The 57,671-nt window shown below is 68.2% G+C and carries 42 protein-coding genes, 1 tRNA gene and 1 pseudogene (2 of these 44 cut by a window edge); 15 read left to right on the top strand and 29 right to left on the bottom strand.

Going from position 1 to position 57,671, the window contains the following annotated elements:
• Together urtB and urtA are read right to left on the bottom strand one after the other, a co-directional pair.
• On the bottom strand, positions 1-312 hold the beginning of the coding sequence (gene urtB, locus QFZ47_RS23760; RefSeq protein WP_021007788.1) for an urea ABC transporter permease subunit UrtB. Its footprint begins 603 nt before the window's first position; only the first 312 of its 915 coding nucleotides appear in the window; the start codon lies at positions 310-312; the stop codon falls past the left edge of the window.
• 148 nt (positions 313-460) lie between these two features.
• On the bottom strand, positions 461-1,729 hold the full coding sequence (gene urtA / locus QFZ47_RS23755) for an urea ABC transporter substrate-binding protein (protein WP_062366818.1): 1,269 nt from the start codon (positions 1,727-1,729) through the stop codon (positions 461-463).
• Between the two features lie 248 nt (positions 1,730-1,977).
• Here urtA and QFZ47_RS23750 point away from each other — a divergent pair, with 248 nt between their 5' ends.
• The gene (locus QFZ47_RS23750) at positions 1,978-5,373 is read left to right on the top strand and encodes a hybrid sensor histidine kinase/response regulator (RefSeq protein ID WP_307657976.1); all 3,396 of its coding nucleotides are present in this window, start codon (positions 1,978-1,980) and stop codon (positions 5,371-5,373) included.
• Positions 5,351-6,256: a response regulator gene (locus tag QFZ47_RS23745; protein WP_307657975.1), complete on the top strand. Its 906-nt coding sequence runs from the start codon at positions 5,351-5,353 to the stop codon at positions 6,254-6,256. The genes QFZ47_RS23750 and QFZ47_RS23745 overlap by 23 nt, the downstream gene beginning before the upstream one ends.
• 38 nt (positions 6,257-6,294) lie before the next feature.
• Here the strand turns inward: QFZ47_RS23745 and QFZ47_RS23740 are convergent, their stop codons facing one another.
• Both QFZ47_RS23740 and QFZ47_RS23735 read right to left on the bottom strand, forming a co-directional pair.
• Positions 6,295-6,714 (bottom strand): hypothetical protein, encoded by a 420-nt coding sequence (locus QFZ47_RS23740; protein ID WP_307657974.1) that lies wholly within the window; start codon positions 6,712-6,714, stop codon positions 6,295-6,297.
• A gap of 137 nt (positions 6,715-6,851) precedes the next feature.
• Positions 6,852-7,910, bottom strand: coding sequence for an ATP-binding protein (locus tag QFZ47_RS23735; RefSeq protein WP_503169955.1), 1,059 nt, complete (start codon positions 7,908-7,910; stop codon positions 6,852-6,854).
• 217 nt (positions 7,911-8,127) lie between these two features.
• On the opposite strand from QFZ47_RS23735, the gene QFZ47_RS23730 reads away from it, so the two are divergent.
• The gene (locus QFZ47_RS23730) at positions 8,128-8,412 is read left to right on the top strand and encodes a DUF1488 family protein (RefSeq protein ID WP_307657972.1); all 285 of its coding nucleotides are present in this window, start codon (positions 8,128-8,130) and stop codon (positions 8,410-8,412) included.
• On the opposite strand, the gene QFZ47_RS23725 is transcribed toward QFZ47_RS23730, so the two are convergent.
• Together QFZ47_RS23725 and QFZ47_RS23720 are read right to left on the bottom strand one after the other, a co-directional pair.
• The gene (locus tag QFZ47_RS23725) at positions 8,398-9,306 is read right to left on the bottom strand and encodes a DMT family transporter (RefSeq protein ID WP_307657971.1); all 909 of its coding nucleotides are present in this window, start codon (positions 9,304-9,306) and stop codon (positions 8,398-8,400) included. The genes QFZ47_RS23730 and QFZ47_RS23725 overlap by 15 nt on opposite strands.
• Positions 9,307-9,346: 40 nt before the next feature.
• Complete coding sequence (locus QFZ47_RS23720) at positions 9,347-10,120, bottom strand: AraC family transcriptional regulator (protein WP_307657970.1); 774 nt, start codon at positions 10,118-10,120, stop codon at positions 9,347-9,349.
• A gap of 134 nt (positions 10,121-10,254) precedes the next feature.
• Here QFZ47_RS23720 and QFZ47_RS23715 point away from each other — a divergent pair, with 134 nt between their 5' ends.
• The gene (locus QFZ47_RS23715; protein ID WP_307657969.1) at positions 10,255-11,073 is read left to right on the top strand and encodes a substrate-binding domain-containing protein; all 819 of its coding nucleotides are present in this window, start codon (positions 10,255-10,257) and stop codon (positions 11,071-11,073) included.
• Between the two features lie 60 nt (positions 11,074-11,133).
• On the top strand, positions 11,134-11,895 hold the full coding sequence (locus tag QFZ47_RS23710; RefSeq protein WP_307657968.1) for an ABC transporter substrate-binding protein: 762 nt from the start codon (positions 11,134-11,136) through the stop codon (positions 11,893-11,895).
• 350 nt (positions 11,896-12,245) lie between these two features.
• On the opposite strand, the gene QFZ47_RS23705 is transcribed toward QFZ47_RS23710, so the two are convergent.
• The 21 genes from QFZ47_RS23705 to alaS form a co-directional block, all read right to left on the bottom strand.
• Complete coding sequence (locus tag QFZ47_RS23705) at positions 12,246-12,656, bottom strand: hypothetical protein (protein ID WP_307657967.1); 411 nt, start codon at positions 12,654-12,656, stop codon at positions 12,246-12,248.
• Positions 12,657-12,668: 12 nt separating this feature from the next.
• Positions 12,669-14,894 carry a M1 family metallopeptidase gene (locus QFZ47_RS23700; RefSeq protein WP_307657966.1) on the bottom strand — a complete coding sequence of 742 codons (2,226 nt, stop codon included), beginning with the start codon at positions 14,892-14,894 and terminating at the stop codon, positions 12,669-12,671.
• Positions 14,895-15,560: 666 nt separating this feature from the next.
• Positions 15,561-16,667, bottom strand: coding sequence for a porin (locus tag QFZ47_RS23695; RefSeq protein ID WP_307657965.1), 1,107 nt, complete (start codon positions 16,665-16,667; stop codon positions 15,561-15,563).
• Positions 16,668-16,705: 38 nt separating this feature from the next.
• Positions 16,706-17,674 carry a PDR/VanB family oxidoreductase gene (locus tag QFZ47_RS23690; protein WP_307657964.1) on the bottom strand — a complete coding sequence of 323 codons (969 nt, stop codon included), beginning with the start codon at positions 17,672-17,674 and terminating at the stop codon, positions 16,706-16,708.
• 18 nt (positions 17,675-17,692) lie between these two features.
• Positions 17,693-18,736, bottom strand: coding sequence for a Rieske 2Fe-2S domain-containing protein (locus QFZ47_RS23685; RefSeq protein ID WP_307657963.1), 1,044 nt, complete (start codon positions 18,734-18,736; stop codon positions 17,693-17,695).
• A gap of 13 nt (positions 18,737-18,749) precedes the next feature.
• On the bottom strand, positions 18,750-18,971 hold the full coding sequence (locus QFZ47_RS23680; protein ID WP_307657962.1) for a recombinase-like helix-turn-helix domain-containing protein: 222 nt from the start codon (positions 18,969-18,971) through the stop codon (positions 18,750-18,752).
• A 32-nt stretch (positions 18,972-19,003) separates the two neighbouring features.
• Entirely contained in the window at positions 19,004-20,167 is a 1,164-nt protein-coding gene (locus QFZ47_RS23675) for an FAD-dependent monooxygenase (protein ID WP_307657961.1), read from the bottom strand.
• 28 nt (positions 20,168-20,195) lie between these two features.
• The gene (locus QFZ47_RS23670) at positions 20,196-21,188 is read right to left on the bottom strand and encodes a Bug family tripartite tricarboxylate transporter substrate binding protein (RefSeq protein ID WP_307657960.1); all 993 of its coding nucleotides are present in this window, start codon (positions 21,186-21,188) and stop codon (positions 20,196-20,198) included.
• A 17-nt stretch (positions 21,189-21,205) separates the two neighbouring features.
• Positions 21,206-22,177: a VOC family protein gene (locus tag QFZ47_RS23665; RefSeq protein ID WP_307657959.1), complete on the bottom strand. Its 972-nt coding sequence runs from the start codon at positions 22,175-22,177 to the stop codon at positions 21,206-21,208.
• Positions 22,174-23,652 carry an aldehyde dehydrogenase gene (locus QFZ47_RS23660; protein ID WP_307657958.1) on the bottom strand — a complete coding sequence of 493 codons (1,479 nt, stop codon included), beginning with the start codon at positions 23,650-23,652 and terminating at the stop codon, positions 22,174-22,176. The genes QFZ47_RS23665 and QFZ47_RS23660 overlap by 4 nt, the downstream gene beginning before the upstream one ends.
• A gap of 9 nt (positions 23,653-23,661) precedes the next feature.
• Positions 23,662-24,456, bottom strand: coding sequence for an aspartate dehydrogenase (locus tag QFZ47_RS23655; RefSeq protein WP_307657957.1), 795 nt, complete (start codon positions 24,454-24,456; stop codon positions 23,662-23,664).
• Between the two features lie 5 nt (positions 24,457-24,461).
• On the bottom strand, positions 24,462-26,180 hold the full coding sequence (locus tag QFZ47_RS23650; protein WP_307657956.1) for a thiamine pyrophosphate-binding protein: 1,719 nt from the start codon (positions 26,178-26,180) through the stop codon (positions 24,462-24,464).
• A complete protein-coding gene (locus QFZ47_RS23645) occupies positions 26,173-27,009 on the bottom strand; it encodes an SDR family oxidoreductase (protein ID WP_307657955.1) in 837 nt (278 codons plus the stop codon). The genes QFZ47_RS23650 and QFZ47_RS23645 overlap by 8 nt, the downstream gene beginning before the upstream one ends.
• A gap of 8 nt (positions 27,010-27,017) precedes the next feature.
• Positions 27,018-27,854: an IclR family transcriptional regulator gene (locus QFZ47_RS23640; RefSeq protein WP_307657954.1), complete on the bottom strand. Its 837-nt coding sequence runs from the start codon at positions 27,852-27,854 to the stop codon at positions 27,018-27,020.
• A gap of 42 nt (positions 27,855-27,896) precedes the next feature.
• On the bottom strand, positions 27,897-28,772 hold the full coding sequence (locus QFZ47_RS23635) for an alpha/beta fold hydrolase (RefSeq protein WP_307657953.1): 876 nt from the start codon (positions 28,770-28,772) through the stop codon (positions 27,897-27,899).
• 10 nt (positions 28,773-28,782) lie between these two features.
• The gene (locus tag QFZ47_RS23630) at positions 28,783-29,331 is read right to left on the bottom strand and encodes a cupin domain-containing protein (protein ID WP_307657952.1); all 549 of its coding nucleotides are present in this window, start codon (positions 29,329-29,331) and stop codon (positions 28,783-28,785) included.
• A 33-nt stretch (positions 29,332-29,364) separates the two neighbouring features.
• Positions 29,365-30,168, bottom strand: coding sequence for an SDR family oxidoreductase (locus QFZ47_RS23625; RefSeq protein ID WP_307658998.1), 804 nt, complete (start codon positions 30,166-30,168; stop codon positions 29,365-29,367).
• An 18-nt stretch (positions 30,169-30,186) separates the two neighbouring features.
• The gene (locus QFZ47_RS23620) at positions 30,187-31,170 is read right to left on the bottom strand and encodes a Bug family tripartite tricarboxylate transporter substrate binding protein (protein WP_307657951.1); all 984 of its coding nucleotides are present in this window, start codon (positions 31,168-31,170) and stop codon (positions 30,187-30,189) included.
• 217 nt (positions 31,171-31,387) lie between these two features.
• Positions 31,388-32,644 carry a D-amino acid dehydrogenase gene (locus QFZ47_RS23615; RefSeq protein WP_307657950.1) on the bottom strand — a complete coding sequence of 419 codons (1,257 nt, stop codon included), beginning with the start codon at positions 32,642-32,644 and terminating at the stop codon, positions 31,388-31,390.
• A 57-nt stretch (positions 32,645-32,701) separates the two neighbouring features.
• On the bottom strand, positions 32,702-33,733 hold the full coding sequence (locus QFZ47_RS23610) for a 2-dehydropantoate 2-reductase (RefSeq protein ID WP_307657949.1): 1,032 nt from the start codon (positions 33,731-33,733) through the stop codon (positions 32,702-32,704).
• Entirely contained in the window at positions 33,733-36,357 is a 2,625-nt protein-coding gene (gene alaS, locus QFZ47_RS23605) for an alanine--tRNA ligase (protein WP_307657948.1), read from the bottom strand. Before alaS ends, QFZ47_RS23610 begins: the two co-directional genes overlap by 1 nt.
• A gap of 237 nt (positions 36,358-36,594) precedes the next feature.
• Between alaS and QFZ47_RS23600 the strand changes: the two genes are divergently transcribed.
• From QFZ47_RS23600 to QFZ47_RS23590, 3 genes are all read left to right on the top strand, one after another.
• Positions 36,595-37,416, top strand: coding sequence for a ferritin-like domain-containing protein (locus tag QFZ47_RS23600; RefSeq protein WP_307657947.1), 822 nt, complete (start codon positions 36,595-36,597; stop codon positions 37,414-37,416).
• Positions 37,417-37,544: 128 nt separating this feature from the next.
• Positions 37,545-38,078, top strand: coding sequence for a hypothetical protein (locus QFZ47_RS23595; RefSeq protein WP_307657946.1), 534 nt, complete (start codon positions 37,545-37,547; stop codon positions 38,076-38,078).
• Positions 38,079-38,150: 72 nt separating this feature from the next.
• Positions 38,151-38,224, top strand: a tRNA-Gly gene (locus QFZ47_RS23590).
• Positions 38,225-38,259: 35 nt separating this feature from the next.
• Here QFZ47_RS23590 and QFZ47_RS23585 read toward each other — a convergent pair.
• The gene (locus QFZ47_RS23585) at positions 38,260-38,517 is read right to left on the bottom strand and encodes a hypothetical protein (protein WP_307657945.1); all 258 of its coding nucleotides are present in this window, start codon (positions 38,515-38,517) and stop codon (positions 38,260-38,262) included.
• Positions 38,518-38,748: 231 nt separating this feature from the next.
• Complete coding sequence (locus QFZ47_RS23580; protein WP_307657944.1) at positions 38,749-39,522, bottom strand: TIGR04325 family methyltransferase; 774 nt, start codon at positions 39,520-39,522, stop codon at positions 38,749-38,751.
• 934 nt (positions 39,523-40,456) lie between these two features.
• Between QFZ47_RS23580 and QFZ47_RS23575 the strand changes: the two genes are divergently transcribed.
• The 7 genes and pseudogenes from QFZ47_RS23575 to QFZ47_RS23545 form a co-directional block, all read left to right on the top strand.
• Positions 40,457-47,848 carry an amino acid adenylation domain-containing protein gene (locus QFZ47_RS23575; RefSeq protein WP_370880608.1) on the top strand — a complete coding sequence of 2,464 codons (7,392 nt, stop codon included), beginning with the start codon at positions 40,457-40,459 and terminating at the stop codon, positions 47,846-47,848.
• Positions 47,845-52,851 carry a non-ribosomal peptide synthetase gene (locus QFZ47_RS23570; protein WP_307657942.1) on the top strand — a complete coding sequence of 1,669 codons (5,007 nt, stop codon included), beginning with the start codon at positions 47,845-47,847 and terminating at the stop codon, positions 52,849-52,851. Before QFZ47_RS23575 ends, QFZ47_RS23570 begins: the two co-directional genes overlap by 4 nt.
• Positions 52,852-52,857: 6 nt before the next feature.
• Complete coding sequence (locus QFZ47_RS23565) at positions 52,858-53,619, top strand: 4'-phosphopantetheinyl transferase family protein (protein ID WP_307657941.1); 762 nt, start codon at positions 52,858-52,860, stop codon at positions 53,617-53,619.
• Positions 53,616-54,434, top strand: coding sequence for a serine aminopeptidase domain-containing protein (locus QFZ47_RS23560; RefSeq protein ID WP_307657940.1), 819 nt, complete (start codon positions 53,616-53,618; stop codon positions 54,432-54,434). The genes QFZ47_RS23565 and QFZ47_RS23560 overlap by 4 nt, the downstream gene beginning before the upstream one ends.
• Complete coding sequence (locus QFZ47_RS23555; RefSeq protein WP_307657939.1) at positions 54,427-55,395, top strand: alpha/beta hydrolase family protein; 969 nt, start codon at positions 54,427-54,429, stop codon at positions 55,393-55,395. Before QFZ47_RS23560 ends, QFZ47_RS23555 begins: the two co-directional genes overlap by 8 nt.
• A 29-nt stretch (positions 55,396-55,424) precedes the next feature.
• Positions 55,425-56,603 carry a polysaccharide biosynthesis/export family protein gene (locus tag QFZ47_RS23550; protein WP_307657938.1) on the top strand — a complete coding sequence of 393 codons (1,179 nt, stop codon included), beginning with the start codon at positions 55,425-55,427 and terminating at the stop codon, positions 56,601-56,603.
• A 43-nt stretch (positions 56,604-56,646) separates the two neighbouring features.
• A pseudogene (locus QFZ47_RS23545) lies at positions 56,647-57,671 on the top strand (GNVR domain-containing protein) (its annotated part continues 340 nt past the right edge of the window); the annotation flags it as partial.

Genomic DNA, 57,671 nt, shown 5'->3' with positions numbered 1-57,671 from the left:
GCGCTTGTAGAGATGGCGGATCAGCACCCACTCCACGATCCAGCCGACGATGAAGGCGAACACGAAGGCCAGCCCGATCGCGATCGGAAAGTAATACGGCATGAACGCGGGCGCGAGGCTTTCGGTGACGCGCGCGGCCAGGTAGATGGAGTACGCGCCGATGGTCATGAACTCGCCATGCGCCATGTTGATCACGCCCATCTGGCCGAAGATGATCGCCAGGCCCAGGCCCATCAGCAGCAGCACCGCGAAGAGGCTCAGCCCCGCGAAGCCCTGCATGAGGCCGATGTTCATCATGTCCGACAGAGTCATGGCAACGTGTTCCGGTGTTGGGGTATCGGCTCCTTCCCCCTCTGGGGGAAGGTTGGGATGGGGGCAGGCAGGGCGTGCCCAGTGGCAACGCCGCCGGCCCCCACCCCTGCCCTCCCCCCAGAGGGGGAGGGAGAAAGTCATCAGGGGTTTATTGATAACCCTTCGGAAACGGATCCGGCTTGATCAATTCAGCCGACTCCGCCACCACCTTGAACGTCCCATCCAGCTGCCCCTGCCCGATGCGCGCCTTGCTCCACAGGTGATGGTTCGCGTCCAGCTTCACGTACCCCTCGGGCGCCGTCTTCAGCTCGATGCCCGGCGAGCCTGCCACCACCTTGTCCACGTCGAAGCTGCCGGCCTTTTCCACCGCCGCCTTCCAGAGCCACGGGCCGAGATAACCTGCCTGCGTGACGTCGCCGATCACCGCGTCCTTGCCGTACTTGGCCTTGAAGGCTTCGACGAACTTCTTGTTGTTCGCGTTATCGAGCGACTGGAAGTACTTCATCGACGAATAGAAGCCCGCGAAGTTCTCGCCGCCCACGCCGGTCATCTCGTCTTCCGTCACGGCCAGCGTCAGCAGGAACTGCTTGTCGCCCGTGATGCCCGCGGCCTTGAGCTGCTTGTAGAAGGCCACGTTGGAGCCGCCCACCACCGCCGCGAAGATGCAGTCGGGCTTGGCGACCTTGATCTTGTTGATCAGCGAGTTGAAGTTGGTGTGGCCCAGCGGGTAGTACTCCTCGCCCTTGACCGACCCCTTCTGGAAGTTCTCGATGTGCTTGCGCGCGATCTTCATCGAGGTGCGCGGCCAGATGTAGTCGGAGCCCACCAGGAAGAAGGTCTTGGCCTTCTTCTCCTTCGCGCCCCAGTCCAGGCCCCAGATGATCTGCTGGGTGGCTTCCTGGCCCGTGTAGATCACGTTCTTGCTCTGCTCCAGGCCTTCGTAGAAGGTCGGGTAGTACAGGAGGCCGTTCTCCTTCTCGAACACCGGCAGCACGGCCTTGCGCGAAGCGCTGGTCCAGCAGCCGAACACCGCGGCGCAGTGGTCGTTGACCAACAGCTTCTTCGACTTTTCGGCAAAGGTCGGCCAGTCGGAGGCGCCGTCTTCCTTGATGACCTTGATCTTGCGCCCGAGGATGCCGCCCATCGCGTTGATCTGGTCGATGGCGAGCTGCTCGGCCTGGATCGAGCCGGTCTCCGAAATGGCCATGGTGCCGGAGGACGAATGCAGCTGGCCCACGGTCACTTCGGTGTCGGTCACCGCGAGCTTGGTGGTGTTGACCTTGGCCGTGGGGAACTGCGACTGGCCGAAGCTCAGGCCGCTCAGGCCCATCACGGGCAACGCGGCGGCGCCCTGCAGCAGCCGGCGGCGGCGCAATGCCAGGGCATCGAGGGAAAGATCTTCTGAATCACGCGACATCAGGAACTCCAGGCGGGTTGAAAAAAGAGTGAGCCGCGCACCATCGAAGTGCATCGGACGGTGCCCCGAGCACCATGGCTGGTACTTTAGAAATCACCCGCGGCGCCGCGAATACGTCATTCAACGTAGCGGCCAGGAGCGCGCCTGCGTCCAGACTCGCAAGCCGTGCACAGGTGGTGCAAGGCAGGGAGCGCTTCTTGCTGTGTCTGCCTGCCATGCCACCGCCGCCCTCGCCGCCAGAGCCCACCATGCCATCCGTCACCGGCCAGAAGATCTTTCGCATCCGCCGCGACTACAACGCGTGGGTTGCGAACGAAACGCTGGAGGACTACGCGCTGCGCTACACGCCGCGCAGCTTTCGCAAGTGGTCGGAGTTCCGCGTCGCCAATGCGGCCTTCGGTGCCACCTCGTTCCTGGCGCTGGAGGCCATCGGCGGTGCCATTGCGCTGAGCTACGGTTTCTCGAATGCGCTGTGGGCCATCCTGGTGGTGGGGCTCATCACCTTCCTCACCGGCCTGCCGATCTCCTACTACGCGGCCCGGCATGGCGTGGACATGGACCTGCTCACGCGCGGCGCGGGCTTCGGCTACCTGGGCTCCACCCTCACCTCGCTGATCTACGCGAGCTTCACCTTCATCTTCTTCGCGCTGGAGGCGGCGATCCTCGCGCTGGCGCTGCAGCTGTACCTCGACTGGCCGCTGCCGCTGCTCTACCTGCTGTCGTCGATCGTGATCGTGCCGCTGGTGATGCGCGGCATCACGCTCATCTCGGGTCTGCAGCTGTGGACGCAGCCGATCTGGATCGTGCTGTTCGTCTGCCCGTTCATCGCGGTGCTGGTGAAGAACCCCGGGCTGTATGCCGACTTCACGGGCCTGGTGGGCCGCAGTTCCGGCAGCAGCAGCTTCGACCCGATGATGTTCGGCGCCGCCGCCACGGTGGCCTTCTCGCTGGTGGTGCAGATCGGCGAGCAGGTCGACTACCTGCGCTTCCTGCCCGAGAAGACGGCCGCCAACCGGGGCCGCTGGTGGGCCGCTGTGCTGGTGGCGGGGCCGGGCTGGATCGTGCCCGGCATGCTCAAGATGATGGGCGGCGCCTTCCTGGCCTTTCTTGCGCTCCAGCACGAGATTCCGGCGAGGCATGCCGTCGAGCCCACGCTGATGTACCTCACGGGCTTTTCGTACGTACTGCGCGACCCGGCCTGGGTGCTTGCGATCACCACGCTGTTCGTGGTGGTCTCGCAGATGAAGATCAACCTCACCAACGCCTACGCGGGTTCGCTGGCATGGTCGAACTTCTTCGCGCGGCTCACGCACAGCCACCCGGGGCGCGTGGTGTGGCTGGTGTTCAACGTGGTCATCGCCATTCTGCTGATGACGCTGGGCGTGTTCGCGGCGCTCGAGCACGTGCTGGGCTTCTACAGCAACATCGCGATCGCCTGGGTCGGTGCGCTGGTGGCCGACCTGGTCATCAACAAGCCGCTGGGCTGGAGCCCGCGCACCATCGAGTTCAAGCGCGCGCACCTGTACGACATCAATCCGGTCGGCCTGGGTGCGATGCTGGTGGCGGCCGCGTTCGCGATGCTGGCCTATTCGGGCGTGCTGGGCCAATGGGCCCGCGCGTTCTCGCCCTTCATCGCGCTGGCAACGGCGCTGCTCGTCTCGCCGTTGCTGGCCTGGCGCACGCGCGGGCGCTACTACCTGGCGCGCAGCGACATCCGGCGCTGGACGCCCGGGCAGATCGTGAAGTGCTCGGTGTGCGACAACAGCTTCGAATCCGAGGACATGGCGCACTGCCCGGCCTACAGCGCGCCGATCTGCTCGCTGTGCTGCACGCTGGAATCGCGCTGCCACGACCGCTGCAAGACCGACTCGCGCGCGGCCGAGCAGATGAGCGGCTGGCTCCAGGCGCTGCTGCCGACCGCGCTGTCGGGCCGGCTCAACTTTCGCGTGGCGCACTACCTGATGGTGGCCACCTCGCTGGTGGCGCTGCTGGCCACGGTGATGGGCGTGGTGTATGCGCAGGAGGCCATCGTGGGCGCGGACGCGGTGGACCCTGCCCTGCGCAGCGCCTTCCTCAAGGTGTTCGCGCTGCTGTCGCTGGTGGCGGCGGTGGCCGCCTGGTGGATCGTGCTGGGCAGCGAGAGCCGGCAGATGGCGCAGGAGGAATCGAACCGCCACAACCACCTGCTCACCGTCGAGATCGAGGCGCACCAGCGCACCGACGCCGCGCTGCAAACCGCGAAGGAAGCCGCCGAAGCCGCCAACCAGGCCAAGACCCGCTACGTGGCCGGCATGACGCATGAACTGCGCACGCCGCTCAACAGCATCCTGGGCTACTCGCAGATCCTGCTCAAGGGCGAGGCCGTGGCGCCGCCGCGCGAAGCGGTGCAGACCATCCAGCGCAGCGGCGAGCACATGCTCGGGCTGATCGACGGCCTGCTCGACCTGGCGCGCATCGAGGCCGGCCGCCTGCAGTTGGAGCCTGCCGCGCTCGCGCTGCCTGCCTTTCTCGACGAGGTGGTGCACATGGTGCGGCCGCAGGCGGAGAACAAGGGCCTTGCCTTCGTCTACACCCACAGCGGGCGGCTGCCACCCTGGGTGCATGCCGATGCCAAGCGGCTGCGCCAGATTCTCATCAACCTGCTGGCCAACGCGGTGCGCTTCACCGACAGCGGCACGGTCACGCTGCATGTCGATGCACGGCGCGAAGTGCTGCGCTTCGACGTGGTCGACACCGGCATCGGCGTGGCGCCGCAGGACCACCAGCGCATCTTTCTTCCCTTCGAGCGCGGCGCCGCCGGGCGCCGGCGCGGCGAGCCGGGCACGGGCCTCGGCCTCACCATCACGGGCCTGCTCACGTCGCTGATGGGCGGCGAGCTGGCGCTGGCCGCCACCTCGCCCGCGGGCAGCACCTTCAGCGTGCGGGTGTACCTGCGCGAAGTGGCTGACCCCGGCCCGCAGGCGCAGGCCGGCGCACTGCGGCGGCAGGTGTCGGGCTACATCGGCGCACGCCGCACGCTGCTGGTGGTCGACGACCAGCCGGTGCAACGCCAGATGCTGGCCGGCATGCTCGCGCCGCTGGGCTTCGAGGTGCGCGAGGCCGCGAGCGGCACCGAATGCCTCGACAGCCTGCGCGAGAACCTGCCCTCCGCGATCCTGCTGGACCTCACCATGGACGACATGGACGGCTGGCAGACCGCGGCACTGGTGCGCGCTTCGGGCTTCGACCGCCTGCCGATCATCATCGTCTCGGCCAACATGTTCGAGAACCAGGGCGAGCTGCTGCGCGCATCAGGCTGCCAGGCCTTCGTGGGCAAGCCGGTGATCGAGTCGCAGCTGATCGCCACGCTGGAGCGCCACCTCGGGCTCGAATGGCTGGCGCCGAACGATGCGGTGCCGCCCGCCATCGACATCGCGCCGCGGCCGGAGCAGCTCGCGCTCTCGGAAGACGACCGCGCCGAGCTGATGCGGCTGGTGCAGATGGGCCACGTGCGCGGCCTTCACCAGGTGCTCGACCGGCTCGCCGCCGCTTCTCCGCCGGCCGCCGTGACCTGCACCTGGCTGCGCGGCATGGTCAATCGTTTCGAACTCGACAATCTCCGCAAGGCACTCGCAGAAGAAGATGCAGACACTCTCGCCCCCTGAAACCGAACGCCCCGTGGTGCTGGTGGTGGACGATGCGCCCAGCAGCCTGGGCATGCTGTGCGACACGCTCGAGTCCAGCGGCTACACCGTGCTGGTCGCGGCCGACGGCGAGGCCGCGCTGCAGCGCCTCGAACTCGTGGTGCCCGACGCCATCCTGCTCGATGGTCTGATGCCCGGCCTGTCGGGTTTCGAGACCTGCCGGCGCATCAAGGCCAATGCGGCGCTGGCGCACATTCCGGTGCTGTTCATGACCGGCCTTTCGGAAACCGCGCATGTGGTCGAGGGCTTCGAGTGCGGCGGCGTCGACTACGTGGTGAAGCCGATCCGCGCGCAGGAGGTGCTGGCGCGGCTGCACACGCACACGCGCAACGCACGCATCACGCGCATGGCGCGCGACGCAGTCGATGTGGCCGGCATGGGCGTGGTCTTCGTCGATGCACGCGGGCGCATCGCGTGGCGCTCACCGCAGGCCGCGCTGTGGCTGCATGCGCTCGATGCAGCGCCGGCTGCCGGGTTGCTGCCCACGGCACTGGAACCCGCGCTGGCGCCCGGCGCGGCCATTGCGCTGGTCACAGCGGCAGGTGCACGCATTTCGGTGCGCAACCTTGGCGCCGCGGCGCTCGGCGAAACCATGCTCCTGTTCGCAACGCAGCGCGAAGGGGCCGCGGGCACGCCGTCGACACGGCTGGCCGAAGCGGCGCTCACGCCACGCGAAACCGAGGTGCTCTCATGGCTTGCCAAGGGCAAGACCAACCGCGACATCGGCGAGATCCTCGGCACCAGCCCGCGCACGGTCAACAAGCACCTCGAGCACATCTTCGAGAAGCTGGGGGTCGAGACGCGCGCTGCCGCGGCGGCACTGGCCAGCGGTCAGTTGGGCTGATCCAGCTGCCCAGCGTGCAGCTGGCCTGACTTGTTTTCTTACCTCTTCGGCGCCGGCGTTGCAGGCACCGCGGGCGTCGTCGTGGTGTTGTCGGCCTTCGAACCAGGCACGGCCGGCGTCGCAGGCGTAGCAGACATCGAGGAAGAAGAAGATTGCGGAGACGGCGTTGCCGGTGTCGCAGGCGTGGCTGGCGTAGCAGGCGATGTCGCCGTGGCCGGCGTTGCAGGTGTGGCGGGCGTCGCGGGGGTGGCCGCATTGTCCGAGGCGTTGGACCCGTTGGCCGCGCCTGCGCCACTGCCGCCTGCGCCCGCACCCACGCCTGCACCGGCGCTGCCGCCGCCTCCCCCGCCGCCAGCACCACCACCACCGCCGCCACCCGCAGCCAATGCGAGGGGGGCCACGCAGGCGCCCATGAGAACCGCAACCAGGGTCGGTGCAATACGTCGTGTCAGCTTCATCGAAGTCTCCTTGTTGATGTTTCGACAAGGCCAAGCTAGACGCGGCCGGAAATCCGACTTGTAGTCCAAAGTCTTCACGGCGGGCCGGTGCAGTCGTCGGCGCTATGCAATGGATAGCTGCGCGGCGCCTGTCGGCATCACGCGCCGGGCTGGATCGCCTGCTTGCCGCCGCGCGGCAAATGGACGGTGAACGCCGTGCCTTCCGCCGCGGACGAGGTCACCGTGATGGTGCCGCCGTGCCCCGTCACGATCTCCCGCGCAATGTAGAGGCCCAGGCCCAGGCTCGTGGCGGGGCGCTCGTGCGGTGCCGATTCGCGTGTCGCAACCTGCACCAGCGGGTTGAAGATGACCTGCATCGAATCGGGGGGAATTGGCCTTCCCTGGTTCCTGACGATCAGGGTCACATGCGGCCCCTCGTCCCGGATCACCAGGGCTACGGGATAGGCGGGGTCTCCATGCTGCACGGCGTTGCTCAGCAGGTTGGTGAGGACCTGGCGCATTCTGGGCGCATCGAACATCAGGACCACATCGGCCGGAAGCTGGGCAACGAGTTCCCGCTTGGGATAGGCCGCGCAGACCTCGTCGAAGGCCTCCTGGCACAGCGCGCCCAGGTTGCCTTTCTGTGGAGCCACCTCGATGCCGCGGCCGAGCCGGGTGCGCGTGTACTCGAGCAGGTCGGTGACCATGTCGCTGATCGACGCAATGCTTCGCCTGGCGATCTGGAGCGTGCGCGCCTTGGGCTTGGCCTCGCCTGCCAGCTCGAGCAGATGAATGCAGGAGCTGAGCGCGCTCAACGGGTTTCGCAGGTCGTGCCCCAGCACGGCCAGGAAGGTGTCCCTGGAATTGGCCACATGGTCCGAATAGGTGGCCATGGCCTCGGCAAGGCCCTGGTCGATGCCTTCGTTGAAGCGCACCACCTCTTCCAGGACCGCGGCATCGACCGTGCCGACGTGCCCCATCCACAAGCGAAGAACCGTGGCCCGCAGGGCGCGGTATTCCGCGCCCAGCTGGGAGAGATCGAATCCCACCCGCTGGCGCAGGCCGCCGTGCTCGGCGGCAAAAGTCTCTCTCAGGAACGGCAGCGCGAGTCCCTTGGACTTTGCCTCGCGCTCCTTTTCAGACTGGGCCGATTCCATTTCGCCAGCAATGGCCAGCAGGATTTCATGCGCATGGTCCCGAAGTTCGACAACGGACATGGTCTCCGCCGGCGGGATCATTGTTCGTGCAAAGGATTCCCACTCGACAAGAATGGGTTCGATATTGTTTTTGATGAATTGGCTCAGGCGCATGCTGGGCGGAGTATGGCACTTTGTAGGACAACAGGAGGCGCGCCGAGCGAGGCAGTCCGGGCGCGCCGCAGAAGGGGTACTCGATGAAGCGTATCCTGAGGCTCCTCGAACCGGAACACATTCCATGTCTGAACAGCCTCTTTCCGGAACGGTCCCCGTCGATCCTCCCTTCTTCCACGAGGCCTCCGGCACGGTCCGCTTCTGGGTGCTCATCGATGGCCACCCCATGGGCGCGAGCATCAGCCGGGACATCCTGCGCTACCGCTTCCGCCCCGGCGCGCAGGGCGACGACCCGATGGAAATCTTCGCGCAGTACGCGGACCAGCTCGAAGCGGCCGTGCGCCGCCGGGTTGCGCAGGGCTCGATCGAGCCCGTGATGCTGCGCGAGTTCGACCTACCCCGCGGTTGATTCCACGCGCGCACCGCGCGTGCAGGCACCGCTTGCCAGTGTCACGCCGATCACGGCGCTGGCAATGGCGAGCCGGTCGACTCCCGTGATCGGCTCGGCCAGCCACCACCATCCGCCCACGGCAGAGAAAACGGGTGCCAGTCCTCCGAATGCGGCCGCCTGCGACGCGCCAAGACGCGCGACGGCCGCGCCAAAGATCCACAACCCCAGCAATCCGGCGACCGCGCCCTGCATCAGCGCCTGCCACAGCACATCGCGCAGCGGCGCATCGAGCAAGCCCGTTTCGCCCCGCCACAGCAGCCACGGAACGAGCAGGATCGCCGACCACGCGTTGACGACCGCCGCGCCCTCCCATGCGCCGAGGCCGGCGCGCCTGAACGACAGCGTGAAGCCTGCCCACAGCGCGGCCGCTTGAAGAAAGAGCAGATCGCCCCGCCAGGCGCCCGCATCGAAGCCGCGGAAGCTGCCCGCGCCCAGGATGCCGATGCCTGCCGCAAGGAACGCCAAGCCCAATGCGCGCGGTCGGTCGGGACGTTCATGCCAGAGCATCCAGGCCAAACCCGTGGCAAAGAGCGGGCATGCGCTCGCCATGAAGATGCCCATGTGCGCTGCGGGCGCGAATCTTGTGCCGGTCATCGCAATGAGCCCGAATGGCAGCCCTGCGCCAAGCACCATTCCGATCAACCACCGCAGCGGCACGCCGCGAGGCAGCAGCCCCACGCGCAACCACACCGGCATGAGCACGATGGCCGGTATGCCGTAGCGCAGGATGGCCAGGTCGGCCGGGGCGATCGTGGTGGTGGTCGAATGGCGCGTCGCGACCTGCCAGATGCCCGCGATCAGCGCCGAGGCCACACCGGCGGCCAGGCCGGCTGAAAGACGCGCATTGACCATGATCTGCCTGCTCCGCTGAAACGAAGCATGCAGTGTTCGATCAATGCAGGCGGCGCGCTTCCAGATTCGTGCGCATCTGGCTCGGCGCCATGCCGAAGGCGCGCCGGAATGCCACCGTGAAGTGCGCATGGCTTGCAAAGCCCAGGTCGGCCGCAAGCGCGCTGATGCTTCTTTCGCCCTCGCGCAGCCGATCGAGCGCAAGCGTCATGCGCAGCTGGTTGCGCAAGCCATGCAGGCTCGTTCCCGTGTGCATGCGGAAGCGGCGCGCCAGGTGAAACGCCGAGCAGTGGACCGCCTTGGCGATCTCGTCGAGCGTGTCGCTGCGCTCCGGCGCCGCGGCGATATGGTCGCGGGCGCGTTCGACCGCGCGGTGGATCTTCGACGGGCCCGGCCGATCGGCCGGTCGCACGCTCTGGATCAATCCGGCAAGGTGCTCCTGCATCTCGAGCGCATCGATCGCCTGCATCGCATGGGCTTGCAGGCAGCGGCGCAGAAGCAGCTGGCTGCTCAACGGCAGGTACGACCTGCCCGCCGGTGCCAGGTCTTCGGCGAACGTGAGCACCATGCTTTTCTGGCCCGCCATCGGGTGCTTCAACTGGTAGGGCCCGTCGGGCGACAGCCACAGCGCGGCGGCCGGATCGCAGACGAAGGCGTCCGCATCAAGCCGGCATTCGAAGCGCTGGGTCTGCGGCAGCAGCAAGCGGGGCCCCTGCACGCGATAGGGTGGGCTCCAGCTGGGCTCGGCCGTGTCCAGCGTGGCAAGCTGGCAGCTGACGGAGCCGCTTTCGAAGAGCACGCTGCGGAGGTAGGTCATTGGTTTGAAAGGCAGCGAGGCTGCTGGCCCGGATTCTGCCAGCCGGGCCACAGGCCCTGGTGTTTACCCCGAAGGCGCTGAAGGCCGATTGACAGCCTCGCTGCCTAGGATGATGTGATTCATCAGGAGACACCATGAAGACCCATCCCTTCTCGCTCGACCGCCTGACCCGCCGCGCCAGCCTGCTGGCCGCCGCGGCCGTTCTTGCCGGATGCGGCAGCTTCGGCAGCCCGCCGCCCACCGCCGGCGACATCCATGTGATGACCTCGGGCGGCTTCACGGCCGCGTACAACGAGCTGCGCCCCGGTTTCGAGCGCAGCAGCGGCCGCATGGTCAAGACCGCCTATGGCGCGTCGATGGGCAATGCCGAAGACTCCATTCCGAGCCGGCTGTCGCGCAACGAACCGGCCGACGTGGTGATCCTCGCGCGCCCCGCGCTCGACGCGCTGGTGGCGCAAGGCAAGGTGGTGCCCGGCAGCCAGGTCGACCTGGTGCGCTCGGCCATCGGCTTTGCGGTGCGCAAGGGCGCGCCCAAGCCCGACATTTCAACGGTCGATGCGCTCAAGCGCACGCTGCTGGCGGCGCCTTCGATCGCCTACTCGGCCAGCGCGAGCGGTACCTACTACGAGACCGAGCTGCTCAAGAAGCTCGGCATCGAAGACCAGGTCAAGCCCAAGAGCAAGCGCATCCTGAGCGAGCGCGTGGGCACCGTGGTGGCGCGCGGCGACGCGGCGCTGGGGCTGCAGCAGGTGAGTGAGCTGCTGCCGATCGCGGGCATCGACTACATCGGCCCGCTGCCGGCCGAGGTGCAGCGCGTGACGGTGTTCTCGGCCGGCATTGCCACGGCCTCGAAGCAGCCCGAGGCAGCGCGTCAGCTGATCCGCTATCTCAACTCGCCCGAGGCGGCGCCGACCATCGCGAAGACCGGGCTCGAGCCGCTGACGGCGCGCTGAGGCGTTGATGCGGCGGGTCAGTAAACTGGCATTCATCAACCTCCTAGAACGATGGACGCCATGAACCAGCCACAGCGCATTGCCCCCGCTCTTGTTTCCGCCTTCGCGCCCAGCGGCACGCTGCGCGCGTCCATCAACCTCGGCAACCCGATCCTCGCGAACAAGGACGCGGCCACGGGCGAGCCTGTGGGCGTGTCGATCGATCTCGCGCGCGAGTTCGCGCGGCGGCTCGGCGTGGGCATCGAGCTGGTGGTGTTCGAGAAGGCGGCGGCATCGGTCGACGCGGTGAAGAACGAGAAGGCCGACATCGGCTTCTTCGCCATCGACCCGGCGCGCGGCGAAGGGCTGCTGTTCACCGCGCCCTACGTGTTGATCGAGGGCAGCTACCTCGTGCGCGAATCATCGCCGCTCACCGACAACACGCAGGTCGATGCCAAGGGCCATCGCATCTCGGTCGGCGCGGGCAGCGCCTACGACCTGTTCCTTACGCGCGAGATCAAGCAGGCCGAGATCGTCCGTCTCCAGGGTGCGGCCCCGGCGCTGGCGGCGCTGCGTTCGGGCGCGGTCGACGTGGCCGCCGGCATTCGCCAGCTGCTCGAAGCCGAGGCACGGCGCGAACCGGGCGTGCGCGTGCTGCCCGGCCGTTTCATGGTGATCCAGCAGGCCATGGGCACGCCCGCGAGCCGCGGTGCCGAGGCGCAGGCGCTGCTGGCGGCCTTCGTCGAGGAGATGAAGGCGATTGGCTTCGTCGCCGATGCGCTTCAGCGTCACCGCATCGAAGGGGCGATCGTGGCGCCGGCTTCTACTGGCGCGGCTCTGTAGTTTTTTGCGCTGTTGTTCAGGGCGCTCGTGGCTTCGGCGCTCTCGTTCAGGGCGCGTGCACAGGCCACCGGGTACTCCCCTCCACGAATGTCCCCCGCCTTCGGCTCCTCCTTTATTTCGCTGCGGGGAGCACCCGATGCCCTGTGCACCTGGGCACGCTCTATGTGCACAGCTGATCAACGACTGCTCTGAATAACGCTCCCGCCGATGGGGTGCCTTGCGCAGCGAAATCAAGGGGGAGGCCGCAGGCCGGAGGACATTCGCGGAGCAAGGTACCCCGTCGGCGGGAGCGCGCCCCGAATGACCCCGCACCCGCACCCGCGCCCTCCCCCTTCAACGCAAGCGCCGCATCACAGCCTGTGCGCTTCCACCGGCCCCTGCGAATAGAACAGGAAGTAGCCCGTTTCCGTCTTGAAGCTGTTCTTCTGCCACCCCGGCGGCACCTTGAAGATGGCGAGCTGGTCGCTCGACACGCCGACGAACGCCGTGTTCTCGGTGTCGGTAGTGATGCGGTTCCAGCGCTCGCGCGTCACCGGCTGCATCTGCATCTTCGGCTCGCTCCACTCGGGGGTGCGCACCTTGTCGCGCATGATGTAGCGGCCGCCCTGCCGCTCGATCTTGACCAGTTCCTGGAGGGTGCCGTTCTTCTTCACGGCATAGACGCCGACCAGCTGCGCCTCGGGCCCGCCGCCCGGGCCGCAACCGGCCAGCAACAACAGACCGGACACGCCGGCCGCCAGGTAGTTGAATGCTTTTTTCATGATGCTGCGTGCTCAGCGCTTCTCGTTGCCGCGCAGCTTCATGCTGCCCTGGTAGCGCAGCGCATGCGGATAGTCTTCCTTGCCGCCCGCGTCCTGCACCGCCATCTTCTGCTGGCTCGCCTCGGTCTTGGCCAACAGCGTCGAGGGCAGGTTGAGAACGCCCTTGATCTGGTCGTACTGTGCCTGCGTGATGCGCCCCACCGACAGCAGGCGGAACGCGTCCCTCTCGATATTGAGCAACAGCGGCTTGTTGTCGGCAAAGTTCTGCGCCTTGGCCAGCAGGTCGCTCCACGACTGCGTGCTGTAGTTGCTCACGTAGTAGTCCTGCCCGGTAGGCCCGGCAAGCACCGCGGTGCAGCCCGGGAGCTCCATCTGCGTGGTGCTGGTGGCCATGACGAAGGTCTTGCGCTGCTCCATCGCGTCGCCGTAGGCCAGCGTCACGGGAATGGTCCAGGCCGAGGCCGGATAGGCGTTCTGGTTAGGGAACGATTCCTGGCTGATCGACACGTAGGTGTGGTCGCCCGCGCATTGCGCGTCCACCGTCAGCAGCGGCACGCCGGTCTGCCGGATGAAGCTGTCGCCGATGTCCGCCACCTTCTTGCCGCCGCTCGCCTTCTCGAGCGAGCTCCACAGCCGCGACGGCGTGACGTTGCCGAACGCGTAGTCCTTCAGGTAGATCTGCAGGCCCTTCTGCATCGCCTCCTCGCCGATGTAGTTCTGCACCGTCTCCAGCACGTGGCTGCCCTTGTTGTAGACGAAGATCGACGGGCTGATGAAGCCGAACGAACCCGCATCGTTGAGGTTGCGCTGCACCGGCACCGCGGTGTCTTTCAGGTCGGCCGCGATCACGGTGTGCTTGTCGAGCACGTAGTCGGAGAAGCTGTAGTAGCCGGGGTGGAATTTGATCGTGGTGCGGCGGTCGAACCAGCGCGCGAACGATTCATTGAGCCACACGTTGTCCCACCAATCGAGCGTGACGAGGTCGCCGAACCATTGGTGCGCGATCTCGTGCGTCACCACCGTCACCGAATACAGCGTGGGCGTTTCGCCCGGCTTGGTTAGCACGCGGTCGGCAAACTCGAAGATGGAGCCCCAGTTCTCCATGCCGCCGAAGCCGGTGTTCGGCTTGTTGTCGTAGCTGTCGTTGGCCGCCACGGTGTCGAACTTCTTGAACGGCAGCGCAATGCCGGTGTAGTTGTAGTAGTAGTCCATCGCCACCTTGGTCCACTCCATGGCAAAGGTGGCCCAGGTGGAACGGCCCGGCGGCGTGAACCAGCGCAGCGGCATCTCGCTGCCGTCGAGCGGGCTCTTGAAGGTGTCCGAGAGAATGTCGAACTTGCCGCCGCCAAAGAAGGCGAGGTACATCGGCATCGAAGGCGTCTTCTCGAACGACACCTGCTGGTAGCCGTCGGGCAGCTTGACGGCCGACTTCTGCGCGGCGTTCGACACCGTCTGCCAATCGCCCGGCACCTCGGCGGAGATCTCGAAGGTGTGGCGGAAGGCCGGCTCGTCCCAGCCCGGGAACCATTGCCGCGCATAGTTGGTTTCGCCCTGCGTCACGATGGCATCGCTGCTCACGCCCTCGGGCGTGGAAAGGCCCACCTTGAAGACGCCGGTCGCAGCCGAGCAGAACGGATTGCGGGCCATCTCGTCGGGCGGGCAATATTCCGCATCGGAGAACTGGATCTTGCCGTCCCACTCCATGTGCAGCAGGTACTTGCCCTTGGCGATCTGCCCGTCGTTGCGCCGCAGCTGGACGAAGTCGCCCAGCGTCTGCGGCGTGGGCACCAGCGCAATCACCTCCGAAGGATTCGACAGCTTGCGCAAGGTGGTGCGGCCGTTCGCGAACTTCAGGTTGTGCGCGGCAACGACGATGGCATCGACCGGCTTGAGCACTTCGATCTCGACATCGCCGCGCCCCACGAAGGTCTTCAGCGCCGCATCGGGGCGGAACCAGAGCTTGTAGTTGATCGGCCAGACGGTGTCGGGCAGCTCCATCGGCTTCACGGAGCGATCGACTTGCGCCACCGACGACTCGGGCGCGAGCGCAGGCCCGTCGTTGGGCGCCGGGGACGAGGCAGGGCTGTCGAGCGACGGCGCGGACGCACTCAGCGCGGCACCGCCCAGGGAAGCGTCGCTGCCGCCACCTCCTCCGCCGCCGCAGGCCGCGAGCGCGGCAAGGGTCACGGCGGTGATGGCAAGATGGCCGACGATTGGCTTGGCAAGTTTCTTCTTCATGATGATCGCCTCTTGGTAAGGACAACAAGCGCCGCCCCGCTCGCGCCGGCGGGTAGCCGGCAGTGCGCGGACGCGCGCAGGAATGGATGAACAACACATCGGCAGGCAGCACCGCACCCTTCCGGCGAACCAGACGTTCGCCAGGAAACACGAGACTGCAATGCCTTGATTTTTTTCAGCCGGCGCGGCACGAACGCGCAGCACCGGACCGCACCGCATGCGATGCGGGCGGTCCCAGGATGCGGGGAGTGATGGGTTCCATTCCCGTCGAGTGCGAGGGCGATGGAATGCCGGGCTGGGCTGGATGCCTGAGCGGCGGGCTTAGCGGGAGCGCCTCGACGCTGCGGCTTCATGCGCAACGGCGGCAATGGAAATGGCGGCCGCAGCGGCAGGTTCTCTTGTAGCTGTTCTGTGTAGCTTCACGTGCGCTCTCCCTCCTTGGAAGTGCGCACGTTTTTAGCTGATCGAAGATGACAGCGTCAACGAAACACGGAACTTTTCCCTCTCAAAATGTTCGCGCGCCATACGACAAATGGAGTCATCGAATCCATGGGCGCGTTGCACTACGAAGATGGTTCGTTCTTCATGCGGTGCGCGTTGCGCCAAACGGAAAAGTCGAACGCGTTCGGTGTGACCCTGCAGCCACACCGAGTGCGCGGACAGGCCCTAGAAGATGTGGCGCATGCCGAACTCCGTTCCGGTGGAGGCGCGGTTCGGCATGGTGATGGCGCCTGCAAGCGCCTGTGCCGCGCCATTGCGGTTGCCGATGCGCGCGAACGTGGCGTACAGCGCGGTGCGCTTCGACAGGTTGTGAACGTAGCCGATCGCGAACTTCGACGTGGTCGGCTTCAGTGCGGCATTGGCGGGCTCGAGCCGGTAGCGCGCATACGAGCCCTTGATCTCACCGGGACCGACCGGCAGCTGGAAGCCGACCAGCGCGCCCTTGCCGTCGGTGCTTCCCTTCGACTCCGTGTAGAGCTCGCCCGTGAGCTTCAGGCTTATCAGCGAGGGGCCGAAGGTATAGGAAGCGCCGAGGTTGGTCACGCGAAGGTCGCCGCTCGCATAGCGCGTCTTGCCGGTGGCCAGTGCAATGTTGAAGCCGCCTTGCAGGTAGCCGAAGCGAAAGCCCGCATGGCTGCCGTCGCGGCGGTTCGAACGCAGCGTGCCCGGCAGCACCGAGTTCGAATCGTTCTCGCCCATGGCGTACATGGCCTGTCCGTAGAAGCCGCCCAGGTTGCCCGGCAGGAAGTAGCCGATGCTGTTCGACGCGCGCGTGCCGGTGGGCGCGGGCAGTCCGCCAAGGCCCGAGAAATAGATTTGGTTGGCGCCGATGCCGCCGCCGGTTCCGAACGGGTCGAAGATGGCGGTGTTCCAGAACGCGGGCACGTAGTCGCGGCCCAGGCGGAATTCCCCGAACGGTCCCGACAGGCTCACGGTGGAGCGCCGGTTGAAGCTCAGGATGCCCGCGGTGCCGGCACCGCTTGCCTGGTTGTTCGCGTTGGAGCCGAAGCCGGTGCCGTTGTCGTTCTGCAGGCCGGCCTCGAGCCAGAAGCCCGCCGAGAGGCCGCCGCCCAGATCCTCGGTTCCGCGAAAGCCGAGGCGGCTGAACATGTTGCCGCTGTTGGTCAGCTGCGTCTTGTGGGCCGATCCGTCACCGCTGCCGCGCGTATGGCTGACAGCCGCGTCGACCACGCCGAACAGCGTGACGGAAGATTGGGCCAGCGCTGCGCCAGCCGCGCCGGCCGAAGCCAGCGCGAACACGTACTTTTTCATGGGATGTCTCTCTGTGCTTTCTTGCTTGGTGGGGAATTTCAGATGTCGAGCACCAGCCGCTCGCCCTTGCAGCGAGAGACGCAGATCATCATGGTCTTGTTGGACGCACGTTCGATCTTGGTGAGGATGCCGTCGTGGTGGTCGATCTCGCCTTCCAGCACCGCTGTTTCGCAAGCGCCGCAGACGCCCTCCTTGCAGCTGTGGTCGGGGTTCAGGCCGGCGTCGATCAGGCTGTCGAGAATCGATTTGCCGGGTGGCACCTCGACGCTCCTGCCGCTCTTGGCGCACTCCACCACGCAGCCCTGGGTGGCGCTCGGCGCCTCCACATGCACCGCGGCAAAGCGCTCGATGTGCGCATTGGCATAGCCCAGCTTCTCGCAGCTCTTCTCGAAGGCGTCGAGCATCGGCGTGGGACCGCAGCAGTAGTAGTGGCTGGTGGTGCCCTTGCCGGCCAGCAGCGCCGCCAGATCGGGCGGCGCGCCCTTCTCGTCGTCGAAGTGCCAGGTGAGCGGCACGGCGTGCTCGCGCGCCAGCGCCTCGATGGCATCGCAGAAGGCGGCCTCCTTGCGGGTGCGCGCGCAGTAGACGAGTTCCACCGGCCTGGTCGCGGCCACGAGCCGCTGCAGCATGCACCAGATGGGCGTCACGCCGATGCCGCCGGCCACCAGCACCGAGCGGTCCGCGCCCTCTTCGAGCTTGAAGTTGTTGCGCGGCGCCGAGATCGGCAGCGTCATGCCCACGCGCAGCTGCTGGTGCACATAGCGCGAGCCGCCGCGGCTCTTGCGGTCGTTGAGCACGCCGACCACGTAGCGCTGGCGATCGCTCGAGGGATTGCACAACGAGTAGCTGCGCACCAGTCCGTTGGGCAGGTGCAGGTCGATGTGGGAGCCGGCCTCGAAGGCGGGAAAGTCCGTGTCGGACGAAGCCGGGCGGAACTCGACGCTGACGATGCCGTCGGCCTCGTAGCGCATCGTGTGCACCAGGGCGTTCAGCGTGGAAGAAGACATGGCAGAGCTCGCTTCCAGTCAGGCCGTGACTGCGGCAGATTCCGCGAGCTGGGCTTGGGCGAGGTTGCGCATGTGGCGGCGCAGGCGGACGATGCCCAGGTCGTGCTGGTACAGGTTCTCGTGCTGGTTGGCGTCGGGCTCCATCTCTTCCAGCATCACGCGGTCCTGCTCGAGCACATGCCAGTGGCGCGCCTCGAGGCGGTTCTTGTACAGGAAGCGCCAGGTGTCGCGCTCCCAGCCCGGCGGCAGCTTGCGCACGCGCCAGAAGAAGGTGGCCGTCATGCCCTTCACGATCGGCGAGAAGGCGCCGACGATGATGAAGTTGCCACCGGGACCGCCGGTTTTCGGGTACGGGATTTCCAGGCGCATCCAGTGGATGCCGGTGTCGGCCCATTCGGTCCAGTCGAAGTTGACGTTGCGCTGGCCTTCCTTCTCGAACACAAAGCCGGTGTCGGTCTGGCGGATGCCGAACTTGGCCGCCGAATCGCCCTCGGCCATCGAATGCGACTGCTTGTGCAGGTAGGTGCCGTGCATCGGGTCCATCACGTTGTCGAGCACGTAGCGGTAGTCGCCCTTCCACTCGGTGTAGCAAAGGAAGGACGAATACTCCGCGTCGTCGGTCAGCTGCTCGGGCAGCACCAGCGGCGGCGGCACATCGACCGGCTCCTTCGAGTTGTAGAGGAACACGGCGCCCGCCCGCTCCTGCACATGAAAGTGCCGCGTGGCCTGCGAGCCTTCGAGCTTGCAGCCCGGGCTGCCGGGCACGCGCGTGACGACGCCGTCATGGCGCACCTCGACGCCGTGGTACGGGCACGAGAGCCGGTCGCCCAGCACCACGCCCTGCGACAGCGGCGCGCCGCGGTGCGGGCAGCGGTCTTCCAGCGCGTGCAGCACGCCTTCGCCGTCGCGCCACAGCGCGATCTTGCGGCCCAGGCGGCGCAGCGAGACGGGGTTCTCCTTGATGAAGTGCGAGGGGCAGATCGGGTACCAGAGGTCCTTCAGGCCGATCTCGAGCAGGTGGTCGACCGGGTCGGCGGCGATGGGAGTGATAGCGATGGTCATGGTGTGTTGCTCCTCAGCCGGCCAGCGTGGCCATTTCCTTGCGGTACAGCGCCTCGGTCCAGGGTTGCCCGGCGGGGGTGGCCAGGCCGCTGTCGTTGAGCCGCTGCACGAGGCCGGCGAGGTCGTGGATGCCGTGGCCGAAGGCGCGCTCGATCACGTCGCCCAGCAAGTCTTCATAGGTGGTCGCGGGGCGCTGGCGCGCCTGGTGCGGTTGCAGGTAGCGGTCTTGTTGCATGGTGTGCCTCCGTGGGGTGAGGTGGATGTGAATCAGGCGGTGGCAGTGGCGCCGGCCGGGGCACCCAGCGGCACGGCCCAGGCGTCGTAGCCATAGACCCAGTCGGCGTTGCCGCCTTCGCGCAGCCAGTTGTTGCCGCGCGAGCCGAGCTGCACCTGGCCGGCGCGTGCGATGCGGGCCTTTTCGTAGCCCTTGAGCGCATCCGCCACATCGGCCATCGCCACGCCTTCGAAATGGCGCGACAGCACCACGGCGTCCTCGATCGCCATGCCCGCGCCCTGTGCCATGAACGGCAGCATCGGGTGCGCGGCATCGCCGAGCAAGGCCATGCGGCCCGCGGCCCAGGCCGGCATCGGGTCGCGCTCGTACAGCGCGGTCTTCAGCACCGTGTCGCAGGCATCGAGCAGGGCGCGCGCCTCCGGGTGGTAGTCCACGTACTGCTCGCGCAACTCGTCGACGCTGCCGGGCGCGGTCCACGATTCGAGGTGCCAGCTGTCCTGCGGCGTGGTCGCGAAGATGAAGATGTCCCTGCCGCGGTTGAGCGGGAACGTGACGATCTGGCTCTGCGGATTCGGGCCCCACCATTTGGTGAAGGCGCCGAGGTTCGGCACGCCCGCCACGCGCTCGGCCGGCACCACGGCGCGGTAGGCGACGATGCCGGTGAAGCGCGGGCTTTCGGCGCCGAACATCGCGCTGCGCACGCACGAATGGATGCCGTCGGCGCCGAGCAGTGCGCCGACGCGGGCGCTGCTGCCGTCGGTGAACGAGAGGCTCACGCCCTTCTCGTCCGCGGCGATGGTCTCGGCGCGCTTGCCGAGCGCCACGCGCTCGGCAGGGAACATGTCGGCCAATGCGGCGAGCAGGTCGGCGCGATGAATCGTGAGCTGGGGTGCGCCGTAGCGTTGCTCCGCCGAATCGGCCATCTCCAGGCACGAGGTTTCCTCGCCGGTGTCGTAGGTGCGGCTGATGCGGTGCGAAGGGCGGGCCGCCGTGACCCGCGCCGCCTCGCCCACGCCGAGGCCGTCGAGCGCACGCACCGCATTGGGCGTGAGGTTGATGTCCGCACCGACGCGGGCGAACTGCTTCGCCTGCTCGAACACGATCACGTCGTGGCCCGCGCGCCGCAGCGCAATGGCCGCCACCAGGCCGCCGATGCCCGCACCGACGATGCCGACGGTGGATTCGCTTGTCTTCATGGGTGTCTCCCCTTTTGTTATTCGCGGCTCACTCGGCCACGATGTTGCGGGCCTTGATGATCCTGGCCCACACGGCCGTTTCATCGCGGATGTGGGCGGCAAACGCGGCCGGCTTCATGGCCGCGTCGGTCATGCCTTGGGCCTTGAGGCGTTCGCGCACGTCGGGCTGGGCCAGCATCTCGGCGGCATCTTTCGCGAGCTGCTCGACCACGGCAGGCGGCGTGCCCCTGGGTGCCAGCAGGCCATACCACGAGGTCACGGCCACGCCCTGGATGCCCTGCTCCGCCAGCGTGGGAATGTCGGGCGCGGCGGGGCTGCGCGCGGCCTCCGTCACACCCAGCGCAACGAGCTTGCCGTTCTTGATGAAGGGCATGGTCGCGGGCAGATTGCTGAACATCAGCGGCACCGAGCCGCCGAGCACGTCGTTGAGCGCCGGTGCCGTGCCCTTGTAGGGCACGTGCAGCAGGTCGATGCCGGCCTGCTGCTTGAACAGTTCGCCCGCCAGGTGGAGGCCGCTGCCCACGCCCGGCGATGCATACGACAGCGTGTTTGGCTTGGCCTTGGCCTGCGCCACCAGCTCCTTCGCGCTCTTGATGCCCGACGACGGCGAGGCCACCAGCACGTTGGGCGCCTTGGCCAGCATGGTGACGGGCACGAAGTCCTTCCCGATGTCGAACGGGAAGTTCGGCATCAGCGTGGGGTTGATCGTGAGGTTGCCTGCGGGCACCACGAGCAGCGTGTGGCCATCGCCCTTGGCGCGCTTGACCTTGTCGATACCGATGTTGCCGGCCGCGCCGACCAGGTTCTCGACCACCGCGGCCTGGCCGTAGCGCTTGGCGAGTCCCTCGGAAAGCACGCGGGCCAGCGTGTCGACCGGGCCGCCGGGCGGGAACGGCGAGACGATGGTGAAGCGGTCGCTCGAGAGCTGTTTCTGCGCATCGCCCTGGGCATGCGCGGGCGAAGCGATGGCGAAGGCCGACAGCGCGGCGAACACAAGGGAAAGAAAAAGACGTCGTTGCATGGTGGTGGTTATCGGATTCACTTTTTCTCTGTGAGGAAAGCGCCTTTCGGGCCTTCCGCGTTCTTCTGGCGGCGGGTGTTGCCGTCGAGGCCGCCATCGACCGCCCATTCGGCGAACACCGTCGGGCCCGGCTCGAACTCGCGCGGCTGCCAGTCGGCGGTGAGCTGGTCTTCGTCGGCGTAGTACTCGATCAGGCCGCCGGCCGGGTTCTTGAAGTACCAGAAGTAGGCCGAAGACACCGGGTGCCGCCCCGGGCCGAGTTGTGTTTCCCAGCCGCGGCGCGAAAAGTGCAGGCCGCCGCCGAACACTTCGTGGATGTCGCGCACGGTGAAGGCCACGTGGTTGAGCCCGCGCTTGCCCGAAGGGATCTGCAGCAGGAACAGGTCGTGGTGGCCGCCTTCCGGCGCACAGCGCATGAACGCGCCGCGATTCGGATAGCTGTCGGACGAGACGAAGCCGAAGCGCTGTGCGTAGAACACGCCGGTGGCCTTCACGTCGCTCACGAAGAACACCACATGGCCGACCTCGATGGGCGTCGCGCGCTCGTAGACCGGTGCGGGCTGGTTGATGCGCGGCTTGGCGTTCCAGGTGTTCATCGCACCGCAGTCGACGTCGACCGCATGCTTGCGGCTGACCTGCAGGCGCACGGCGAGGCCGCTCGGATCGATGCAGCCGATGCGGCGCGCGCCGTCGACCGTGCCGTCGAAGACGGCCGGGTCTCGCGCGATGGCGGCGGCATAGCGATCGAGGTCCGCTTCGCTTTCCACGCCCCACACCACTTCGCGCAGCGTCGGGCCCTCTTCCATTGCGGGCGGCAGGCCCGGCTTGTCCAACGCCGCGACGACCACCTTGCAGCCGTTGAGGCATTCGAAGACGAGCTCGTCGGGCGCTTGCGACTTCAGCGCGAGGCCCCAGTCCTCGAAGAAGCGGCGGCAGGTGGGCAGGTCGTCTGCCCCATAGGTGATCTGGTCGATGCCAAGTACGCTCATGTCAGTGCCCAGGGCAAAGGTTGTTCATTGGTGCCCCAGTACATGCTCTTTTGCTCCATGTACTGGAAGATGCCTTCGCGGCCCTTCTCGCGGCCCAGGCCGCTGTCGCGCCAGCCGCCGAAGGGCGTGGAGACCGAGAACTGCTTGTAGGTGTTGACCCAGACCGTGCCGGCCTGCACCGCGCGGCCGACCTTCCAGGCGCGCTTGAAGTCGCGGCTCCAGATGCCCGCGGCCAGCGCATAGACGCTGTCGTTGGCCTGCGCGATCAGCGACTCCTCGTCGTCGAAAGGCATCGCGACCAGCACCGGGCCGAAGATCTCTTCCTGGCTGATGCGCGCGCTGTTGTCCAGGCCCTCGATGATGGTCGGCCGGTAGAAGTAGCCCTTGTCGTAGTCGCTGCCATGGGGCCGCACGCCCCCGGTGCGGATGCGTCCGCCTTCAGACACGCCCAGGTCCACATAGCGCTCGATGCCTTCGCGGTGCCTGGCGGTGATGAGCGGGCCCATCTGCGTGCGCTCCAAGGCCGGATCGCCCACGCGCAAGGCATTGGCGCCTTCGGCCAGCCGCGTGAGGAACTCGTCGTAGATGCCACGCGCCACGAAGAGGCGCGAGCCCGCGATGCACGATTCGCCCGACGAGCTGAAGATGCCGTAGAGCACGCCGTTCACCGCATGGTCGAGGTCCGCGTCGTCGAGCACCATGGTCGGCGACTTGCCGCCCAGCTCCAGCGACACCGGCATCATCTTGTCGGCCGCGATGTGCGCAATGTGCCTGCCGGTGGTGGTGCCGCCCGTGAACGACACGCGCTTGACCAGCGGATGCTGGGTGATCGCATCGCCGATGACCGAGCCCTTCCCCGGCAGCACGCTGACGATCCCCTTCGGCACGCCGGCCTGCTCGCAGATGCGCGCGAGTTCCAGCGCCATCAGCGGCGTGACCTCGGCCGGCTTCACGACCACCGCATTGCCGGCCGCCAGCGCGGGCGCGAGCTTCTGCGCCTCGCTCGCGATCGGCGAGTTCCACGGCGTGATGGCGGCAACCACGCCCATGGGCTCGTGCACGCTCATCGTGACGAAGGCGCCGCGCGAAGGCGTGATGGTTTCTTCCATCGTTTCGAGCGCGGCCGCGAAGAACTGGAAAGTGCCCGCGGCGCTGGCCACGAGGTTGCGCGTTTCGCTGATCGGCTTGCCGTTGTCCAGGCGCTGCTTCTGCGCGAGGCTTTCACTCTCTTCGCGGATCAGCTGCGCCACGCGGTGCAGCACCGCGGCGCGCTCGTGCGGCAGGCGCTGGGCCCAGCCGCTGGTGCGAAACGCATGGTCGGCGCGCGTGATGGCCTCCTCGACATCGGCCAGGCTCGCGGCTCTGAGGCGCGCGATCGGCTCGCCCGTGGCGGGATAAAGGCTCTCGTACACGTCGCCGCCGCCCAGGCGCCATTCGCCGGCAATGCAAATCGGAAGAAGTTCGGAAGAAATCATGGAAATGGCTCAGATGGCGAGCGCCGCGGCCCGGTTGCGCAAGGCGCGCACGGCGCTGTAGACGGTGAGTGCGGAGGTCTTGGGGTTGGCCGCGAGCGGCTTGTTGCGCATGGTCAACTCGAAGCTGCCGAAGGCGCCTTCGGCTTCGACTGTGTGCACGTTGTCTGCGATGGCCGGATCGGCAATGAGCCGCACGAGCGTCCTGTCGAGGCCCAGCCCCGCGAGCGACACGGTGGCCGCAACGTTGGCGTTCTTGGGATAGAGCTGCGCCGCCTCGCGTGCGCTGCCTTCGAAGATCACTGTTTCCTGGGTCAACGCGTCGAGATTGCGACCCTGCTCGGCCGGCGTGCCCTTCCAGGCTCGCGGGGGCTTGCGGCCCGTGTAGCGCACGCTGTCGAGCCCGCCGATGCGCGCGGCCGACAGCGCGTCGATGGCGCCGATGGCGCCTGCGATCAATTGCACCTGCGTGCGGCCGGCAATGGCGGCGGCTTCGAGCCTTTCAGCGAGGCCCGCGGCCGACAGCGCGCCCACCGAGGCGACGATGCACGGCGTGCCGCGTGCGAGCGCCGGCAGCACATGCTCCTCGATGGCCGCATGGCCGGCCGTCTCGACCACGAGGTCGATGCCCATTGCCGGCACGCTGCTCGAAACCGGCACGCCGGGCACCAGCTTCTGCGCGGCAGCCACGCCTTCTTCAGGCACGACGATGGCCGCCACCGCCAGGGCCGTGTCGCCCTTGAGCAGTTCGAGCACCGAGGTGCCGATGGCACCGCAGCCGATGAGTGCAACGCGCAGCGCGGTCATGCCCGTCACTCCACCGACGCCGCCGCGGCCTTGCCGAGCGCCGGGATCTGCGTCACGGTATTGGTCGGCGGGCCGGCGAAGGCACTCTTGAACTCGCCGATCGACAGCATGTCGATCTCCAGCAGGAACGGGCCCTTCTTCGCCAACGCCTCGCCGAGCCTCGCCTTCAGCTCGTCCATGCGCTGCACGCGCGCATGCGGCAGGGCCAGCGACGCGCACAGCATCGCGTAGTCGGGCGTGTGCAGATCGGCATAGCAGCGGCGGCCGCCGTACTGCGCATCCTGGATGTTCTTGATGACGCCGTAGCCCTTGTCGTTCATGAGCACGATCACCATGTCGGCTTGCTCCTGCACCGCGGTCGCGAGTTCGCCGAGGTTCAGGATGAAGCCGCCGTCGCCGGCCAGGCAGAAGGTCTTGCGGCCCGAGCCCGTCTCGGCCGCACCGATGGCCGCGCCGATGGCCATCGGCATGCCCTGCCCGATGCCGCCGCCGGTGGCATGCACGCCCGCGCTCGGTTCGAAAATGCGCAGCTCGCGGTTGCCCCAGGTGCTGTTCGACACCGTGACGTCGCGCACCCAGTTGAAGCTGCGGCCGGCTGCCGCCTGCAGTTCCTTCACGAGCGCGGCGTAGGGGCCGAGGCCATCGGTCAGCGAGGCCACGGCCTGCGCGTGCGCGGTGCGCAGCTCGGTGAGCAGCGCTGGGTCGGCCAGGTACTTCGCGGCTTCGAGGCGGTCGGCCAAACCTTCGAGGGCCAGCGCGGCATCGCCGCAGACGAACAGGTCGGTGACATAGCCGCGGCCTTCGGCGGCTGCATCGGCATCGATGCGCAGCAGCGGGCGCGGCAGCTTCAGCTCGTACTTGAGCGTTTCGTTGCCGCGCAGGCGCGAGCCGACGACCAGCATCGCGTCGCAGCGCTGGTACAGCGCCTCGACCGGCTTGTGGATGTTGTAGGAGCCGAGCGAACCCGCATCGTCTTCGGGCACCGTGCCGCGGCCCTGCGTGGTCGTGACCACGCCGAAGCCGAGCTTCTGCAGGCGCCGGATCGCGGCACCCGCATGGCGCGCGCCGCCGCCGATCCACAGCATCGGGCGCTTGGCTGCTGCCAGCCGTGCAGCCAGTGCATCGAGCGAAGCGGCCGAGGGCACGGGCCGCTCGATCGGCAGCGGCGACAGGTCGGCCGGCATGGTCGTGAGCGCCGACTGGATGTCGATCGGAATCTCCACGCTGACCGGGCCGGTCGGCGCCGTCAGCGCGAGCTGCACCGCGCGCTTGAGCGTGCCGAGCACCGTCTCGACGCTGCGCACCCGCAGGGCCGCCTTCGACACCGCCTTGAGCATGGTGAGCTGGTCGGGCGCTTCATGGATATACGACATGCCCTTGTCGAGGTACGGCGTCTCGATCTGCCCCGTGATGTGCAACAGCGGCGCACCGGCCGTCAGCGCCTCGACCATGCTGCCCGCGATGTTGCCGGCCGCAGGGCCCGTGCTCGTGAGGCACACGCCGAGGCTCGCCGTCGAACGCGCATAGGCGTCGGCCATGTTGCCGGCTCCGGCCTCGCCGCGTGCGGGCACGAAACGGATCGCGCCGCGCTGCGCGAAGGCATCGAGGATCGGCATGTTGTGGATCGAGATCACGCCGAAGGCCGCCTTGACGCCGCACTGTTCGAGAAAGGCAGCGACGACTGCGCCAACGGTGACCGTGTTGTTGTTCGTGGGGTTATGCATGGCGCGAAAGGCCTCCAGAGATATCGATGTGGCTGCCCGTCGTGTAGGACGCGAGGGGCGAAGCAAGAAAAAGGATCGCGCGCGCGGCTTCGGTCGGAAGCCCCAGGCGGCCCAGCGGAATGTGCTTGTCCTGCGCGAGCTGGCCGCTCCATGCGGCCCAGTCCTGCGACTTGTCTTCGCGCGCCTCGAAGCGGCGGCGCCATTGGCCCGACTCGACCAGGCCGATCAGGATGCCGTTCACGCGCACGCCCTGCGGCGCGAACTCGGTGGCCATCGAGCGCACGAGGTTCAGCAGCCCGGCGCGCGCGGCCGAGGTGGCGACCATGTGCGGCTCGGGCTGGCGCGCCAGCAGCGAGTTGGCGCAGACGATGGCGGCATCGCCGAGCGCGGCGCGCTGCGCCGCGAGCTGCGGCAGGAAGGCGCGCGTGGGGTTGATGACCGAGAAGAACTTCAGGTTGAGCTCTTCGGTCCAGGCTGCGTCGTCGGTGTCGGCAAAGGTCGAGACGCGCCCCTGCCCTGCGTTGTTGACCAGCATCGAGGCCGGGCCGAGCGCGGCCTCGGCGGCGGCGGCGAAGGCGCGCACCGAAGCCCCATCGAGCACGTCGCAGGGCTGCGCGAAGAGCCGCGCGTCGGGATGCCTTGCGCGCAGGCCGGACACCGCGCTTTCGAGCCGGCCGGCATTGCGGCCGCACAGCGCCACCGCGGCGCCGCATTCGAGCAGCAGCTCGACCGTGGCCAGGCCGATGCCCGAGGAGCCTCCCGTGACCACGGCCACGCGGCCCGCCAGTGCGTCGGCGGCAAAGAAGGAAGAAGAAGACGGCTGTGTCATGGCGTGGTTCATGCGCTGCGAAGCGGCACCACCTTTTGCGCGCGGGCAGGCGAGTAGTTCAAGAGGCCCGAAATCTCTTCGGCGGTGCCGCGCACGCGCTGCACCATCTCGTCCATGCGGTTCTCCTCGATGTGGCCCGAGGTGATGGTGGCGCCCAGGGCCGCCACGATGTGGCCGCTGTGGTCGCGCACCGGCGCCGCGATGCTGGAGATGTTCGATTCGAAGAAGCCCTCGCCCAGCACATAGCCGCGCGTGCGGTCGGCCTGCACCATGTCGAACAGCTCGCTCACGGTCTTGGGCGTGCTCGGCGAGAAGGTCTCGAGCTTGTCTTCCGGGTAGAGCGCGCGCAGCTGCGGCAGCGTGAGGTCTTCGAGCAGCACGCGGCCGAGCACCGTGGCATGGGCCGGCAGGCGCGTGCCCACGGTGACCGAGCTTGCGAAGGGCGTGGGCGGCGCCACCTTGGCCACGTAGACGATGGAGCGGCCGTCGCGCACCACCAGGTTGCAGGGCGTGCGCAGTTCGTCGCACAGGCGATTGAGCAGCGGCGTGCCCAGCTGGGTGAGCTCGAGCGAGGCCAGGTATTCGAAGCCCAGGCGCAGCACGGCCAGGCCCAGGCGGTAGTCGCGCCCGCCCTCGGCGCGCTCGAGAAAGCCCATGTTCTCCAGCGTGGTGAGAAGCCGGAACACGGTCGAGCGCGGCAGGTCGAGGCGGCGCGCGAGCTCAGGCGCAGAGAGCGTGCGGCTCTCCCGGCTGAACTCGCACAGCACGCGCAGGCCGCGTTCGAGCGCCGGCACGTTGTAGCGCTCGCCGCCCTCTTCCATTGTCTCGTTGTCGTTGGTGGCCATGGTTCGTTCTTCCCGTTGGTTGTCTTGTCGCATCTTCTTCTGTCAGGCGGCCAGCACTTGGCGCAGCAGCGCGGCAACGGCTTGGGGCTGCTCCACGTAGCTCGCGTGTCCGGCCTCGGCAATCGGCTCGAGCGGCACGCCGCACCGGCGCGCGACTTCGGCGCAGGCCTCGGGCGTGGTGACGGCGTCGAGCGCGCCGCAGGCCACGCGCACCGGCATGGCGGGCGGCAGGTCGGCCAGCAGGTCGGCGCTGCACAGCAGCTCGACGGCCTGGCGGTAGCCGCCCTCGTTCAGCTGCGCCATATTCCACCGTACCCACTGGCGCGCGAGTTCGCTGGCGCTCTCGGACACGAGGCGTTGCGCGCGCTTCGCGGCCATGCCGGCGATACCGAGCTGGTCGAGCGTGGCGAGCCGCTCGGCGCGCACCTTGCGGCGGGCTTCCTCGCGATGCGGTGCGCCATAGCCGGCGGCCGGGCTGATCAGCACCAGGCGGTGGATGCGCGAAGCCAGGGCCGAATCCTTGCGCGCTGCAGACCCGGCAGTGAGCCCACCGAGCGAGTGGCCGACCAGCACGCAGGACTGAATGTCGAGCGCATCGAGCAGGCCGTGCAGCCGCTGCGCATAGTCTGCCGCGGAAGGCTGCGCGGCCGCGAGCGGCGTCGACGCGCCGTAGCCCGGCGCATCCCACGCGATCACGCGGGCCTGCGGCGCCAGCAGCAAAGCGACGTTGAGCCACGAGGCCGCACCCGAGCCGATGCCGTGCAGGCAGACGATGGCCGGGCCCGCGCCGCGTTCGCGCACCGACACCACGGCCGCGCCGCCCACCGGCACGGCGCGCGCCGGAAAGCGGGCCTCCAGCAGCGCCAGCTCGGAAGCGGGCAAGGAGTTCGGCGCGTCGGTGGCGATGGCGTCGTTCATGGCGGCTTCTTCAGCGCTTGATGCTGGCCAGCGGATGGTCGGCCGGGTAGGTCGGCGTCACGGGCTTCTTCGCGCCCAGCATCACGCACATCAGCGCGTCTTCGTCGCCGATGTTGATCTCTTCGCGGTACACGCCGGGCGGCACCGAGATCAGGTCGCGGTCGGTCATGATGGTCTCGAAGCGCTCGCCGTCCTTCTCGATCACCACCTTGAGCTTGCCGCGGATCAGGAAAAACACTTCCTCCACGTCGGTGTGCAGGTGCGGCGGGCCTTCATGGCCGGCCGGAATCACCATGGTGGAGAAGGTGAAGTGCTCGGCCGGCACGGTGTTGACGTCCTTCGCAACACCGGTGCCGCCGGTGCCCACGTAGCGCATCTGCGCGCGGCGGAACTTGGGATCGAGGTCGGCCTGAAACTTCAGCGCGTCCCAGTCGTACTTGCGGGTTTCGTAGCGCGCAATGCGGGTGTTCATCCACTCGGCCAGGCTGCTGCCTTCGGGCTGCGCCAGCGTGTTGCCGGCGGTATCGGTGATCTTCTGCTGTTCGGACAAATCGCTCATCGGGTTCACTCCATTCGTCGGAAAAAATTTGAGTCAGTGCATCGCAAAGCCACCATTGACGGCCAGCAGCTGGCCCGTCACGAAGCGTGCGAGGCCGGAAAGCAGGTACAGCGTGGCGCCGCAGACGTCGGCGGCCTGCTGCTCGCGCGGAATGGCGCGGCCTTCAAGGTACTTCTGGTGGCGCGCCATCGGCACGTATTCGGTGGCTTCCACCAGCGTGAGGCCGGGCGCCACGGCGTTGACGGTGATGTTGTCGCCGCCCCACTCGCGCGCCAGCGAGCGGGTCATGGAAATGACGGCGCCCTTGCTCGACGCATAGGCCAACAGGTTGGGCGCGCCCCACAGCGCGGTGTCGGACGCGAGGTTGACCACCGCGCCGCGCCCGCTGGCCGCGAGCGCGGGCCGGCAGGCCCGGCCCATGAGCCAGGTGCCGCGCACGTTGACGTTCATCACGCGGTCCCAGGTGTCGATCTCGAGCTGGTGCGCATCGCGTCCGCCCGAGTTGGTGATGGCTGCGTTGTTGACGAGGCCGTCGAGCCCGCCAAGCAGGCGAACCGCCTCTGCCGCGCAGGCTTCGATCGAGGCCGGGTCCGACAGGTCGACGGCCAGCGCATGCGCCTGGTGGCCGGCATCTCGCAGCGCCTTGGCTTCGCTCTCGGCCAGTTCGCCGAGGATGTCGGCCAGCACCACCTGCGCACCGGCCGCCGCGATGCACTGCGCAAAGGCAAGCCCAAGCCCGCGCGCGCCGCCGGTCACGAGGATGCGGCGGCCTGCCAGCAGGTTGGCGGGCAGTTCGGCCAGCAGGGCCTGCAGGCTCGATGGATCGGGAACGGCCATGAGTTCGGTCATGCTTTTTCAGTCGGCCTGGATGCCGAGCTCCTTGATGACCTTGCCGAAGCGCTCGAAGTCCGCGGCGTTGATCTTGCCCAGCGCGTCGGCGCTGCCGCCCACGGGCGTGGTGCCGAGAACGGCCATGCGCGAGACGATGTCGGGCATCTTCAGGATCTCGTTGAAGTGGCCGTTGAGCGTCTTCACGATCTCGGACGGCAGGTTGCGCGGGCCCCAGAGCCCGTTCCAGGCCGTCACTTCCACGTCCTTGTAGCCGAGCTCCAGCAGCGTCGGCACCTTGGGCGCGAGAGCCGAGCGTTCGCGCGATGCCACCGCGAGCGGCAGCATCTTGCCGTTGGCGAGGTACGGCGCCACCGGGCCCAGCGTGATGAAGGTGGCCGGCACGTGGCCGCCCAGCACGTCGTTGACCGCGGGCGCCACGCCCTTGTAGGGCACGTGCCCCAGGTTCACGCCCGCGGCGCGGTTGAACATCTCGCCCAGGATGTGCATCGGCGAGCCGCTGCCCGGGCTCGCATAGGTCAGCGGCTTGCCGGCCTTGGCCGCGGCCACCAGGTCCTTCACGCCCGTCATGCCGCTGGCGCTGCTCGCCACCAGGAACAGCGGCAGGCTGCCGGTCTGCACGATGGGCGTGAAGCCGTTCAGCACGTCATAGCCCGAAGCGCCGCCCGTCTTGAGCACCAGTTGCGCAATCGAGAACGTGCTGGGCGCGAGCAGCAGCGTGTAGCCGTCGGGCGGCGCCTTCGACACATAGGCGCTGCCGATGAGGCCGCTGGCGCCGGGGCGGTTGTCGATCACCACGGGCTGGTTCACACGCGCCGACAGCTTCTCGGCAAAGAGCCGCGCCAGCGCGTCGGTGTCGCCGCCGGCCGGATAGGCGACAACCAGCGTGATCGGCTTGCTCGGATAGCTGTCGGCCCGGGCGAGCCCGGTGGCGCAGGCGGCGCCCAGTGCGACGGCGGCTGCAATGGCTTGGCGGCGTGTGGATGGCATGGTGTTCTGGGGATGATCTGCTTGTTTCACTAATGAAACAATGATTTATTAATGGAACGAGACGAAGAATACCGAGTACGAATGGCTTCGTCAATCTAGGTATAAACCCTTAAAACAGACCACGCGCGATCCAGCCCGCCGCCTTGTTGGCGGAGGGTTCTCAAACGGTTTCGGATTGGGCCGGGGCTCTGCCCCGTGTCGCGCCGCGCTGCCCGGCTCACGCGCCGTAGCGCGCCACCGTCAGCCCTTCCATGTCGATGGCGGGGCTCCTGCCGTCGATCAGGTCGGCCATCACGCGGCCCGTGCCGGCCGCCATGGTCCAGCCGAGCGTGCCGTGGCCGGTGCTCAGCATCAGGTTCGGAATCCGCGTGGCGCCGATCACCGGCGTGCCGTCGGGCGTCATGGGACGCAGGCCGGTCCAGAAGGAAGCGTCGCCCACATTGCCGCCCTTCGGAAAGAGGTCGGTCACCACGTGCTCGAGCGTGTCGCGCCGCTTCGCATCGAGCCGCAGGTCGAAGCCCGAGAGCTGCGCGGTGCCGCCCACGCGGATGCGGTCGCCGAGCCGGGTGACAGCCACCTTGAAGGTCTCGTCCATCACGGTGGATTCCGGCGCGCCACTGGCATCGGAGATGGGCACGGTGATCGAGAAGCCCTTGACCGGATACACCGGCAGGTCGATGCCCAGCGGCTTGACCATGGCGGGCGTGTAGCTGCCCAGCGCCGCCACGTAGCGGTCTGCGGTGAAGCGGCCGGCATCGGTGTTCACGGCAATGACGCCGCTGGCACCGTGCTCGATGGCCTGAATGGCCACGCCGAAGCGGAACTTCGCACCGGCCGCCTCGGCCAGCACAGCCAGCGCCTGCGTGAACTTGAAGCAGTCGCCGGTCTCGTCGCCCGGCAGGCGCAGCCCGCCGACGAACTTGTTCTTGACCGCCGCGAGCGCCGGCTCGTACTGCACGCAGCCTTCGCGGTCGAGCACCTGGTAGGGCACGCCGGAGGCCTGGAGCACTTCCACGTCCTTGGCAATGCCGTCGAGCTGCTTCTGGGTCCGAAAGAGCTGCAGGGTGCCGAGCGCGCGTTCGTCATACCGGATGCCGGTGTCGGCGCGCAGCGCCTTCAGGCAGTCGCGGCTGTACTCGGCAAGCCGGACCATCCGGCCCTTGTTGAGCTCGTAGCGCGCCTGCGTGCAATTGCACAGCATCGCCAGGCCCCAGCGCCACATGGCCGGATCGAGCATGGGCTTGATCACCAGCGGGCTGTGCTGCATGAGCATCCACTTGATGGCCTTGAGCGGCACGCCGGGCCCGGCCCATGGCGCGGAGTAGCCCGGCGACACCTCGCCCGCGTTGCCGAAGCTCGTTTCGAGCGCGGGAGCGGGCTGGCGCTCGAGCACCGTCACATCGTGGCCGGCGCGCGCCAGGTAGTACGCCACCGAGGTGCCGATGACACCGCTGCCGAGGATCAGAACCTGCATGAGAACACTCCCTTGAAACCACACGCACCGATGGCCCGAGAGGGTACAGCGTCCGCGCTACAGGCCCAGTGCGTCTTGCAATTGCCGTGCCGTCCAGCGCCGGGGCTGCGCCGGCCATTCTTCGAGCAGCGCGAACATCCTTGCGTTGCGCGGCGCCTCCAGGTCCTGGTCCTGCGCAAGCCGCACGACCTCGCCGCTGAGCGCATCGATTTCGGTGCGGCGCCCGAGCGTCAGGTCGTCGGCCATGCTCGAGCGGGCCTTGGCGTCGATGCGCAGCATGCGCGCCGCGACGATGCGAAACAGCCAGTCGGGCAGCCGCAGCACCGCAGACAGCCGCTGCGCCGGCACCGCCGCCACCTGCGCCGGCGCAATGCCGGCGCTGCCCAGCACGCCGAGCGCTTCGTCGATCAGCGCCGCGAAGCAGCGCCGGTAGCCGCGCTGCAGCAGTTCGTCGCGCAGCGGCAGGCCCGACAGCGCATTGACCGGGTTGTTGAGGTTGAGCAGCAGCTTGCCCCACTGCACGGGCAGCAGGTCAGGGTAAAGGTCGAGCGGCACGCCCGCGCGCTCGAACACCGGCAGCCAGGGCCGCAGCGCCGCATCGTCCTGCGCCGCCAGGCGGCCGGCCGTTCCGCGGTGGAAGGCACCGGGCCCGATCTCGGCCACGTTATACGGCACCATGCCCGGCAGCACCTGGAGCGTGGGCCCCACGCGCGCAGCCGCGGCGCAGTTCGAGATGCCGTTCTGCAGCGAGACGACCAGCGTGCCCGCGGGCAGCGCAAAGGCCAGCTCGGCGGCCGCCGCGGCCGTGGCGCCGCTCTTCACGCACAGGAGCACCAGCGCCGGCATCGCGCCCACGGGCACCTGCTCGCTCAGGCGAAGGCTCGCGGCCGGCAGGCGATGCGCGCCGCCTTCCAGGTCGGTGAGCGCCAGGCCGTGTTCCGCCAAACCCTGCAGCACGCGCGGACGGCCGACGAAGGTGACCGGCACACCGGCCGCCGCCAGGCTGCCGCCCACAAAGCAGCCGATGGTGCCCGCCCCCATCACCAGCACTTCGCCGGGAGGCCGGTCGGGCACCTCGGCTTGGGCCATCAGGTGCGTTCCGCCACCCAGGCCTGCACCGATTGGAGCGCTGCGGGCAGGCCCGCGGCATCGGTGCCGCCGGCCATGGCCATGTCGGCCTTGCCGCCGCCCTTGCCGCCCACCTGCTGCGCGACGAAGTTGACCAGCTCGCCGGCCTTGACCTTGCCGACCGTGTCGCTCGTGACGCCCGCGGCCACCTGCACCTTGGCGCCGTCGACCGCGGCCAGCACGACCACGGCCGTCTTGAGCTTGTCCTTGAGCTTGTCCATGGTGTCGCGCAGCGTCTTGGCGTCGGCGCCGTCGAGCTTGGCGGCCAGCACCTTGATGCCGTTGACGTCGACCGCCTGCGCCAGCAGCTCGTCGCCCTTGGACGATGCGAGCTTGCCCTTGAGCGAACCCACCTCGCGCTCCAGCGCCCTCACCTGCTCCAGCACCTGCACGAGGCGGCCCTGCAGCTCGGCCGCGGGCGACTTGAGCGTGGCGGCCACGCTCTGCACCGTGGCTTCGAGGTCTTGCAAATAGCCGAGCGCATTGGCGCCCGTGACGGCCTCGATGCGGCGCACGCCGGCGGCCACGCCGCCTTCGCTCACGATCTTGAACAGGCCGATGTCGCCGGTGCGGCCCACGTGGGTGCCGCCGCAGAGTTCGCGGCTGCTGCCGATGTCGAGCACGCGCACGCTCTCGCCGTATTTCTCGCCGAACAGCATCATGGCGCCGGTCTTCTGGGCCGACTCCATGTCCATCACGCGCGCATGCGTTTCGGTGTTGGCCAGGATCTCGGCGTTCACGCGCTTCTCGATCTCCAGGATCTGGTCATGCGTGACGGCCGCGTTGTGCGCGAAGTCGAAGCGCGTCTTGTCGGCATCGACCAGCGAGCCCTTCTGCTGCACGTGCGTGCCCAGCACTTCGCGCAGGACCTTGTGCATCAGGTGCGTGACCGAGTGGTTGCGCATGGTGGCGGCGCGGCGCGCGGTGTCGACCGCGGCCTTGACCGTGTCGCCCACCTTCAGCGTGCCCTGGGTCTGCGTGCCGTGGTGGCCGAACACGTCGGCCTTGATCTTCTGCGTGTCTTCCACGCCGAACTGCACGCCTTCGGCCACCAGCACGCCCTGGTCGCCCACCTGGCCGCCGCTCTCGGCATAGAACGGCGTGGTGTCTAGCACCACGATGCCGGGCTGGCCTTCCTTCAATTGCTGCACGGCCGCGCCTTCGAAGTACAGCGCCACGACCCTGGCGTTTTCTTCCAGGTGTTCGTAGCCGGTGAAGACGTTGCCCGCGCCGCCATATTCGACGTTGCGGTCCATCTTGAACTTGCCGGCAGCGCGGCCCGCGGCCTTCTGCTTTTCCATCGCGGCGTTGAAGCCGGCTTCGTCGACGCTCACGCCGCGCTCGCGGCACACGTCGGCCGACAGGTCGAGCGGAAAGCCGTAGGTGTCGTGCAGCTTGAAAGCGACTTCGCCCGGCAGCGTCTTCGCATCGCCGGCCAGGGCCGCGTCGAGAATTTCCATGCCGTTGGCCAGCGTCTCGAAGAAGCGCTCTTCCTCGGCCTTCAGGATTTCGGTGATGCGCTTTTCGTCGACCTTGAGCTTCGGATAGGCATCGCCCATCAGCTTGACGAGGTCGGGCACCAGCTTGTGGAAGAACGGCTTCTTCTGGCCCAGCTTGTAGCCGTGGCGGATGGCGCGGCGCACGATGCGGCGCTGCACGTAGCCGCGGCCTTCGTTCGACGGAATGACGCCGTCGGCCACCAGGAACGAGGTGGCGCGGATGTGGTCGGCAATCACGCGCAGCGAGTTGTTGCCCAGGTCTTTCTCGCCGGTTTCGCGCGCAGCGGCCTTGATGAGCGCATCGAAGATGTCGATCTCGTAGTTGCTGTGCACGTGCTGCAGGATCGCGGCCAGGCGCTCCAGGCCCATGCCGGTGTCCACGCAGGGTGCGGGCAGCTTCCTGACCGAGCCGTCGGGCTGCATGTCGAACTGCATGAACACGTTGTTCCAGATCTCGATGTAGCGGTCGCCGTCTTCGTCGGGCGAGCCGGGCGGGCCGCCGGGGATCTCGGGGCCGTGGTCGTAGAAGATCTCGGAGCACGGGCCGCAGGGGCCGGTGTCCGCCATCATCCAGAAGTTGTCGGACATGTAGCGCCCGCCCTTGTTGTCGCCGATGCGCACCACGCGCTCGGGCGGCAGGCCGATTTCCTTGGTCCAGATGTCGTAGGCCTCGTCGTCCTCGATGTAGACCGTGGCCCAGAGCTTTTCGGCCGGCAGCTTGTAGACCTTGGTGAGCAGCTCGAAGGCCCAGGTGAGCGATTCGCGCTTGAAATAATCGCCGAAGCTCCAGTTGCCCAGCATCTCGAAGAAGGTGTGGTGGCGCGCGGTGTAGCCCACGTTCTCGAGGTCGTTGTGCTTGCCGCCGGCGCGCAGGCAGGCCTGGACCGAGGCGGCGCGCACGTAGGGGCGCTTGTCTTCGCCGAGGAACACGTCCTTGAACTGCACCATGCCCGAGTTGGTGAACATGAGCGTCGGGTCGTTGCCCGGCACCAGCGAGCTCGAGGCCACCACCGTGTGGCCCTTGGAAGCGAAGAAATCGAGAAAGGTCTTGCGGATGTCCGCGACCGTGATTGTGGGCTGGCTCATCTTTGGATTTCGTCTTCTGTCGAGGGCGGCCTGGCAATGGCGACCCTCTCGTCGAACCCACGGCGTCGAACCGACCTGACTGCTTGATTTGCTTGAACAATCGATTATAGGTTTGGCCACCGGGCCGCGCCCCCGCCCGGTGCCGCGCGGACGCCAAAGCTAATATGGGAATTAGCGCGCAGAACCAAATGCGCCCGGCTTCGTCCCATTCATTTCAACCTGAATCAAGGAGCATGCATGGCAGGCCATGAGGCGGCGCACTGGAAGATCGAGGATCTGGATTTCTCCCGCATCGCGCGCGCGGAGGTCCGCCAGGACGACAACCTTTTCTACCTCGTTGCCTGCGCCTCGTTCGTCGAAAGCGGCTCGGACCTGTACACCCAGAACCTGGTCGACTTCTTCCGCGGCGACGACGAAGTCACCGGCTGGCTCACCCGCCAATGGGAAGCCGAGGAACTGCAGCATGGCAGGGCCCTGCGCGCCTATGTGTCCCACGTCTGGCCCGAGTTCGACTGGGAAGGCGCCTACCGCGGCTTTCTGGAGGAATACGCCACCTATTGCAAGGTAGAACTCCTCGCCCCGACGCGGGGGTTGGAGATGGCCGCGCGCTGCGTGATCGAGACCGGCACCGCCAGCTACTACCGAGCCCTGGCGCGCAGCACGGCCGAGCCGGTGCTGCGCGACCTGGCGAGCCGCATTGCGGCCGACGAGGTCAGCCACTACAAGCACTTCTACCGTTTTTTTCGGCGTTACCGGCAGCAGGAAGGGCTGGGCCGTTTCCGCGTGCTGGGCACCATCGGCCGGCGCACTCTGGAACTCAAGAGCGAGGACGCCGACTGCGCCATCCGCCACGTGGTGCGCGCCCGCGCCCCCGAGCGCGCCGCCGACACCGCCTATGTCCAGCAGTTGAGCACGCGCATGAACAGCACCGTGCGCACCCACCTGAGCCCGGGCGCCACGCTCAAGATGCTGATGCGGCCGCTGGAACTGCCGGCCGGCGTGCAGGCCGTGGTGCAGTACCCCATCAGGCAGTTCATGGAACACGTGTTCCTGCGCTGACAGGGGCCCGACTGCAAACTTTTTTTGCAATCTGTGAAAGAGTTCACACTTTTGACCTCCTGAGCGCCTTCACTTGCGGGTTCGGCAAGGGGATGCTCCGCCCTTTGCCAACCAATGTGAGCGGAGAAATGGTCCAACAGGTCATTCACAACGCGACGGTCACGTTGCAGTTGTCTTTCTACTTGAGCGTCGGCGAGAGGGTCGAAGCGCTTCGGGCCGCCGGCATACCGGTCGATGAAACGGGAAACGCGACAGCGGGTTACCTGTTCGTGCGGACCACGGGGCCCGTCTGCAGGAGAAAGAACACCTATCGCTGGTTTGCGACCGGCGTCGGCGCACAAGCCGATGCTGCGGATGCGCCGCCGGGGCCGGCATGGGCGGGAGCGCGCGCGGATGCGACCGGCAGCAGCCCCCCCGCCGGCTCGTCCGCGATGGAGCATGTACCCACCACCGTCATGTATCTGAGGTTGTGGAAGGAGCTGGAGCAACGTTCCCGCGAAGCGGCGTGCGACCTGCACAGGAAGCAGATCGCCTATTTCCGCGACCAGGGCCCTCCGCCCGACGCGCTGGATCAACAGCTGATGCGGGAAACGATGGAAGCTGCGAGCAAGTGCCTCGCGGCAGTGAGGGGACAGAACGACCCGTCGGTTTTTCGAAGGTAACTTTCGCGGCATAACCGCAACCGTCGACCGGTGCCAAACCTCTGCGGACTGACGGTAGAATCCGCGGCTGCTGCGGGTGTAGTTCAATGGTAGAACTTTTGCTTCCCAAGCAAATAGCGTGGGTTCGATTCCCATCACCCGCTCCACAAGCCCGGCCGGATCCGCGCGGCTTCCGCGCCACTCACAAGCGCCGTGCGAGCTTCGACCGGCTCTCCTCCGTCCGCATCCTGTTGATCTCGGCGATGCCATCCTTGGTGATGCGCATCACGATGGCATTGCGCGCATTCTTGTATTTGCCGGAGTCATCCAGCGCCGGCGCTATTTCTGCTTCGATCAGGCCGGTCGCCTTGAGGATCGACACATGTCGAACATCTTCGGGAGTCACCACTTTCTTGGGCAGCGCGGCGTGTTGAAGGCTCATCAGGAAAGTCAGAGGCATGCGGATCCCTCGATTGCTGTTGTTGTTGCAAATGTTCCTTTGCGTGAGATTCGAAAAAAGTATTTCCCTGGCGCGTCGGCTTGTCGGACGCAAGCCAGCCGCGGTGTAGCAAAGGCGCCAACTTAAGCACTAAAGCGAGGAAGCCCTCCAGAGGGAGGGCCGGGGGGGGACTCGGGCTGCCGAGGCTGGCGTAACCACGGTGCCGAGTGCCAGATGGTACCTAGGTACCTACTATCCTGCCAGATCGAAGCAGCAGCCCGCGTAGTACGGCTTGTCGCCGCCATCGACGAACGGCACCTCGATGGGCTTGCCTTCGTTGCGCCAGGCATCGCGGCGCTTGTAGCCGGCGTCCCTGAGCTCGGCCCACAATTCCTCGACATGCTGGATGCGGTAGGGACAGAACGCGATGCCGATGCTGTTGATGGTGTAGATCGTGCGTTCGGGGTGGACGGCCGTCGTGTTCAGCACGATGCGCTTCGGCTTCTCGGCGAGCGTTGCCAGGGTCTGCGCGATGCGCTGCGGCAGGTACTGCAGACTGCCCGAGGCATACAGCAGGTCGCAGCCGCTGGCGTCGGCGTAGTCGGTGGTGAAGTCCAGCTGCGCGGTGGCCTCGCGCTGCACGGCCAGTTCCTTCCCCGTTTGCACCACCCCGGGCACGTCGCAGACCGTCCAGCGCAGGCCGTCGGGGTAAGGCAGGACACGGCGGAACGCGTAGTACTTGATTCCCACGTGGCCGCCCAGGTCGAACACGCGCCGCATGCCCTCGTCGAACGATCTCGCGAGCCAGAAAAGGCCGGGATAGTCGTAGAAGTAGATCTGGTGGCTGTAGAGCTCGCCGGCCCCCTTGGCGTTGCTGTAGCCCACGGCCTTCGACTCCGGTGCGCCGGCCTCCGCGGCGGCAAAGCTCTCGAAGGAGCCCATGAAGAGGTTCTCGGTCTCGTTGACCAGGAATTTGCGCCGATAGGCTTCGACGCGGTGACGCAAGGGCAGCAGGTTGGGAAGCATGAGCTGGTTTCCTCTCTTTGGCTGAAAGACCACCACCCCGCAGCGCCTGGGCAACCGTTCGGCGCTGCGCGGAGAAATGCGAAGCCCGAATCCTAGCGATTCGGGTGCCGCGCGAAAGAACTTCTTCGCATCGCGCCGTTAAAAAAAGGCACTTTTCGGACTTGCTGCGGAGCTACAGGTTCCGAATTGCAATCAGAATGCCGCAAATCCTATTGATTTATTAAGTTTACAAAAAACTGGGCCTGACTCCGTTCGGCCAATGAGGCAGGCAACCACCCCGGGGTTACACAATCCCGGGGCTTCCCCGTGGATATCTTCATATTCACCCAAAGCCAAGGCAATTAATAGCTACCTTGCCTTGGGCGGGTAGCGATTACATCCGTTGCGCTTCGCAGCCCCGCCAAATCAGCTTCCGGTCAACAAGCTGCGGTAACCGGCGCAGGCGCTACCGGGCAGCCGGCACTCCCCTGTTTCGCCTCTACCTCGCCTCCCCATTTTGCAGACCTATTCGGCTTGCGCAGCAGCGGTTTGCCATGTTTTCGGCAGGCGCTTTGTCATGGTCGCAAGCGGTGCGGGCGGGGGCGCTTGTCTCCCTCTAGAGGGGGCGCATTGCTCATGCGCGACTGCGGCGCAATTTCTACAGTGACTTCCCTGGGCCAATGCTTTCCGAGCAAACGCCCTTCACCGCAGATCGGGCGAATCGAGGAAAGCCGGTGGAAATAGCCGCTAGCTACCCTGTTCGAGCGATATGAGGTAGTACGAACATGTAACGAATGATTCTGGAATGTAACCCAACAAACTTTGGTCAACACCGCTCTCAGCAAAGCCTCTAGGATTGCCCCGAAATAGAAACTAACGTACTAATCTCTTGATTGGCTAATTGCTGGTTTCCGTACCCAAATTTATTGCATGCATTATTTATTTCATTTTCTCCATGAAAATTCAATTAGCCGATCCGGCGCAATTCGCGCCCCCCCGATTTTCACTGGATGATCTGATTGTTTCGCGCCCCAATTCGGAAGCGCCGGACGAACGGATCCAAAGCTCGGTGGCACTCGGGGAGCAGAACGCACAGCGCTGGAAGCAATGGCTCGGCACGACCGGCCAGTTGCCAGACACCCTCTTCGCGGCGGCGTGGCTGCTGCTCCAGGCGCGCTGGCTCGGCGAGCGGCAGCCGGTGTTGCACGAAGCGTCGACGAACGCGCCGGCCACCGATCGAACGGCCGTCGCCGCGGCCTTCGATCCGGCCCAATCGGCCCGCGACTGGCTGGCCTCGCTCGACCAGGAGCGGCGCCAGGCCTCCGCCGCAGGCTCGCCGGAGCCGAGCGTTCTCTGGCTGCGCGGCGACATCGGCGCCGGCGAGGTCCAGGCCCCCCTCCTTCTCTGGCTGAGCACCGCATCGGACTCGCCGCGCCTCCATGCCAGTGCGGCAGCAAGCCTTCTGGACGCGGCATCGGCGCAGCAGCTGCTCGCGGCCATCGCCGACACCGCCGCCGATGTGCTCGACCGGGCCGACAGCCCTCTCGGCGACATCCGCACCCTGCCTTCCGCCGACCGCGAGCACCAGCTCGCCGACTGGAACACGGCGCCCGCTCCCCTTGACCGGACCCTCACCGTGGCCGGCATGTTCGCCCGCCATGCCGCGGCCGCGCCCGACGCCATTGCGCTCGCGCAAGGCGACGCGCAGATGAGCTACGGCGAACTCGAACGCCGCTCCGATCGGCTCGCGCACCGCCTGCAGCACCAGGGCGTGCGGGCGGGCCACAACGTGGGGCTGGTGCTCGAGCGGTCGATCGAGGCCGTGGTGGCGCAGCTCGGCATCCTCAAGGCGGGCGCGGCCTATGTGCCGGTGCCGACGGACTTCCCGCCAGAACGGATCGCCTACATGCTCGACGAGGCGAATGCGCGGCAGGTGGTCACCATGTCGGCGCAGGGCCATCTCGTTCCCGCGTCCCGGGCGCTGCTGCTGCTCGATGAAGACGACGAGACCGAACTCGCGCCCTGGAGCGCTCCCGCCATCGATGGCGAATCGGTGGCGTACGTGATGTACACCTCGGGCTCCACGGGCACGCCCAAGGGCATCGAGATCTGCCACCGCGCGATCCTGCGCCTGGTGGTCGGCGTCGACTATGCGGACCTGGCCCCGGGCCGCAGCGTGCTGCACGCCGCGCCGCTGGGCTTCGACGCCGCCACCTTCGAGATCTGGGGTCCGCTGCTCAACGGCGGCTGCTGCGTGGTGCATGGCGAGCGCGTGCCCACGGGCGCTGGCCTGGCCCGCACCATCGCGCGCCACCAGGTGCACACCGCCTGGCTCACGGCCGCGCTGTTCAACGCGGTGATCGACGACGACCCGGCGCACCTCTCGGGCCTGCGGCATCTCGTCACCGGCGGCGAGGCGCTCTCGGTGCCGCACGTGCGGCGCGCACTGGCCGCGCTCCCGGCGCTTGCGCTCAGCAACGGCTACGGGCCGACCGAATGCACCACCTTCGCGGCCACCTGCCGCATTCCCGCCGCGCTGCCTGCCGACCTGCGCTCGGTGCCGCTCGGCCGGCCGATCAAGGACACCGTGCTGCGCGTGCTGAGCCCCTCGCTGGACCTGCTGCCGACCGGCCTGGTGGGCGAGCTGTGCATCGGCGGGCACGGGCTGGCACGCGGCTACCTGCGTCAACCCCAATTGACCGAAGAACGCTTCGTGCCCGATCCGTTCGGCGCACCGGGCGAGCGCCTCTACCGCACGGGCGACCTCGCGCGCTGGCTGCCCGACGGCACCATCGAATTCATCGGCCGCCGCGACGGCCAGGTCAAGATCCATGGCCACCGCATCGAGACCGGCGAGGTCGAGGCGGCCATCCTCGCGCACCCCGCCATCCAGGCCTGCGCCGTCGATGCGCGGCCCGACGCCGATGGCCAGCTGCGCCTGGTGGCCTACCTGGTCGCGCGCTCGCACAGGCTCTCGTGGGATGCGCTGCGCGCGCACCTCGCCGCGCGCCTGCCCGCGGCGCTGCTGCCCTCCGCACAGGTCTGGCTCGCGCAGCTTCCGGTCACGCCCAACGGCAAGCTCGACCGCCGGGCGCTGCCCGAACCGGCGGCCGAGCGCCCCGATCTCGTGCAGCCCTTCGAGGAAGCGCGCAACGCCGCCGAGCAGCGCGTGTGCGAAGCCTTCGCCCGCGCGCTGCACATCGAGAAGGCCGGACGCAACGACAACTTCTTCGACCTGGGCGGCGACTCGATGCGCGTGCTGCAGGTGCTGGCGGAATTGCAACGCGACAGTACGCAGCCGCTGTCGACCAATCTCTTTTTCCGCCATCCGACGCCGAGCGCCATGGCGGCGCAGTTGGAACCCGCCGCCGATGCGGCACCGGCGCCCGCCGCCGCACCGCGCGCACCGCAGCCGCACGCTGCGCCCGATTCCGACCTGTCGGAGGCCATTGCACTGATCGCCACCGCGGGCCGCTTTCCGGGCGCCGCCGATGTCGAGCAGTTCTGGGACAACCTGGTGGCCGGCCGCGACACCATCAGCTTCTTCGATGACGACACGCTCGATGCCGGCGTGAGCGAAGCCTTGCGCAATGACCCGGCCTACGTGCGCGCCCGCGGCGTGATCGAAGGCATCGAGAACTTCGACGCCGCCTTCTTCGGCATCGGCCCGAAGGACGCCGCGCTGATGGACCCGCAGCAGCGCGTGTTCCTCGAGATCTGCTGGGAATGCCTGGAGCGCGCGGGCTATGTGCCCGACGCCGCGCCCGGCCCGGTGGGCGTGTATGCCGGCATGTACAACGCCAGCTACTTCCAGCGCCACGTCGCCACCCGGCCCGACTTGGTCGAAGCGGTGGGCGAGTTCCAGGTGATGCTGGCCAACGAGAAGGACTACATCACCACGCGCGTGGCCAACCGGCTCAACCTCACGGGGCCGGCGGTGAGCATCCATACCGCCTGCTCGACTTCGCTGGTGGCCGTGGCCCATGCCTTCCATGCGCTGCGCACCGGCCAGTGCTACATGGCGCTGGCCGGCGGCGCCTCCGTCACCTGCCCGCCGCGCAGCGGCTACCTGTACCAGGAAGGCTCGATGCTCTCGCCCGACGGGCGCACGCGCAGCTTCGACGCGCAGGCCCAGGGCACGGTCTTCAGCGACGGCGCCGCGGTGGTGCTGCTCAAGCGCCTGGCCGACGCGCAGGCCGACGGCGACACCATCTATGCGGTGCTGCGCAGCGCCTGCGTCAACAACGACGGCGGCACCAAGGCCAGCTTCACCGCGCCCAGCGTGGACGGGCAGGCCGCCGTGATCCGCGCAGCGCTGGCGGCGGCCAACGTGGACGCGCGCAGCATCTCGTACGTCGAGGCGCACGGCACCGCCACGCCGATGGGCGACCCGGTCGAGGTCGAGGCGCTGGCCTGCGCCTATGGCGAGCACACCGGCGCGCTGGGCTACTGCACGCTCGGTTCGCTCAAGAGCAACGTGGGCCACATGGTGACGGCCGCGGGAGCCGCAGGCCTGATCAAGGCGGCGCTCTCGCTGCACCACGAAGCAATTCCACCGACCGCGCACTTCAGCGCGCCGAACCCGGCGATCGACTTCGCGCGCACACCTTTCTACGTGACCGGCAGCCTGCAGCCGTGGCCGCGCGCCGGCGAGCCGCGGCGCGCCGGCGTCAGCTCGTTCGGTGTGGGAGGAACCAACGCGCACGTCATCATCGAGGAAGCACCCGCACGGCCCGCCTCGGCCAGCGCCGCAGGGCCGCAGGTGCTGCCGCTCTCGGCCCGTTCGGAAGCCGCGCTGGCCGTGGCCACGGAGCAGCTGGCCGCGCACCTGGACGCAACGCCCGGCCTGCCGCTGGCCGATGTCGCCTACACGCTGGGCGTCGGCCGCAAGGCCCATGCCTTCCGCCGCGCGGTGGTGGCCGGCGATGCCGCGCAAGCCGTGGCCGCGCTGCGCGCGGGCGACAGCCCGTGGCGCGCCAGCGGCCGCGTCGATGCGCGCGCGCCGCAGCCGGTGTTGATGTTCCCGGGCCAGGGCGCGCAGTACGCCGGCATGGGAAAGATGCTGCATGCCGGCGACCCGGTGTTCGCGGCAGCTTTCGACACCTGCCTGAAGGCCTTCGGCAGCGCGCTGGATTTCGACCTGCGCGAGCGGATGTTCGGCGACGACCCGCAGGCGCTGGTGCCCACCGCCGTCACGCAGCCCGCCATCTTCGCCATCGAATACGCGCTGGCCCGCCGGCTGCTCTCGCTGGGCGTGCGCCCGCACGCGCTCATCGGCCACAGCGTGGGCGAGTTCGTGGCCGCGGTGCTCGCCGGCGTGATGCGGCTGGAAGACGCCGCCCGCCTGGTGGCACGCCGCGGCGCGCTCATGCAGGCGCAGCCCGCGGGCGCGATGCTGTCGGTGCGCCTGGGCGCGGCCGAACTCTCGGCGCGGCTCGGCCCGCTGCTCTCGCTCGCGGCGGACAACGGCCCCACGGCCTGCGTGGTGGCCGGGCCTTTCGACGCGATCGAAACCCTGCGCGCCTCGCTGCAGGAGGAAGACATCGCAAGCCGCCAGCTGCAGACCTCGCACGCCTTCCATTCCGCCATGATGGATGCCGCCGTCGCGCCTTTCGAAGCGCTGGTCGGCGAAGTGGCGCTGCACCCGCCGACGGTGCCGATCTTCTCCACGCTCACGGGCCGCCTGCTCGAGGACGCCGAGGCCACCAGCGCCGCCTACTGGGCCCGCCACCTGCGCAGCACCGTCCAGTTCTCGCCCGCCGTGCGCAGCGCCATGGCGCAGGCGGCGCGCCCGCTCTTCGTGGAAGTGGGCCCCCGCAACACGCTGGCCACGCTGGTGCGCCAGCACGGCGCGGCCGAAGTGATGCCGCTGCTGCACGGCGAGCCGGCCGACGAGGCCCGCACGCTGCGCCTCGCGCTGGCCCGCCTCTGGACATGCGGCGCCGACGTCGAGCTGTCCCGGCTCGCCGTTCGCATCGGCGCACAGCGCGTGCGCCTGCCCACCTACCCCTTCGAACGCAAGCGTTTCTGGGTCGACATCGCAGCGGCCGCGGCGAGCCCGGCCATGGCGTCGCCGGTTGCGTCGCCGGTTTCGCCGCCGGCCCTGCTGCCCGTTGATCCACCCACGCCCGCGCTCTTCGTTCCACCCCCCTCCTTGGAGCCGATCGTGACAGCTGCAGCGCCCCCGCCACTTCCTTCACCTGCTTCCACTGCGCCCACCGAGTCCATGGATGCGCGCTTGCGATCCTTGTTCGAGGACATCTCCGGCATCGACATGATGCAGGCCGAAGGCCACGCCGCCTTCGGCGAGCTGGGCCTGGATTCGCTCACGCTGACCCAGGTTGCCACGCAGATCAAGAAACGCTTCAAGGTGAACCTGAGCTTTCGCCAGCTCATGGAGAACTACCGCAGCTTCGACAGCCTGTCCGCATTCCTGCGCGAAAGCCTGCCGCCCGAGCCCGTGGTTGCGGCCGCGCCGGCATCCACCGCTGCGGTGCCGCTGCCACTGCCGATGGCCGCGCCGGTGCAGGCGGCCGCCGCGCAGCCGCCGGCCGCGTTCCTGCCCGGCGTGACCGCACCGGCCGTGGGCGGCGACATCGGCAGCGGGCCGATCGTGCAGCTGGTTGCGCAGCAGATGGAATTGATGCGGCGCCAGCTCGCGCTGCTCTCGGGCGCGGGCATGGAGATGCCGATGGTCGTGCCCGCCGCGCCGGCCGCTGCCGCTGCCACCGCCGCCATCGCGGCGCAACCCTCCACCGACGAACCCGCCCCGGCCAGGGAGCCGCAGCGCTACGACGTCGCCAAGGCCTTCGGCGCCATCGCGCGCATTCACACCCAGCGCACCGCCGAGCCGAGCGGCCGGCAGAAGGCCCGGCTCGCGGCCTTCGTGCGGCGCTACGTGGAGCGCACGCAAAAGAGCAAGCAGTTCACCGAAGCCAACCGCCCGCACATGGCCGACCCGCGCGTGGTCAACGGCTTCCGCCCGCTGACCAAGGAGATCACCTACCAGATCGTCGTCGAGCGCTCGAAGGGCTCCAAGCTCTGGGACCTGGACGGCAACGAATACGTCGACGCGCTCAACGGCTTTGGCATGAACATGTTCGGCTGGCAGCCCGACTTCGTGCAGGAAGCGGTGCGCCGGCAGCTCGACGCGGGCTACGAGATCGGCCCGCAGCATCCGCTGGCCGCCGAGGTTACCGGCCTCATCTGCGAACTCACGGGCTGCGACCGCGCCGCGCTGTGCAACACCGGCTCCGAAGCGGTGATGGCCGCGCTGCGCATCGCCCGCACGGTGACCGGGCGCAGCACCGTGGTCGTGTTCACCGGCTCCTACCACGGCACCTTCGACGAGGTGCTGGTGCGCGCCGGCAAGGGCGGCAAGGGCCTGTCGGCCGCGCCGGGCGTGATGAGCGGCATGTTCGGCGACATCCGCGTGCTGGACTACGGCACGGCGGAGGCGCTGGCCTTCATCCGCGAGAACGCCGACGACCTGGCCGCCGTGCTGGCCGAGCCGGTGCAGAGCCGCCGGCCCGACTTCCAGCCGCGCGAGTTCCTGCAGGAAGTGCGCGCCATCACGGAGAAGAGCGGCACCTGCTTCATCTTCGACGAGGTCATCACGGGCTTTCGCGTCGGCCTCGGCGGCGCGCAGGAACTGTTCGGCGTGCGCGCCGACCTTGCCACCTACGGCAAGGTGATCGGCGGCGGCTTTCCGGTGGGCGTGATCGCCGGCAAGCGGGCCTTCATGGACGCGCTCGACGGCGGCGCCTGGCAATACGGCGACGACTCGATCCCGGGCGTCGGCGTGACCTACTTCGCCGGCACCTTCGTGCGGCACCCGCTCGCGCTGGCCGCGGCCAAGGCCTCGCTCACGCACCTGAAGGAAGCCGGCCCGTCGCTGCAGACCGGCCTCACGGGAAGCACCGCCGCCATGGCCGACGAGCTCAGCGCCTGGTGCCTCGAGGTGGGCGCGCCCATCGCGATCCGCCAGTTCGCCTCGCTCTGGCGCGTGAGCTGGCTCGAAGACCATCCGCTGCAGGACCTGCTGTTCGCCATGATGCGCAGCCGCGGCGTGCACATCCTGGACAACTTCCCCTGCTTCCTGACCAGCGCGCACAGCGCCGAGGACATCGCCACCATCCAGCGCGTCTTCAAGGAGTCGGTGGCCGAGATGCAGGAATCGGGCTTCCTGCCGCGCCGCGCGACGGTGGTCACGGGTTTCGACTACCGCAAGCGCTGCGAGGAAGACGGCTCCGTCCTCGCCCGCGACGTCGACGGCCAGCCCTTCTGGTACGTGCCCGACACCGCGAGCCCCAACACCCATCTCATCAACGGAAAGGCCGCAGCATGAACGCCGTTCTTCGCCCCGCCGCCGCCGCCGGCGGCCTCATCGAATGCGTCATACCGACGACCGAATCGCAGCGCGAGATCTGGCTCGGCGCGACCATGAGCACCGAGGCCTCGCTGGCCTACAACGAATCGGTGCTGCTGCACTTGCGCGGACCGCTGGACACGGAGGCCATGGCACGTGCCGTGGCCCGGCTGGTCGAGCGCCACCAGGCGCTGCGCGCCACCATCTCGCCGGACGGCAGCTGCATGCTGGTCGGCCGGCCCGGCGAGGGCCTGCTCGAGCAGCAGGACCTCAGCGGCCTCTTGCCCGAAGCCCGCACGCAGGCGCTGAAGGCCGCGCACGACGACGCAGTGTGCACGCCCTTCGCGCTGGAGCACGGTCCGCTGTTCCGGGCGGTGCTCTACAGGCTGGGCGAGGCCGAGCATGAACTCGTCATGTCGGCCCACCACGTGGTGTGCGACGGATGGTCCTGGATGGTCATCACCGAGCAGCTCGGCCATCTCTATGCCGAGGAGGCCGGTAACGGACAGCCGCTGAAGGCCGCGCCCACCTATGCCGACTTTGCCGCGCAGGAAGCCGCCGAAGCCGCACACCCCGACATGCAGCCGCACGTGGACTACTGGCTGGAGCGCTTCGCCGGCGGCACCCTGCCGGTGCTCGAACTGCCGGTGGACCATCCGCGCCCCGCCGCGCGCACTTTCCATTCGCAGCGCACCGAGCGCCTGCTCGACCGCCGCCTGGTGAGCGCCTTGCGCTCCGTGAGCGCGAAGACCGGCGCCAGCCTGTTCGCGGGCCTGTTCAGCGGCTTCGTCAGCACGCTGCACCGGCTCACGGGGCAGGACGACATCGTGGTGGGCATTCCGGCGTCGGGCCAGGTCGCGCGCGACATGCCCGGCCTGGTGGGCCACTGCGTGAACCTGCTGCCGCTGCGCGTGGCCGTCCACGGGCAGCTTCGCTTCGATGCCCTGCTGAGCGAATGCAGCACCACGGTGCTCGACGCCTTCGAGCACCAGGCGCTCACCTATGGCGCGCTGCTGGGCAAGCTGTCGCTGCAGCGCGACCCAAGCCGGCTGCCGCTGGTGAGCGTGGCGTTCAACGTCGACCCCGACGTTGCGAGCAGCGCGCAGACCTTCCCGGGCATCGAGGTGGCGCAGGACACGATTGCGCGCCAGTACGAGAACTTCGAACTCTTCCTGAACCTTCGCCCGCTCGAGGGCGGACTGCAGATCGAGGCGCAGTACAACACCGACCTGTTCGACGAGGCCACCGTGCAGCGCTGGCTCGACATCTTCGAGTGCGTGCTTCGCTCGGCCGTGCGCAACCCGGGCGAGACGGTCGGCCGGCTCGAGGTGCTGTCGGCCGAGGCCGCGAAGGAATTGATCGCGCTGCAGCCGCCGCACACGCCGCTGGAGAGCGCGCCGCATGCGCTGGCGCGCTTCCTGGCACGCGTGCCGCTGCAGCCCGAGCGTCCCGCGGTGCGCGACGGTGCGCGGGTCTGCAGCTATGCCGAGCTCGACGCCGAGTCCAACCGCCTGGCGCGGGCGCTGCGCGCGCGCGGCGTTCGCCGCGGCGAGCGCGTGGGGCTGTGCCTGGAGCGCAGCATCGAGATGGTCACCGCGCTGGTGGCCGTGCTCAAGGCGGGCGCGGCCTATGTGCCGCTCGATCCCGGGTTTCCGCAGGCACGGCTCGAGCACTACGCCAAGGACGCCGGGCTCTGCCTGCTGCTGACCTCGTCGGACATCGCGGCGGCGCCTCGCAACTGGCGCGCCGACGCGGCCGAGCGGGTGTTCGAGATCGACCGGCACAGCGCCTGGCAGCAGGAAAGCGGCGAGCCGCTGCCGCCGAGCGGCGACGATGCCGGCCCCGACGACGGCGCCTACGTGATCTACACCTCCGGCTCCACCGGCGTGCCAAAGGGCGTGTGCGCGCGGCACCACTCGGTGGTGGTCCTGCTGCAGTGGATGCAGCGCAAATCGGGCCTGAGCGCGAACGACCGGATCGCCGCGGTGACCACCCTGTCCTTCGACATGGCGGTGCCGGACCTGCTGCTGCCGCTGTCGGGGGGCTCCGAGATCGTGATGGTGCAGCGCGAGGTGGCCATGGACGGCAACCGCCTGTGCCGGCTGCTCAAGGAAGAGCGCATCACCTTCCTGCAGGCCACGCCCGGCATGTGGCAGCTGCTGCTCGACGCCCAGTGGCCCGGCGCGCCCGGCTTCCGCGGCTGGACCGGCGGCGAGCCGCTGCGCCCCAGCATGGCGTTCGCGCTGTGCGAGCGCATGGACGAGTTCTGGAACGGCTACGGGCCGACCGAGACCACCGTGTACTCCACGGCCTGGCTGGTGCGGCCGGACATCGTCGCCTCGCGCGGCGTGTCGATCGGGCACCCGGTCGACAACACCGAGATCTGGATCCTCGATGCCGACCTGCAGCCCTGCCCGATCGGCGTGCCGGGCGAGATCTGCATCGCGGGCGATGGCCTGGCGCTGGGCTACATCGACCGTCCCGAACTCACGGCCGAGCGCTTCGTCGCCGCCCGCATCTTCGGCAGCCCGAAGACGGTGTACCGCACCGGCGACCGCGGCCGCTGGCGCAACGACGGGCTCATCGAGCACCTGGGCCGGCTCGACTTCCAGCTCAAGGTACGGGGCTACCGCATCGAGCCCGGCGAGATCGAGGCGCGCTGCTGCGAAGTGGCCGGCGTGTCGCGCTGCGTGGTGGTGGCGCGCGAAGACAGCCCCGGCGATGTCCGGCTGGTGGCCTACCTTGCGCTGACCCCGGGCGTCGACTTCGAGCTCGACGTGCTGATGGCGCACCTGCGCGAGCACCTGCCGGCCTTCATGCTGCCGCAGCACGTGGTGGCACTGAACGCGCTGCCCACGCTGCCCAACGGCAAGGTCGACCGCGTCTCGCTGCCCGCGCCGCAGGCGGTGTCGCGCGACGAGGCGCGGCGCGGCGCCGGCCCGCGCACCGAATGCGAACGCAAGGTGCTCGCCACCATGGAAAAGGTGCTGAGCCTGCCGGGCCTGGACATGCGCGACGACTTCTTCACGATGGGCGGCCATTCGCTGCTGGCCTCGCGCCTGACCACGCTCTTGAGCCGCGAATTCCAGATCACGCTGCCGCTGCGCTCGCTGTTCGAGGCGCCCACGGCCGAAAAGCTGGCCGCCGTGGTCGAGGGCCTGCAGAACGCGGGCGCCGGTGCGCAGGCACCGCTGCCCTGCCGCATCGATCGCAAGACGGCACCGCTGACGCCATCGCAGGAGCGCATCCGCTTCATGGAAGACCTGCACCCGGACCGCTCGGTCTACAACGCGCCCGCGGCCCAGCGCCTGACCGGCGTCTTCGATGCGGAGCGCTTCGAGGCCGCGTTCAAGGAAATCATCCGCCGCCAGCCCGCGATGCGCACCCGCATGGGCACCGATCCGCACACGGGCCAGCCGGCCCAGCTGATTTCGGAGTCGGTGGAATTCTCGCTGCCCTTCATCGACCTGCGCGACCTGCCGGCCGACCAGCGCGAAGCCGAGCTGGCCGAGCGCATGCAGGAGCTCGCCGACCGGCCGATCGACATCCACCGTGCGCCGATGCTGCATGCCGCGGTGTTCCAGCTCGACGTGCATGAGCATGTGTTCGTGTTCGTGCCGCACCACCTGATCTGGGACGGCTGGTCCTTCGACCTGCTGCAGCGCGAGCTCTCCGCCATCTACGACGCGGCCGAGCGCGGGCGGCCCCACGGCCTGGCGCCGATCGCCACCACGCAGGGCGACTATGCGGAATGGCTGGCCGGCTGGATGAGGGAGCCGTCGTTCCAGGACCAGCTCGACTTCTGGCTCAAGCGCTTCTCGAGCGCGCCGATGCCGCGCCTGCCCAACACCGACATGCCGCGCCGCGCGGGCAAGAGCGGCCAGGGCGGCGCCCACTGGATCCGCGTCGATCTGGCCACCACGCAGCAGCTGCGCAAGGTCGCGCGCGACATGGACGTGACGCTCAGCATGCTGACCTTCGGCGTCTACGCGCTCGCCATGAGCCGCATCGTAGGTTCCGAGGCGATCGTCATCGCGAACCCGGTGCGCGGCCGGCAGCAGCCCGAGACCGAGGACGTGATGGGCTTCTTCACCAACGTGCTGCCGGTGTCGCTGCAGGTCGGCCTGCAACAGCCGCTCGCGGACTTCATGCGCTATGTGAAGCGCGAGCTGCTCGCGCTGATGAACTACCAGCAGGTGCCGTTCGAGCGCCTGATGGCGGAGCCCTCGCTGGGCTCGCGCATCAGGGCGGTCGGGCCTTACCAGGCGATGTTCTCGTTCCAGGACGCACGCGACCGCGCGCGCCGGCTCGGCAGCCTGCAGACGCGGCAACTGCACCTGATGCAGCGTGGCGCCACCGACGACATCGGCGTGTGGCTGATGGACAAGCCGCACGGGCTGGAAGGCGCGCTGATCTACAACGCGGACATCTACCTGCGCGAGACCGGGGCGCAGCTGCGCGACCGCTATCTCGAACTGCTGCAGCGGGTGGCCGATCATCCCGAGGCCTCGCTGGCCGAGCTTGCGAGCGAAGAAGGCTCCGCCAGCGCCGCCTACCTGCACAAGCTCGCCGCCGTCGATTCGCTCAGGGCTGCGGCGCCGGTGGATGCGCCGGCCGGCGCGGCCAGGGCGCAGGACACCATCCTGAACCCCGAGCATGCGCGGCTCGCGCAGATCTGGGCCTCCGTGATCGGGATCGATGTCAACGACATCCGCTCGAGCGACAACTTCTTCGACCTCGGCGGAGATTCGCTGCTCGTGCTGCGTGCGATCCAGCAGGCCGAGAAGACGCTGGGCTACCACGTGAATTCGCGCCGCTACCTGTTCGAGAACCTCGGGCAGATCGCCTCGTCCGCGCACCAGGCCGCGGAGGACGCCGAGCTCGCGGATCTCGGCAAGCTGCCGCTCGGCAACCTGAAGAGCGCGGCGCATGGCGAGGGCCTGCTGAGCCGCGCCTTCGGCAGCTGGCTGCGCAAGGAGTGATCCATCATGGGCTCCGCAGCTTTCTCCCTGAGCTCCGTCGAGGCGCCGGTCTGCCGCTATCTCGAACTGGACGACAGCCCCGGCCCCGAGGCGGAACGGCTCCTCTGCGAAGAAGAGCGTGAACGCGCCGCACAGTTCCGGTTCGCGGCCGACCGGCAGCACTTCGTGGCGGCGCATGTCGCGCTGCGCCATGCGCTGGCTGCGCGCACCGGCGAGCGCCCCGAGGCGCTGCGCTTCACCCGCAGCGCATTCGGCAAGCCTTCGCTCTCGGGCTGGCCGCGGGTGCGGTTCTCGCTGAGCCACAGCCTGGGGCTGGGACTGCTCGCCATCGGCGAACGCGGTCCGCTGGGAGTCGACGTCGAGGTGTTGCGCCCGGTGCCCGATGCGCTCGCGCTTGCCGCGCAGCATTTCACGGACAGCGAGAACGAAGCGCTCGCGGCCTTGCCCGCCATCGAGCGCGACCACGCCTTCCTGACTTGCTGGACGCGCAAGGAGGCCTGCCTCAAGGCCATCGGCCTCGGCCTGATCGTGCCGACGGAGCGCTTCGAGGTGGGGCTGGAGCCCGACTGCCGGAGTGTGGAAGTGCCGGTGGCCGGCCGCATCCTGTGGCTCGTGCTGCAGCCCGCGCCATTGCGCGTGGACAGCGTGGGAGCGATCGCGGAATGGCGGCAGACGCATGTGCGCGCCAGCGTGCCGGGCTTCGCGGCACAACCCTGCGGCCGCTCCCGCCCGGCGGAAAGGCGCGCAGCGCCAAGGGTGCCGCAATGAACGCACACCCCTTCATGTTCGGACCGGCCTCGCGCCAGCTCTTCGGCGTGTTCCATGCCGCCGGCGATGGGCGGCCCGGAACCACCACGGTGCTCGTGTGCCCGCCCTTCGGCCAGGAGGGCCTGCGGACCCATCGCTTCTTCAAGGTCCTGGCCGAGCGCCTCGCGCGCTCGGGCATTGCCACCCTGCGTTTCGACTTTCACGGCGCGGGCGACTCGCCCGGCGATGAAAGCGAAGGAGAACTCGACGGCTGGCGCCGCGACCTGTGCTCGGCCCACGAAGAGTTGCGCCGCAGGGTTCCGGGAGGCCGCATCGTCTGGGTCGGCGCACGGCTTGGCGCAACCCTGGCCGTGCTGGCGGCGCGCAACGGGCGCTGCGACCCGTCGCGGCTCGTGCTGTGGGAGCCGGTGATCGACGGCCGACGCTATGCGCGCCTGCTGCGGGAGCACCATGTCGTGGCCATCGATACGACCTTCTGCATTCCGGACCTGGTCTGGCGCCGGAGCCTCGCGAACGATCCCGGCGCGCTGCCCGAAGAAGCGCTGGGCACCTTGCTGTCGCCCACGCTGCGCACGCAGCTCGGTGCGCTGGTTCCCGAATCCCTGCCGCTCACGGCCCTGCACGACACGCTGGTGCTGACAGGGCCCGACGACGAACACACCGCGCAATGGGCGGCCGAGCAGCAGTCGCGCCACATGCCGGTGCGGCTCGCCTATTTCCAGCACCGGCTCGACTGGACCTCCGATCCCTATCCCAACAGCGCCATGGTTCCGGCCGATGCGCTCAACCGCTTGCAGGGTGCCCTCCATGAATGACATGACGCAATACCCCGTCCAGTTCGGACCGGGAAACGCACTGATGGGCATGATCACCATTCCCATGTACCGGGCGCCGGCCGATGTCGCCTGCCTGATGCTCAACATGGGCGCCAACCACCGGGTCGGGCCGCGCCGCATCAACGTGAAGCTGGCGCACGTGCTGGCCGCGCGCGGCGTGAGCAGCCTGCGCTTCGACCTCGGCGGCCTGGGGGACAGCGACGCCTCCGACTCGTCGTCCGACCTGCAGACCCGCGCGGTGCGCGACCTGCGCGCCGGCATGGACCTTCTCGAAGGCATGCTGGGCATCCGCAAGTTCGCGATCGTGGGCATGTGCTCGGGCGTGGAGCACGCCATGACCACGGCCGCGACGGACACGCGCGTGGTGGCGCTCTCGCTGTTCGACGGCTACGCCTTTCCGGATCGGCGCTCGCGCTGGGAACGCACGCTGCGGCGCGCACTGGCGGCACCCGCGCATCCGTCGTTCGCGGGCAAGGCCAAGCGCTGGCTGCAGCGCCACCTGCTGCCCAGCCATTCGACCAAGCCGCTGCCCGGCTTCTTCGCGGAACGCAAGCCGCCCGAGGTCAACGCCGTGTGGTTCGGCGCCACCATGAGGCGGCTGGTCGAGCGCAAGGTGGCGGTGCAGCTGCTCTATTCAGGCTCGCTGCATGTCTGCGACCACGACCGCGACCAGCTCGGCCCGTTCCGCAGCGAGCCGTTCGCGCAGGCCGTGCAGTACGAATTCATGCGCGACGCCGACCACACGCTGTGCACGGTGCGAGGACAGCAGCTGTTCCTGCGCTCCGTCGGCGGCTGGGTGGCCGCCTGCGCGGTCGGCACCAGCCCGGAGCGCCGCAGCCCCGGCACCAGCACCAGCACCAGCACCAGCACCAGCACCAGCCCGAACCCGCTCGCACCCGTCGTGGAGCGCCCCAAGCACGACGCCTACGTCCCGCAGTGAACCGATTCCCCAGGAAGAAAGGACACCCCATGGCACACCTCGATCCAGCCAGTTCCTCGCGCATCGCCCGCGCCGTCCCCGCCCGTGCCCGAACCCGCATCCGATCGGCCGTCCTGCTGCTGCTGCCGCTGTGCCTGGGCGGCTGCGGGGTCCCGGGCTTCGGCCCGCCCGACAGCGGGAACTGGGGCGCCTTGCGCACGAGCGGCGATGCGAAGGACGAGCCGAAGATCGTCTCCATCACGCCCGAGCTGATCCGCACGATGGCGGCGCGCAACCCCGCGGCGCTGCCGCCGGAGGTGCGGCAGCTGTTCGGCAAGGCGCCGGCCTACACGATCGCGCCGGGCGACGTGATCGGCATCGTGGTCTATCGCCATCCTGAACTGATGCCCAATGCGGGCGCGGTCATCTCGCAGCAGTCGGACCCGACCGGGGTGAGCGTCGCGCCAGGCTTCATCGTCGATGGCGAAGGCGAGATCAGCTTTCCCTATATCGGCCGCACCAGGATCGATGGCATGACGGAGAGGTCCGCCGCCGAAATGATCTCGCGCAAGATCGCGCCCTTCGTCAAGGATCCGCTCGTGAGCGTCCGGATCCAGTCGTTCCGCAGCCGGCGCGTCTATGTGGAAGGCGAGGTCCGCACGCCAGGCCTGCAGATCTTCACCGACGTGCCGATGACGCTCGCCGAGGCCATCAACCGCGCCGGCAGCATCACCCCGGCCGGGGACCGTTCGCGCGTGACCCTGACGCGCGCGGAACGCACCATGGTGATCGACCTGCCGCTGCTTCGGCGCCTGGGCCTGGACCCGACCCGCATCCCGCTGCAGAACGGCGACATCGTGAACGTGGGCACCCGGGACGACAGCCGCATCTACGTGATGGGCGAGATCCTGCGCCCCACCGCCCTGACGATGCGCGACGGCCGGCTGAGCCTGAACGAGGCGCTGGGCGACGCGGGCGGCCCGGCACTGCTGACCGCGGCGACCGACCAGATCTACGTGGTGCGCAATTCGAGCGGCGACGTGCCCGAGGTCTACCACCTCGACGCGAAGAACCCGGTGGCGCTGGCGCTTGCCGACCGCTTCGAGCTGCAGCCGCGCGACGTGGTCTACATCGACCCGGTGCCGCTGGCGCGCTGGAACCGGGTGATCAGCCTGATCCTTCCCGCCGCGCAGATCGTGAACCTCGGCGGCACCACCAGCCGCCGCTGACGCTTCGCCACCCCCGTCCAGGCAACACACAAAGGTGATCCTCATGAATGCGCACTGGCAACCTGCACTTCCCGCTCCCTCGGCCCCCGATGCCGCGGCTTCCGACACCCCTCCTTCCAGGCTCAGGGAACATGTCGACCTGCTGCTGGACAGCCGATGGAAGATCGCGGGCATCACCGCTGTCGCGCTGCTCCTGGGCGCGGGCTACGCCATGTTCGGGCCGCGCGTGTACGAGGCCAACGTGCTGATCCAGGTCGAGGACGCGGACCGCTCGGGCGGCACGCTGGTGGGCGACTCGGCGAGCAATGCGCTCAACGCCAAGACGCCCACCGCGGGCGAGGCCGAGATCCTCAAGTCGCGCCTGGTGCTCGACCAGGCGATCGAGAACACCAAGCTCTACATCGAGGCGCAGCCGATGTACGTGCCGCTCGTCGGCGCCTGGCTGGCGCGGCGCGCCAAGACGCTCTCCGAACCGGGCTTCGCGGGCATGTCGGGCTATGTGAGCGGCAACGAGCAGATCGTGGTCGCGCAGATGGACGTGCCGGCGGATCTGGAAGGCAAGCGCTTCCTGCTGACCGCGGGCGCCAACGGCGCGTACACACTGACCCACCCCAAGCTGGACAAGCCGATCACCGGCGCCGTCGGCACGCCGCTCGATGCGCAGACCCCGCTCGGCCCGATCCATCTGCTGGTGGGCTCGATGTCGGGCCTGCCCGGCGCGGCCTTCGAGCTGGTGCGCCAGTCCAAGCAACTGGTGCTGCTCGAGCTGCAGCGCGACCTGCGCGTGATCGAGAAGGGCAAGCAGTCGTCGGTTGTGGAGGTGAGCTGGCGCGATGGCAACCGGATGCAGCTGGCCAACCTGCTCAACGAAGTGGCGCAGCTTTACGTGCGCGTGAACATCGACCAGAAGACGGCCCAGGCACAGCGCGCCCTCAACTTCCTGGGCAGCGAGCTGCCCAAGTTCAAGCAGCAGCTCGAGCAGTCCGAGGAAATCTACAACCAGTACCGCAACCAGAACGGAACCGTCAGCCTGGACGACGAGGCGCGCAACGCGCTGTCGCAGAACCT

It is taken from the genome of Variovorax paradoxus, assembly GCF_030815975.1.
GTDB lineage: Bacteria > Pseudomonadota > Gammaproteobacteria > Burkholderiales > Burkholderiaceae_C > Variovorax > Variovorax paradoxus_N.
Note: the sequence above shows the minus strand (reverse complement) of the source record. Positions and strands in the feature narration are given on the sequence as shown.

Coding starts and splice junctions, on each gene's coding strand:
- urtA (WP_062366818.1), bottom strand. CDS start 1,729: ATGTCGCGTGATTCAGAAGATCTTTCCCTCGATGCCCTGGCATTGCGC.
- QFZ47_RS23750 (WP_307657976.1), top strand. CDS start 1,978: ATGCCATCCGTCACCGGCCAGAAGATCTTTCGCATCCGCCGCGACTAC.
- QFZ47_RS23745 (WP_307657975.1), top strand. CDS start 5,351: ATGCAGACACTCTCGCCCCCTGAAACCGAACGCCCCGTGGTGCTGGTG.
- QFZ47_RS23740 (WP_307657974.1), bottom strand. CDS start 6,714: ATGAAGCTGACACGACGTATTGCACCGACCCTGGTTGCGGTTCTCATG.
- QFZ47_RS23735 (WP_503169955.1), bottom strand. CDS start 7,910: ATGTCCGTTGTCGAACTTCGGGACCATGCGCATGAAATCCTGCTGGCC.
- QFZ47_RS23730 (WP_307657972.1), top strand. CDS start 8,128: ATGTCTGAACAGCCTCTTTCCGGAACGGTCCCCGTCGATCCTCCCTTC.
- QFZ47_RS23725 (WP_307657971.1), bottom strand. CDS start 9,306: ATGGTCAATGCGCGTCTTTCAGCCGGCCTGGCCGCCGGTGTGGCCTCG.
- QFZ47_RS23720 (WP_307657970.1), bottom strand. CDS start 10,120: ATGACCTACCTCCGCAGCGTGCTCTTCGAAAGCGGCTCCGTCAGCTGC.
- QFZ47_RS23715 (WP_307657969.1), top strand. CDS start 10,255: ATGAAGACCCATCCCTTCTCGCTCGACCGCCTGACCCGCCGCGCCAGC.
- QFZ47_RS23710 (WP_307657968.1), top strand. CDS start 11,134: ATGAACCAGCCACAGCGCATTGCCCCCGCTCTTGTTTCCGCCTTCGCG.
- QFZ47_RS23705 (WP_307657967.1), bottom strand. CDS start 12,656: ATGAAAAAAGCATTCAACTACCTGGCGGCCGGCGTGTCCGGTCTGTTG.
- QFZ47_RS23700 (WP_307657966.1), bottom strand. CDS start 14,894: ATGAAGAAGAAACTTGCCAAGCCAATCGTCGGCCATCTTGCCATCACC.
- QFZ47_RS23695 (WP_307657965.1), bottom strand. CDS start 16,667: ATGAAAAAGTACGTGTTCGCGCTGGCTTCGGCCGGCGCGGCTGGCGCA.
- QFZ47_RS23690 (WP_307657964.1), bottom strand. CDS start 17,674: ATGTCTTCTTCCACGCTGAACGCCCTGGTGCACACGATGCGCTACGAG.
- QFZ47_RS23685 (WP_307657963.1), bottom strand. CDS start 18,736: ATGACCATCGCTATCACTCCCATCGCCGCCGACCCGGTCGACCACCTG.
- QFZ47_RS23680 (WP_307657962.1), bottom strand. CDS start 18,971: ATGCAACAAGACCGCTACCTGCAACCGCACCAGGCGCGCCAGCGCCCC.
- QFZ47_RS23675 (WP_307657961.1), bottom strand. CDS start 20,167: ATGAAGACAAGCGAATCCACCGTCGGCATCGTCGGTGCGGGCATCGGC.
- QFZ47_RS23670 (WP_307657960.1), bottom strand. CDS start 21,188: ATGCAACGACGTCTTTTTCTTTCCCTTGTGTTCGCCGCGCTGTCGGCC.
- QFZ47_RS23665 (WP_307657959.1), bottom strand. CDS start 22,177: ATGAGCGTACTTGGCATCGACCAGATCACCTATGGGGCAGACGACCTG.
- QFZ47_RS23660 (WP_307657958.1), bottom strand. CDS start 23,652: ATGATTTCTTCCGAACTTCTTCCGATTTGCATTGCCGGCGAATGGCGC.
- QFZ47_RS23655 (WP_307657957.1), bottom strand. CDS start 24,456: ATGACCGCGCTGCGCGTTGCACTCATCGGCTGCGGTGCCATCGGCACC.
- QFZ47_RS23650 (WP_307657956.1), bottom strand. CDS start 26,180: ATGCATAACCCCACGAACAACAACACGGTCACCGTTGGCGCAGTCGTC.
- QFZ47_RS23645 (WP_307657955.1), bottom strand. CDS start 27,009: ATGACACAGCCGTCTTCTTCTTCCTTCTTTGCCGCCGACGCACTGGCG.
- QFZ47_RS23640 (WP_307657954.1), bottom strand. CDS start 27,854: ATGGCCACCAACGACAACGAGACAATGGAAGAGGGCGGCGAGCGCTAC.
- QFZ47_RS23635 (WP_307657953.1), bottom strand. CDS start 28,772: ATGAACGACGCCATCGCCACCGACGCGCCGAACTCCTTGCCCGCTTCC.
- QFZ47_RS23630 (WP_307657952.1), bottom strand. CDS start 29,331: ATGAGCGATTTGTCCGAACAGCAGAAGATCACCGATACCGCCGGCAAC.
- QFZ47_RS23625 (WP_307658998.1), bottom strand. CDS start 30,168: ATGGCCGTTCCCGATCCATCGAGCCTGCAGGCCCTGCTGGCCGAACTG.
- QFZ47_RS23620 (WP_307657951.1), bottom strand. CDS start 31,170: ATGCCATCCACACGCCGCCAAGCCATTGCAGCCGCCGTCGCACTGGGC.
- QFZ47_RS23615 (WP_307657950.1), bottom strand. CDS start 32,644: ATGCAGGTTCTGATCCTCGGCAGCGGTGTCATCGGCACCTCGGTGGCG.
- QFZ47_RS23610 (WP_307657949.1), bottom strand. CDS start 33,733: ATGGCCCAAGCCGAGGTGCCCGACCGGCCTCCCGGCGAAGTGCTGGTG.
- alaS (WP_307657948.1), bottom strand. CDS start 36,357: ATGAGCCAGCCCACAATCACGGTCGCGGACATCCGCAAGACCTTTCTC.
- QFZ47_RS23600 (WP_307657947.1), top strand. CDS start 36,595: ATGGCAGGCCATGAGGCGGCGCACTGGAAGATCGAGGATCTGGATTTC.
- QFZ47_RS23595 (WP_307657946.1), top strand. CDS start 37,545: ATGGTCCAACAGGTCATTCACAACGCGACGGTCACGTTGCAGTTGTCT.
- QFZ47_RS23585 (WP_307657945.1), bottom strand. CDS start 38,517: ATGCCTCTGACTTTCCTGATGAGCCTTCAACACGCCGCGCTGCCCAAG.
- QFZ47_RS23580 (WP_307657944.1), bottom strand. CDS start 39,522: ATGCTTCCCAACCTGCTGCCCTTGCGTCACCGCGTCGAAGCCTATCGG.
- QFZ47_RS23575 (WP_370880608.1), top strand. CDS start 40,457: ATGAAAATTCAATTAGCCGATCCGGCGCAATTCGCGCCCCCCCGATTT.
- QFZ47_RS23570 (WP_307657942.1), top strand. CDS start 47,845: ATGAACGCCGTTCTTCGCCCCGCCGCCGCCGCCGGCGGCCTCATCGAA.
- QFZ47_RS23565 (WP_307657941.1), top strand. CDS start 52,858: ATGGGCTCCGCAGCTTTCTCCCTGAGCTCCGTCGAGGCGCCGGTCTGC.
- QFZ47_RS23560 (WP_307657940.1), top strand. CDS start 53,616: ATGAACGCACACCCCTTCATGTTCGGACCGGCCTCGCGCCAGCTCTTC.
- QFZ47_RS23555 (WP_307657939.1), top strand. CDS start 54,427: ATGAATGACATGACGCAATACCCCGTCCAGTTCGGACCGGGAAACGCA.
- QFZ47_RS23550 (WP_307657938.1), top strand. CDS start 55,425: ATGGCACACCTCGATCCAGCCAGTTCCTCGCGCATCGCCCGCGCCGTC.